The 57671-nt window shown below is 40.5% G+C and carries 52 protein-coding genes, 7 pseudogenes and 1 riboswitch (2 of these 60 only partly in view); of the genes and pseudogenes, 28 read left to right on the forward strand and 31 right to left on the reverse strand.

Translation table 11 applies throughout. The features are described 5' to 3' along the window. Together MUO15_RS10395 and MUO15_RS10400 are read right to left on the reverse strand one after the other, a co-directional pair. A protein-coding gene (locus MUO15_RS10395; RefSeq protein WP_245035673.1) for a Na+/H+ antiporter NhaC family protein crosses the window boundary here: on the reverse strand, window positions 1-935 show its 5' portion. It extends 562 nt beyond the left edge of the window; 935 of the gene's 1497 nt are visible here — the first part of the coding sequence; the start codon lies at window positions 933-935; its stop codon lies beyond the left edge, outside the window. Window positions 936-1363: 428 nt separating this feature from the next. Next, window positions 1364-1504 carry a hypothetical protein gene (locus tag MUO15_RS10400; protein WP_245035675.1) on the reverse strand — a complete coding sequence of 47 codons (141 nt, stop codon included), beginning with the start codon at window positions 1502-1504 and terminating at the stop codon, window positions 1364-1366. A gap of 200 nt (window positions 1505-1704) precedes the next feature. Here MUO15_RS10400 and MUO15_RS10405 point away from each other — a divergent pair, with 200 nt between their 5' ends. Then, window positions 1705-2085 (forward strand): RidA family protein, encoded by a 381-nt coding sequence (locus tag MUO15_RS10405; RefSeq protein ID WP_245035677.1) that lies wholly within the window; start codon window positions 1705-1707, stop codon window positions 2083-2085. 133 nt (window positions 2086-2218) lie between these two features. Further along, entirely contained in the window at window positions 2219-3823 is a 1605-nt protein-coding gene (locus MUO15_RS10410; protein ID WP_245035679.1) for an amidohydrolase, read from the forward strand. 14 nt (window positions 3824-3837) lie between these two features. Here the strand turns inward: MUO15_RS10410 and MUO15_RS10415 are convergent, their stop codons facing one another. Then, complete coding sequence (locus tag MUO15_RS10415) at window positions 3838-4068, reverse strand: excisionase family DNA-binding protein (RefSeq protein WP_245035681.1); 231 nt, start codon at window positions 4066-4068, stop codon at window positions 3838-3840. 444 nt (window positions 4069-4512) lie between these two features. Here MUO15_RS10415 and MUO15_RS10420 point away from each other — a divergent pair, with 444 nt between their 5' ends. Then, on the forward strand, window positions 4513-4968 hold the full coding sequence (locus MUO15_RS10420) for a hypothetical protein (protein ID WP_245035683.1): 456 nt from the start codon (window positions 4513-4515) through the stop codon (window positions 4966-4968). A 123-nt stretch (window positions 4969-5091) separates the two neighbouring features. Here MUO15_RS10420 and MUO15_RS10425 read toward each other — a convergent pair whose 3' ends face one another. Further along, complete coding sequence (locus tag MUO15_RS10425; RefSeq protein WP_245035685.1) at window positions 5092-6171, reverse strand: sensor histidine kinase; 1080 nt, start codon at window positions 6169-6171, stop codon at window positions 5092-5094. 305 nt (window positions 6172-6476) lie between these two features. Between MUO15_RS10425 and MUO15_RS10430 the strand changes: the two genes are divergently transcribed. Beyond that, window positions 6477-7229 carry an FG-GAP-like repeat-containing protein gene (locus MUO15_RS10430; protein ID WP_245035687.1) on the forward strand — a complete coding sequence of 251 codons (753 nt, stop codon included), beginning with the start codon at window positions 6477-6479 and terminating at the stop codon, window positions 7227-7229. A gap of 144 nt (window positions 7230-7373) precedes the next feature. Here the strand turns inward: MUO15_RS10430 and MUO15_RS10435 are convergent. The 6 genes and pseudogenes from MUO15_RS10435 to MUO15_RS10460 form a co-directional block, all read right to left on the reverse strand. Continuing rightward, window positions 7374-8578: pseudogene (locus tag MUO15_RS10435) on the reverse strand (acyl-CoA dehydrogenase family protein). 66 nt (window positions 8579-8644) lie between these two features. Then, window positions 8645-9691: a phosphotransferase family protein gene (locus MUO15_RS10440; RefSeq protein WP_245035689.1), complete on the reverse strand. Its 1047-nt coding sequence runs from the start codon at window positions 9689-9691 to the stop codon at window positions 8645-8647. A 43-nt stretch (window positions 9692-9734) separates the two neighbouring features. Continuing rightward, window positions 9735-11114 carry a short-chain fatty acid transporter gene (locus MUO15_RS10445; RefSeq protein WP_245035691.1) on the reverse strand — a complete coding sequence of 460 codons (1380 nt, stop codon included), beginning with the start codon at window positions 11112-11114 and terminating at the stop codon, window positions 9735-9737. Between the two features lie 15 nt (window positions 11115-11129). Then, window positions 11130-11735 carry an SDR family NAD(P)-dependent oxidoreductase gene (locus MUO15_RS10450; protein ID WP_245035693.1) on the reverse strand — a complete coding sequence of 202 codons (606 nt, stop codon included), beginning with the start codon at window positions 11733-11735 and terminating at the stop codon, window positions 11130-11132. 183 nt (window positions 11736-11918) lie between these two features. Beyond that, window positions 11919-13505 (reverse strand): class I adenylate-forming enzyme family protein, encoded by a 1587-nt coding sequence (locus tag MUO15_RS10455; RefSeq protein ID WP_245035695.1) that lies wholly within the window; start codon window positions 13503-13505, stop codon window positions 11919-11921. A gap of 173 nt (window positions 13506-13678) precedes the next feature. Then, window positions 13679-15118 (reverse strand): sigma-54 interaction domain-containing protein, encoded by a 1440-nt coding sequence (locus MUO15_RS10460; protein WP_245035697.1) that lies wholly within the window; start codon window positions 15116-15118, stop codon window positions 13679-13681. A 301-nt stretch (window positions 15119-15419) separates the two neighbouring features. Between MUO15_RS10460 and MUO15_RS10465 the strand changes: the two genes are divergently transcribed. Beyond that, window positions 15420-15791 (forward strand): hypothetical protein, encoded by a 372-nt coding sequence (locus MUO15_RS10465; RefSeq protein ID WP_245035699.1) that lies wholly within the window; start codon window positions 15420-15422, stop codon window positions 15789-15791. Between the two features lie 353 nt (window positions 15792-16144). Here MUO15_RS10465 and MUO15_RS10470 read toward each other — a convergent pair. Further along, a pseudogene (locus MUO15_RS10470) lies at window positions 16145-17735 on the reverse strand (FMN-binding glutamate synthase family protein). A gap of 177 nt (window positions 17736-17912) precedes the next feature. Between MUO15_RS10470 and MUO15_RS10475 the strand changes: the two are divergent. The 3 genes from MUO15_RS10475 (at window position 17913) to MUO15_RS10485 (ending at window position 21174) form a co-directional block, all read left to right on the forward strand. Then, window positions 17913-18257, forward strand: a complete 345-nt coding sequence (locus MUO15_RS10475) for a YuzC family spore coat inner layer protein (RefSeq protein ID WP_245035701.1) — start codon at window positions 17913-17915, stop codon at window positions 18255-18257. Window positions 18258-18538: 281 nt separating this feature from the next. After that, entirely contained in the window at window positions 18539-19498 is a 960-nt protein-coding gene (locus MUO15_RS10480) for a dimethylarginine dimethylaminohydrolase family protein (protein ID WP_245035703.1), read from the forward strand. A 98-nt stretch (window positions 19499-19596) separates the two neighbouring features. Further along, window positions 19597-21174, forward strand: a complete 1578-nt coding sequence (locus MUO15_RS10485) for a Na+/H+ antiporter (protein WP_245035704.1) — start codon at window positions 19597-19599, stop codon at window positions 21172-21174. A 136-nt stretch (window positions 21175-21310) separates the two neighbouring features. Here MUO15_RS10485 and MUO15_RS10490 read toward each other — a convergent pair whose 3' ends face one another. Beyond that, window positions 21311-22825 carry a sodium:solute symporter family protein gene (locus MUO15_RS10490; RefSeq protein ID WP_245035706.1) on the reverse strand — a complete coding sequence of 505 codons (1515 nt, stop codon included), beginning with the start codon at window positions 22823-22825 and terminating at the stop codon, window positions 21311-21313. A gap of 99 nt (window positions 22826-22924) precedes the next feature. Then, a complete protein-coding gene (locus tag MUO15_RS10495; protein WP_245035707.1) occupies window positions 22925-24313 on the reverse strand; it encodes an LLM class flavin-dependent oxidoreductase in 1389 nt (462 codons plus the stop codon). A gap of 93 nt (window positions 24314-24406) precedes the next feature. Further along, window positions 24407-24517: riboswitch (SAM riboswitch) on the reverse strand. A 295-nt stretch (window positions 24518-24812) separates the two neighbouring features. Between MUO15_RS10495 and MUO15_RS10500 the strand changes: the two genes are divergently transcribed. Both MUO15_RS10500 and MUO15_RS10505 read left to right on the forward strand, forming a co-directional pair. After that, window positions 24813-25622 carry an alpha/beta hydrolase family protein gene (locus tag MUO15_RS10500; RefSeq protein WP_245035709.1) on the forward strand — a complete coding sequence of 270 codons (810 nt, stop codon included), beginning with the start codon at window positions 24813-24815 and terminating at the stop codon, window positions 25620-25622. 5 nt (window positions 25623-25627) lie between these two features. Beyond that, window positions 25628-25858: a group-specific protein gene (locus MUO15_RS10505; protein ID WP_245035711.1), complete on the forward strand. Its 231-nt coding sequence runs from the start codon at window positions 25628-25630 to the stop codon at window positions 25856-25858. Window positions 25859-26286: 428 nt separating this feature from the next. On the opposite strand, the gene MUO15_RS10510 is transcribed toward MUO15_RS10505, so the two are convergent. Continuing rightward, on the reverse strand, window positions 26287-26445 hold the full coding sequence (locus tag MUO15_RS10510; RefSeq protein WP_245035712.1) for a nucleotidyltransferase domain-containing protein: 159 nt from the start codon (window positions 26443-26445) through the stop codon (window positions 26287-26289). 3 nt (window positions 26446-26448) lie between these two features. Here MUO15_RS10510 and MUO15_RS21650 point away from each other — a divergent pair, with 3 nt between their 5' ends. Then, entirely contained in the window at window positions 26449-26574 is a 126-nt protein-coding gene (locus MUO15_RS21650; protein ID WP_256464189.1) for a nucleotidyltransferase substrate binding protein, read from the forward strand. 9 nt (window positions 26575-26583) lie between these two features. Here MUO15_RS21650 and MUO15_RS10520 read toward each other — a convergent pair whose 3' ends face one another. Continuing rightward, a complete protein-coding gene (locus MUO15_RS10520) occupies window positions 26584-26793 on the reverse strand; it encodes a hypothetical protein (protein WP_245035714.1) in 210 nt (69 codons plus the stop codon). A gap of 106 nt (window positions 26794-26899) precedes the next feature. Next, entirely contained in the window at window positions 26900-28066 is a 1167-nt protein-coding gene (locus tag MUO15_RS10525) for a TraB/GumN family protein (RefSeq protein ID WP_245035716.1), read from the reverse strand. 693 nt (window positions 28067-28759) lie between these two features. Here MUO15_RS10525 and MUO15_RS10530 point away from each other — a divergent pair. Next, entirely contained in the window at window positions 28760-29926 is a 1167-nt protein-coding gene (locus MUO15_RS10530; protein ID WP_245035718.1) for a DUF4317 domain-containing protein, read from the forward strand. Window positions 29927-30060: 134 nt separating this feature from the next. After that, window positions 30061-30264: pseudogene (locus MUO15_RS22180) on the forward strand (nuclease-related domain-containing protein); the annotation flags it as partial. 551 nt (window positions 30265-30815) lie between these two features. Here MUO15_RS22180 and MUO15_RS10535 read toward each other — a convergent pair. The 3 genes from MUO15_RS10535 to MUO15_RS10545 form a co-directional block, all read right to left on the reverse strand. After that, entirely contained in the window at window positions 30816-31274 is a 459-nt protein-coding gene (locus tag MUO15_RS10535) for a GNAT family N-acetyltransferase (RefSeq protein ID WP_245035720.1), read from the reverse strand. Between the two features lie 171 nt (window positions 31275-31445). Next, window positions 31446-31955, reverse strand: coding sequence for a YfiT family bacillithiol transferase (locus MUO15_RS10540; protein ID WP_245035722.1), 510 nt, complete (start codon window positions 31953-31955; stop codon window positions 31446-31448). 90 nt (window positions 31956-32045) lie between these two features. Further along, window positions 32046-32927: a MerR family transcriptional regulator gene (locus MUO15_RS10545; RefSeq protein ID WP_245035724.1), complete on the reverse strand. Its 882-nt coding sequence runs from the start codon at window positions 32925-32927 to the stop codon at window positions 32046-32048. 116 nt (window positions 32928-33043) lie between these two features. On the opposite strand from MUO15_RS10545, the gene MUO15_RS21655 reads away from it, so the two are divergent. From MUO15_RS21655 to MUO15_RS10585, 9 genes and pseudogenes are all read left to right on the forward strand, one after another. Beyond that, window positions 33044-33178 (forward strand): hypothetical protein, encoded by a 135-nt coding sequence (locus MUO15_RS21655; protein WP_256464180.1) that lies wholly within the window; start codon window positions 33044-33046, stop codon window positions 33176-33178. A gap of 21 nt (window positions 33179-33199) precedes the next feature. Further along, window positions 33200-34096, forward strand: a complete 897-nt coding sequence (locus MUO15_RS10550; protein ID WP_245035725.1) for a phytoene/squalene synthase family protein — start codon at window positions 33200-33202, stop codon at window positions 34094-34096. A 46-nt stretch (window positions 34097-34142) separates the two neighbouring features. Beyond that, window positions 34143-35584 (forward strand): annotated as a pseudogene (locus MUO15_RS10555) (phytoene desaturase family protein). Beyond that, on the forward strand, window positions 35571-36968 hold the full coding sequence (locus tag MUO15_RS10560) for an aldehyde dehydrogenase family protein (RefSeq protein WP_245035727.1): 1398 nt from the start codon (window positions 35571-35573) through the stop codon (window positions 36966-36968). The pseudogene MUO15_RS10555 and the gene MUO15_RS10560 overlap by 14 nt, the downstream one beginning before the upstream one ends. Window positions 36969-37025: 57 nt before the next feature. Further along, window positions 37026-37499: a glycosyl-4,4'-diaponeurosporenoate acyltransferase CrtO family protein gene (locus MUO15_RS10565; protein ID WP_245035729.1), complete on the forward strand. Its 474-nt coding sequence runs from the start codon at window positions 37026-37028 to the stop codon at window positions 37497-37499. A gap of 103 nt (window positions 37500-37602) precedes the next feature. Next, window positions 37603-39117, forward strand: a complete 1515-nt coding sequence (locus tag MUO15_RS10570) for a phytoene desaturase family protein (RefSeq protein ID WP_245035731.1) — start codon at window positions 37603-37605, stop codon at window positions 39115-39117. A gap of 68 nt (window positions 39118-39185) precedes the next feature. After that, window positions 39186-40310, forward strand: coding sequence for a glycosyltransferase family 2 protein (locus MUO15_RS10575; protein ID WP_245035733.1), 1125 nt, complete (start codon window positions 39186-39188; stop codon window positions 40308-40310). A 33-nt stretch (window positions 40311-40343) separates the two neighbouring features. Next, the gene (locus tag MUO15_RS10580) at window positions 40344-41015 is read left to right on the forward strand and encodes a hypothetical protein (RefSeq protein ID WP_245035735.1); all 672 of its coding nucleotides are present in this window, start codon (window positions 40344-40346) and stop codon (window positions 41013-41015) included. A gap of 3 nt (window positions 41016-41018) precedes the next feature. Continuing rightward, complete coding sequence (locus MUO15_RS10585; RefSeq protein WP_245035737.1) at window positions 41019-41426, forward strand: TIGR02328 family protein; 408 nt, start codon at window positions 41019-41021, stop codon at window positions 41424-41426. Window positions 41427-41545: 119 nt separating this feature from the next. Here the strand turns inward: MUO15_RS10585 and MUO15_RS10590 are convergent, their stop codons facing one another. The 3 genes from MUO15_RS10590 to MUO15_RS10600 all read right to left on the reverse strand — a co-directional run bounded on the left by MUO15_RS10590 (window position 41546) and on the right by MUO15_RS10600 (window position 42342). Further along, window positions 41546-41746 carry an SRPBCC family protein gene (locus MUO15_RS10590; protein ID WP_245035738.1) on the reverse strand — a complete coding sequence of 67 codons (201 nt, stop codon included), beginning with the start codon at window positions 41744-41746 and terminating at the stop codon, window positions 41546-41548. A gap of 5 nt (window positions 41747-41751) precedes the next feature. Beyond that, complete coding sequence (locus MUO15_RS10595) at window positions 41752-41937, reverse strand: SRPBCC family protein (RefSeq protein WP_245035740.1); 186 nt, start codon at window positions 41935-41937, stop codon at window positions 41752-41754. A 258-nt stretch (window positions 41938-42195) separates the two neighbouring features. Further along, window positions 42196-42342: a hypothetical protein gene (locus MUO15_RS10600; protein ID WP_245035742.1), complete on the reverse strand. Its 147-nt coding sequence runs from the start codon at window positions 42340-42342 to the stop codon at window positions 42196-42198. A 371-nt stretch (window positions 42343-42713) separates the two neighbouring features. Here MUO15_RS10600 and MUO15_RS10605 point away from each other — a divergent pair. Further along, a pseudogene (locus MUO15_RS10605) lies at window positions 42714-43264 on the forward strand (spore coat protein). Between the two features lie 66 nt (window positions 43265-43330). Here MUO15_RS10605 and splB read toward each other — a convergent pair. The 3 genes from splB to MUO15_RS10620 form a co-directional block, all read right to left on the reverse strand. After that, complete coding sequence (gene splB, locus MUO15_RS10610; protein WP_245035744.1) at window positions 43331-44359, reverse strand: spore photoproduct lyase; 1029 nt, start codon at window positions 44357-44359, stop codon at window positions 43331-43333. Next, the gene (locus MUO15_RS10615; RefSeq protein WP_305853286.1) at window positions 44352-44606 is read right to left on the reverse strand and encodes a transcriptional regulator SplA domain-containing protein; all 255 of its coding nucleotides are present in this window, start codon (window positions 44604-44606) and stop codon (window positions 44352-44354) included. The genes splB and MUO15_RS10615 overlap by 8 nt, the downstream gene beginning before the upstream one ends. Window positions 44607-44692: 86 nt before the next feature. Beyond that, complete coding sequence (locus tag MUO15_RS10620) at window positions 44693-44965, reverse strand: spore morphogenesis/germination protein YwcE (protein ID WP_079527979.1); 273 nt, start codon at window positions 44963-44965, stop codon at window positions 44693-44695. A 494-nt stretch (window positions 44966-45459) separates the two neighbouring features. On the opposite strand from MUO15_RS10620, the pseudogene MUO15_RS10625 reads away from it, so the two are divergent. Then, a pseudogene (locus MUO15_RS10625) lies at window positions 45460-46301 on the forward strand (manganese catalase family protein). Between the two features lie 235 nt (window positions 46302-46536). Here the strand turns inward: MUO15_RS10625 and MUO15_RS10630 are convergent. Then, on the reverse strand, window positions 46537-47796 hold the full coding sequence (locus MUO15_RS10630; RefSeq protein WP_245035746.1) for an MFS transporter: 1260 nt from the start codon (window positions 47794-47796) through the stop codon (window positions 46537-46539). Window positions 47797-48079: 283 nt separating this feature from the next. Further along, window positions 48080-48850, reverse strand: a complete 771-nt coding sequence (locus MUO15_RS10635) for a YtvA family blue-light photoreceptor (RefSeq protein ID WP_245035748.1) — start codon at window positions 48848-48850, stop codon at window positions 48080-48082. 311 nt (window positions 48851-49161) lie between these two features. On the opposite strand from MUO15_RS10635, the gene MUO15_RS10640 reads away from it, so the two are divergent. Beyond that, the gene (locus MUO15_RS10640; protein ID WP_245035749.1) at window positions 49162-50043 is read left to right on the forward strand and encodes an alpha/beta hydrolase; all 882 of its coding nucleotides are present in this window, start codon (window positions 49162-49164) and stop codon (window positions 50041-50043) included. Window positions 50044-50323: 280 nt separating this feature from the next. Beyond that, a pseudogene (locus tag MUO15_RS10645) lies at window positions 50324-50667 on the forward strand (nitronate monooxygenase); the annotation flags it as partial. 219 nt (window positions 50668-50886) lie between these two features. On the opposite strand, the gene rlmD reads toward MUO15_RS10645, so the two are convergent. Beyond that, window positions 50887-52266 carry a 23S rRNA (uracil(1939)-C(5))-methyltransferase RlmD gene (rlmD, locus tag MUO15_RS10650; protein ID WP_245035751.1) on the reverse strand — a complete coding sequence of 460 codons (1380 nt, stop codon included), beginning with the start codon at window positions 52264-52266 and terminating at the stop codon, window positions 50887-50889. A 141-nt stretch (window positions 52267-52407) separates the two neighbouring features. On the opposite strand from rlmD, the gene MUO15_RS10655 reads away from it, so the two are divergent. Both MUO15_RS10655 and MUO15_RS10660 read left to right on the forward strand, forming a co-directional pair. Continuing rightward, on the forward strand, window positions 52408-52866 hold the full coding sequence (locus MUO15_RS10655) for a sodium:solute symporter family transporter (RefSeq protein ID WP_245035753.1): 459 nt from the start codon (window positions 52408-52410) through the stop codon (window positions 52864-52866). Between the two features lie 255 nt (window positions 52867-53121). Further along, a complete protein-coding gene (locus MUO15_RS10660; RefSeq protein WP_245035755.1) occupies window positions 53122-53778 on the forward strand; it encodes a nuclease-related domain-containing protein in 657 nt (218 codons plus the stop codon). 476 nt (window positions 53779-54254) lie between these two features. Here MUO15_RS10660 and MUO15_RS10665 read toward each other — a convergent pair whose 3' ends face one another. The 3 genes from MUO15_RS10665 to gatA form a co-directional block, all read right to left on the reverse strand. Next, on the reverse strand, window positions 54255-55187 hold the full coding sequence (locus MUO15_RS10665) for a diacylglycerol kinase (protein ID WP_245035756.1): 933 nt from the start codon (window positions 55185-55187) through the stop codon (window positions 54255-54257). Between the two features lie 127 nt (window positions 55188-55314). Then, a complete protein-coding gene (gatB, locus tag MUO15_RS10670; RefSeq protein ID WP_245035758.1) occupies window positions 55315-56745 on the reverse strand; it encodes an Asp-tRNA(Asn)/Glu-tRNA(Gln) amidotransferase subunit GatB in 1431 nt (476 codons plus the stop codon). Beyond that, on the reverse strand, window positions 56742-57671 hold the 3' portion of the coding sequence (gene gatA / locus MUO15_RS10675) for an Asp-tRNA(Asn)/Glu-tRNA(Gln) amidotransferase subunit GatA (protein ID WP_245035760.1). 543 nt of this gene lie beyond the right edge of the window; 930 of the gene's 1473 nt are visible here — the last part of the coding sequence; the start codon falls outside the window, past its right edge; its stop codon occupies window positions 56742-56744. The genes gatB and gatA overlap by 4 nt, the downstream gene beginning before the upstream one ends.

A 57671-nucleotide genomic window follows, 5' to 3' on the forward strand; every position in this document is an offset into this window, starting at 1 on the left:
ACAACAGCATTCCCCGCTTCATCTTTATATATATGAATGATCTCCGTAATAGGAATCCCAGATATGATGATAAAGACAATCGATGCTGCGATTCCCCACGTTAATGATGTTAATAAATGGTGGCCTGATAGTGCCAAATACAAAACGAGCGCAAATGGAATCAATAATAATAATCCATGTGGCGATACTTGTTCTTGAAGCCGGGTCATTGCCTCAGCATTTCCAGCATTCCCACCGCCGCCAAAAATAATAAACAAAATGAGTGCAGGTACGGCAGCTGTAATGGAATATTTAAAACGTGAACGAACCACTCCGGGCACATCCGCTTCTTGTGTCGAAGCTGAAACAATCGTGGTGTCAGAAACAGGTGCAAGGTTATCTCCAAATACCGCACCACTCAAGATGGCTGCTAATAAAATAACGGGATCTGCTCCTAAAATTACACCAGCTGGATACATAAGAATACCAAATGCTGCTACTGTTCCATAGCCTGTACCAACAGCAGTCGCAAATAAAGCCGAAAGCAAGAAGGTCGCACCAACAAAAGCCCCACCCTCTAGACCAGTTTGAAGTCCAAACCAAATTAATCCATCAACAAGCCCACCAGCTGACAACAACTTGGCAAACATCCCAGCCCAAAACCAGGCAATAACTGCAATAACCCCAATAGGTTGTGCCATTCCTGAAATTAAACTTTGAGCATAATCAGCCCATTTTGATTTGCATAGAAACAATCCGATAGCTACTCCGATGACCATCCCTAATACCAAGGCTTCCTCTGTGACAAGCTTGGTTACACTTAATGTAATTGCCCACATAATGAAAAAAATCAGCGGAACTGTGGCTGTAAAGACGCCTCCTCGAAATTCTAATCGCTTGATCGACTTTTCTCCAATTGCTTCATCAATGACTTCATTGTTTTTTGAATCTGCCACAAAACTCACTCCTCGTAAATAAAATCCTTCAATAGTGTATCATTAAGTACAGCTAAATGTAATCGCTTACACCAAACTAGGCTATCTTGATCCCATGATAGTAAATGAATTACAGATTCGTTGGTCTTCTTCTCTATAGTTCGCTGCGCTTCAGGATTAAATTTTAGCTTTATAATGATGTTCTTCGGCCAAAATCAATTGAATTCAAACCTAACGCTCGATGATTCTACTCAAACTTGAAGGATTCTGACTTAACCGCCAAGGCCCTCCTAATTTGAAAAGATTTACCTAAATAGAAACCCTGTTAGATGACGGATGTTTCTAATTTAATGATAAAATCTAACGTTTGTAAAGCTAAAATTATTATATAGACTAATCTTTTCCGCAAAAATCACATTCATCTCTATTCTTACTCTATTTTACCTTAGTTAGTTTACTAAAGATTGCTCCAAAATCGCAGCATATAATTCTTGCCAAGCGTCATAATACTTTGGCACCTCTTCAGGAATGATTAATATTCGATTACTTGATTGAAACCCTGCGCCAAAAGGCACTTGTATTGTTGTCAAAATTAGACACTCCTCTTCATCATTTCCCGGGAAATGATAGTTTTCTAGTTTTTTACTATTTTTCGGACAAATAGTAAGGATAAAATTCCTCTTCCAGTTTACCATTAGATAAATTGAGGCAAATTTCAAAGCTTAGTATTTCCTAACTGATCCTGACCGTGATAGGATATGAATAACTTACATAGTAGGAGTGACACGCCATGTTAAAACCTATAGCTACAGACCAAGCACCGGCAGCGATCGGCCCTTATTCACAGGCAGTTGATGTTGGCGATCTCATTTTCATTTCCGGACAAATCCCACTGGATCCCGCCACCCAGTCATTTGTTTCTGAGAACGTTAAAGAACAGGCTGAGCTAGTGATGAAAAACATCGGTGCGATTTTAGAAAAAGCAGGACTTACTTACAAGCACCTTGCCAAGGCCAATATTTATCTTGATAATATCGATGATTTTGCTGTGGTAAACGAGGTGTATGCAAGCTTTTTAAGTGAACCTTTTCCAGCCCGGGCTGCAGTTGAGGTTGGAAAGCTCCCTAAAGGGGCGAAGGTTGAGATTGAAGCAATAGCTGTTAAAGAGTAATAGATCGTAAAGGCAGAGCTAATTACATAGCCTCTGCTTTTTTACGTGGGAACAACTTCCTTCAAAAGGTTTATATCCGCTAGATATAGGGGTAACGTCTAACTAGATGCAAACCTTGAGAGGAGAATCACTTGTGATCTTAGACAATGTTCGAATCTATCAACCCTTTGACCAAAGAAACTCCGATGAAATATATGCTGTTGAATTGAGGGACGGTGTATTTCAAGCCATTCACTCTAGCCCTTACCACGGTGAAAAGGAAACGGTGGATGGAAATGGAAAAGTGATCACACCCGGATTTAATGATAGTCATATGCATTTACTTAGATATGGACTGTTAAAAAAGGAACTTGATTTAACGGAAACGGAAAGCTTTAAAGAGATGAAGGAAATGATCGAGAATCACTATAGGGGCCTTGAAGAAAATCAATGGTTTTTCGGAAAGGGCTTCAATGATGCCCAATTTGATGACTTGGATCATTTGCTTACAGCCAAAGACCTGCATAAAATTCAGGCGGATGCGTACATTTTCCTCCTTCATGAAGATGGCCACGAATGTGTAATCAGTGAGAAAGCGTTAGAGTTGTTAAAACAAGAGGAAGATTTTAAAAAAGAGCCCGACGTGTTTAAAGAAAAAGATGAGCAAGGACGATGGACAGGAAGGTTTAAGGACACAGCTGTCCATTATATTAAGCGTCACTTCTGGGGGCGGTCCGTTGAAGATGCGAAACGGGCACTCCAAGCTGCTTTTCCTCATATTAGCCAACATGGCCTGACATCTGTCCATACAGACGATCTAAATTTCATTAAAAGTTATGATAAACTATGGCAGGCTTATACAGAGCTTGAGAATGAAGGAAACCTTCCGATTGATGTGCAACTACACCACTATATATTTGATATTGAAGATCTAACAAGATATTTAAAAGATCATAAATTGAGGACGGGTGACGGAACAAAACAGGTGAAAGTTGGCGCGGTTAAAATTTTCCTTGATGGGACCCAGCGGCTTCATACTGCTGCCATGAGGAATCCTTACCCGGAAAACCCAGAGGCCAGCGGCACACTGATTTATTCTCAAGAACAGGTGAACGAAATGGTCGCTGAAGCTGGTTCTAACGGTATGCAGGTGGCAATGCATGCAATTGGGGATAAGGCGATAGAACAAGCCATTCAAGCTTTGGAGCAAAAAGAAGCGTACACAAATGAACGCCGCCATCGAATCATCCATGCTCAGACATTAGCTCCAGATCTCATTGACCGTCTTAGAAAAGTAAAGCCATACATTGAAACACAGCCCTCCTTTTTACTGGGCGAATGGGATAAAAAAGGTAAATGGACACCGAAAGAATTACTGCCATTTTGTGATGCATTTAATAGTCTCGTGCGTGATCACATTCCTATAACCTTAAGTTCTGATTTGCCGATCGGCTCAATCAATCCACTTATATCAATCAATACGGCTGTTAATCGAACGGATCTTGAAGGAAATCCTGAAGGTGGATGGATGCCGCAGGAAAAACTGACGGTGGATGACAGCTTTAACGGATTCACAAGTGTACCCGCGGAAATCGAATACCAAGAAGGGAAAAAGGGAAAGATTGACCGTGGATATCAGGCGGACTTTGTGATGCTTGATCAACATCCTAAAGAGATCCAAGAAGAGGAATTGCATAAGATCAACGTGCTGCAAACATGGTATCGCGGCGAAAAAGTATATGACAGAAAGCAGAGCTAACATGCTCTGCTTTTTTAGTCTTCGTCTTTAATATCAGGGTCCTCTGGCAGCGGTTCATTGAAGTAATCCTGAATCATTACACGGTATTTCTCAATCTGATCGAAATGAGTATCAAATTGGTTTTTATTAATAAGGTACTGCTCCCCATCATGAATCGTGCGGATTCGATTGTCACGGATAAGATTTTGGATAAATGACTGAGGGACATCCAAATAATTTGCCGTTTGTTCAATGGTTAAATACAATTCATCTCACCTTCTTTATCTACACGAATCGTGCTTATACTATACCACATTTTACAGCCAAACATTTTTTGAAAACCAATGCAGCCATTAGTAAAAGGCTCCGTCTGGGTTGAAAGAAATCGATGCCACAACCGAAATAATGAATGAAGACACAAAAATTTCTTGCAAGCTATGTAGATAAAGCAGCAGCTTCTGCTGAGAAACTCAAATAAAAAAGCCTTCCCGTGTCTCAGGGAAAGCTTTCGATATTTGTCGCGAACGCACCGACGACCACATTCGTCGTTTAGCCTTGTATGTAGAAAGGCATATACATCGTCTTACACAAATTAGCTCATCGCAAACTTAACTATACCACAGATTGCTGTTATTAACAATTCTTTTTTAATTCATATGTCCCCTGTGCTATAATCAAGCAATGGATACGGAACGCTTGAGGAGGCGCTTATGTTAACTTTTGAAGAAAAATTAGCCATTATCGAGGAATTTAAGCAGCTCGAGAAAAGGGAAGTTTCGCTTGGACGTGTCAATTTCCACTTTGAGGATAGTTTATATGACAAAAAGAATGTCGTCTATCACCTTCACCCAAACGGGAATGGCTTTGTTTATGCCGGCGAACTGGAAGACTATTCAGCAGACGATCGAGGGATGGTCAACATCCGCGACTTTGAAGCGGATGAGCTGCATGCGCTTGTAGAAGCTGCCATTGATTCGCTAGCGGCCACACCTGCTGAAAAGAATCCTGTACTTGAAGAATGGCTTAATAATGATGATCAATCGCTCGTCTTAATGCGTGAGGAAGACGGGTATAATGTTTATGCTGATGAGGACTTAGAAGGAACATTTAATTCGTATAAGGAGGCAGCCAATTTCCTTGAACAGGAAGGGTTTAGCCGTATTTAAAAAGGGGCCCATTATCAGGGCTCCTTTTAATTTCCCGTAATTAAGGGGATAACACCTTTTTGCTGTCTCGAACGAAGCAGACATTCGACATTGAAATAAGAGGCTGACTTTTACCATCAACCTTTAATCTCGATAATCCGGCAGGGTGAACTTGATCGTTGTTCCATGTCCTTTTCTGCTAGCAGCAGTTATTTCCCCTTCATGCTCTTCAATGATTCGTTTAGAAACAGCTAAACCAAGACCACTTCCGCCCTCTTGTCTCCTCGCTAAATCCGAACGGTAGAACATCTCAAAAATGTGGGGAAGATCCTGGTCGAGGATACCCGGGCCGTTATCCTTTATTTCCACAGTAATCTCACCGAGTTGTTTCATTAACTGAATGTCAATCTTTTTATCGGCTTTATCCATATGTTTCAAACTGTTATTCAAAATATTGACGACAACTCTTCTTAACTGATCAAGGTCAGCTTGGGCTCGAAATCTCTTTCCTTCTTCCGATTGGAAAGAAAACGATACTTCTTCCCATTCAAGCTGAAATTCCTCCATCGTATCGATAAGAAAAGGACGCAGGTCGACCTCTTTGAATCGAAATGCGAATTTCCCCATATCCAATCTCGATTGCTCGAGAAGTTCATCGATTAAGCGATCCATGACGATCGTTTTTGTATGAATCGTTCCCATATAAGCATCCTTTTTCTCTTCTGTATCTGCTACGCCGTCACGTAGTCCTTCCACATGATCTTTGATTGATGTAATCGGTGTTTTCAGGTCATGTGATAGATTCTTAATCAGCTTTTTGCGGTTTTCCTCATATTTTTGCTGAAGTTCCTGGGATTGCAGCAGTTCCTTCCTCATCATTTCGAACGTATCAGAAAGTTTGCCAATCTCGTCCTTTCTCATCCGTTCGATAGTGAAATTCAGGTTCCCCTTACCAATTTCCTCCGCAGCATGTGACAGCCTATTAATGGGGCGGAGGATACTTTTAGAAACAAAATATGTAATGATGCCGTTCGTTAAGATTAAGATTAGAAATAACCCGACAAATTGTACGGAGATAAATATTTTTTGGAGTTCTTCCCTGTTTCCGATTTCAAATACATTCATTAAGAGATACCCTGTTGCTATTTCAACAATAAGCAGTAAGAGGATCGGCACAATGACCATTGCTATATTAGATAAAATTAAACGTTTGCGTATCGACAATTTTCCCGCTCCTTTCCTATATATAAGCATATACCATATGAAATCAAAACGTCTACATGGTTCTATGAATTGCATCAGGCATTTCTTCCTTCGGAAAGCATTCCTTTCCTTTTCTAAAGTGCTGGTGGGTCGGGTGAATCACCAATTTTATATCATCAAACACACTACTTTGAAAAATAGGACGAAGTGAAGTGCGGGCAATTCTGTATGATAAATGCGAGTCGAGCAGCTGTCCTTCATTCGTGGTTAAATGTGAACACTTTTTTATAATTGGGCATATGATAGCACAGGAATATAAAACGATTATGGAGGAGAATATGTACCCTTATCCTTATTACATGAGACAGCCACCGTCCATCCTGACGTCCAAGCAAGGTGACGTAAATGGCGACGGTATCCCTGATCATGTCTATTTAATTGGACAAAAGCCTGACGGTAGCACAAGTCCATTTACCACAGAGATCACACTCGTCATTCAAGACGGAAGAACAAATGCCGCTTACAGTATTCCTTTAGAATCAAATGCAGGCTATCAACCCTCGCTTTTCTTAGGGGATTTTAACGGAGATCAAGTGGATGATATTTTAATCAGTATCAATTCCGGGGGAAGCGGCGGATTTGGTTATTATTACGTCTACTCCTTCCTTAACAACCAGGCGAAGGAACTGTTCGATTACAAGAAGTTCGATGATTCCTTTGTGTACGATGTAATCTACAGGGATTATTACAAGGTTGATGTGGTGAATCGAACTCTCAATCTCACCTACACGATCGATATCCAGAATAGAGGGAAAGACTATTTGTCGGAGATCTACCAACCTGATGGAACATTAAAGGAACCGATTGAGGGCTGGGTTTCTGGATTAAATGTACTTTATCCTATCGATTTTCAAGGGGATGGCGTATACGAATTGTTTGTGTTTCAAGAAATTTCTGGAAGATACCATGCAGATGGGCTTGGGGTAGTGCAAACTCCTCTGAGCTGGGATGGTTCGAAGTTTTCGGTTATGAATAATACTCAGTATGTAGCTATCTATGGGGCGAGCCCAGAACAGTGAGAAGGGGGAGAAAATATTTATAGAATCATGACAGAAGGGATTCATTTCATAATGCAAAAAGAGGCCTTTCCTTTTATAACATAAAATGTTCTCGCTCCGATATCATGGCATACACCCGGGGCGAGAACATTTCAAAAATTTTTATTATTGATATTTTTTAAGTTCAAGCCGACCAATGTCCCGCAAGTGAACTTGATCCGGCCCATCAACAATTCTAAGTGTCCTTGCATTTGCCCAGTGAGCAGCTAATGGAAAATCTTCTGTCACACCGGCACCTCCGAAAATTTGGATGGCCCGATCAATGACATTGAGGGAGACTCTTGGGGCTGCAATTTTGATCATAGCGATTTCCTTTCTTGCTGCCTTTACTCCATGTTCATCCATCTTTTGAGCTGCATGTAATGTAAGCAAACGAGCTTGATCGATTTCTATGCGGGATTCGGCAATCACTTCACGAATCACCCCTTTTTCAGCTAATGGTGATCCAAATGCTTCTCTTTCTTGAGCACGCTCACATAAAAGCTCAATTGACCGCTCTGCTGCCCCGATAGCGCGCATGCAGTGATGAATCCTGCCTGGTCCAAGGCGGGACTGGGCTATTTCAAATCCTTTCCCCTCTTCATAAATAAGATTGGATACAGGTACACGTACATTATTAAAGTGTATTTCTGCATGACCATGTGGTGCATGATCATATCCGAAGACAGGCAAATGTCTCTTGACTTCAACACCTGGGGTATTCATCGGTACTAAAACCATAGATTGTTGCTCGTGGCGAGGCCCTTCAGGGTCAGTTTTCCCCATAAAGATAGCAATTTCACAGCGTGGATCCATGGTGCCTGAGGACCACCATTTCTTAGCATTGATTATATATTCGTCTCCTTCACGGACGATGTGACTTTGGATGTTCGTGGCATCTGATGAGGCGACATCTGGCTCGGTCATCGTAAAGCATGAACGAATTTTCCCATCAAGTAGAGGGGGCAGCCATTTTTCTTTTTGTTCTGCCGTTCCGAATTTCATTAAAACTTCCATGTTCCCAGTGTCGGGGCATTGCAATTGAAAACCTCTGGAGCAATCAGGGAGCGCCCCATAATTTCGCATAAATGGGCATAATCATAGTTAGATAGCTGAATGCCGTATCCTTCTTCATGATTAAATAGATTCCACAATCCTGCTTCTTTGGCCTTCTCCTTTAACTCTTCCATGATAGGCGGGATGGTCCAACGGCTTTCGTTCTCGTTCAGTTGTTCTTCATACAATTTTTCATTAGGATATACGTATTCCTCCATGAAAGAAACAAGCCTCTTTTGAAGTTCTTCGTTACGATTGGAAACTGTTGTTAACATGATTCATCATCTCCATTATAAGTATAGTTGAATTAATTTTTATACATTGTTAAACAGGATATCAGGTTAAACAAACAACTGATTCCGCCTTGCTGAATCAGCCTTTTTCATTAAATTTGCGATACCTATATTCAAATCAGCGAAGCGGTCATCCTCGATGTTTCCATTTTCCCATCGATAATAGATTTGCTGTAAGATACCAGCAATCTTATAGAAAGAAAAAACTAGATAGTAGTCTATATCGGATAGATCCCTTTGGCTTTTCTCTGCATATAGTTCAAGCATTCTTTTTCGTGAAAGAAAGCCCGGCTGATCCGTAACAGCAGCAAGTCCTGTTTCTTCATCGCCAGGCTCAGTCCAATATGCCAATGTACTGCCTAAATCAGTCAAAGGATCCCCTATGGTACAGAGTTCCCAATCAAACACTCCTGTGACCTCACCCGGATTAGACAAAGAAAACATCATATTGTTCAATTTGAAATCATTATGGACAATTGTTGATTCGGATGAAGAAGGAATGTTTTCCAGTAGCCACTCCTCTATTTCAGCTACACCTTCTATCTCATGTGTCTTCGCATTGTTATAACGTTTAATCCACCCTTTTACTTGTCTCTCTAAAAACCCTTCAGGCTTGCCAAGATCCATCAACTTATTTCTTTTACTATCAATAGAATGAAGGCTTACAAGTGAATCGATGACAGCCTCTGATATTTTCTCCCTTATCCCATGAATGTTCTCATAAGATTCCGGAAGAGAATGGTCGATAACAAAACCCTCCTTTACCTCCATTAAATAGAAATGTTTGTCCATCAGCTCCGTGTCTTCACTATATAGATAAGGTTTAGGTGCGAGCGGAAAAACAGGGTTTATATTTTTTAAAAGATTAAACTCTCTTTTCATATCGTGCGCCTTTGGAGGAATCGGCCCGAATGGGGGTCTCCGTAAAACAGCTTCAAAGCTGCCAACCTTGATTTTATAAGTTAAATTGGAATAGCCCGCTGAAAATTTACTGACTTCAAAATCCCCTTTTAAGTGAGGATAACGATTTTTGAGCAAAGTTTCGACTCCATTCCAGTTGATTTCTTCTTTATCCCGCTTAGTTAATTCAGCCATTTGCTTGCTCCTTTCATATGGATTAAAAAATGTAACCGCTTTCCTAAGAGACTAGAAATACTATAGACATAATCGCTCCAGTGTACAAAAGAGTGATCGTGGCAAATCCCATCATATCCCTAATACGTAATCCAGCAATAGCCAACATCGGAATAGCCCAGAATGGTTGAATCATATTGGTCCATGCATCCCCCCATGCGACAGCTGTAACAATTTTTGCAGGGTCCACTCCCATTTCCATAGCTGTAGGCAACATAATTGGAGCTTGCACAGCCCATTGTCCCCCACCAGAAGGGATAAACATGTTCAACAAACCGGCTGATAAAAAGGAAAAGAAAGGAAGTGTCTGGTCATTAGCGACACTAGCAATATTACTGGACAGCCAAACGGCTAACCCTGAGGCACTGATCATTCCCATGATGCCGGCATAAAATGGGTATTGAAGCGCAAATTGTCCCACGCTTCCAGAGGCCGACTTAAGTCCATTCCCTAACTCCTTTACATTTCCATATAATAAAAGGGCAGCTGTCAAGAACATCATGTTGACGATATTCAAATCCAGAGAAAATCCGTTCAAGTAAAATTGGTAACTTAGATAGGTCAGTCCTAGAAGGCCTCCAGCTAGGACAACGAGACGACTATTATCCATTTTCTCATTAGGATTCATATCCTTTGTTTTAATTTGATCATGTGAAACATTCGTATTATTCAACAAAGATGGATCAATTTGCCTCCGATCCTCTGGTCGATTAGGGTGAATCATGTACATCACAAAAGGTAAAGTGAAGAATATGATCACAAATAATATAATGTTAGTAAGTGAAAACAACGTTTCAGACGTTGGGATCAAGCCTACCATATCTTGAAAGTTATGTCCCTCTGTTGCAACGAATAAAGATGGGGTAGAAGATAGACCGCCCTCCCATATAACGAATCCCGAATAACCTGAGGCGACAAGCACACGATAGTCAACTTCTGGAACCTTTGAACCGACTAAACGAGCCATAATACCTGCTACTACAAGACCCAACCCCCAACTAATCAGTGAAGCTACCAGAGCTGAAAAGGTTACGACTAATATGGCTGACTTGGGAGTCTTACATAAACCAGCAACTTTTTCAAGAAGCTTAGAAACTGGTCTAGTTAAAGCTAACGCATAACTCATTACGAACGTAGTTATGATTTGAGCAGTAAAAGCCAGTAACCCCCAAAATCCGTCACCCCAGTGGATAACCATATCAAAAGGGGAGCTTTCGGTCACAAATATACCACTTACAAAGGTAATCAATGTAAGTAAAATCGCAAACACAAATGCATCGGGCAACCATTTTTCTGCAACCTTTGCAAAAAACATAGCTAATTTTGAGATTGGATTATTGGATTTTGGCTCTTCCCAATCTGTTTTCTTCCCGATCGGTTCCATAAAGAGTCCCCCTTATTATTGTGCTGTCCATCCACCATCAACATAAAGTGTTTGCCCAGTCATATAACTAGATTCATCAGAAGCTAACAGCATTAATGGTCCTTCCAAATCCGTAAGATTCCCTACTCGCTTGACCATCGTTTGATCAATAATCTTTCTGAACCTTTTTTCATCATTTAGCCATCCTTCAGTCATAGGGGTTTTAATATAACCAGGAGCAAGAGCATTTACAGTAATCCCTTCTTCAGCAAGCTCATGTGCCCATACCTTTGTAATTTGATTAATCCCTCCCTTACTTGCTGCATAACTGGTTTGAAAACTGCTGCCTACCCCTCCAAATATGGAAGAAATATTGATGATTCGTCCTCCGTTTTGCTGCTTGATCAGCTGCTTTGTGACGGCTTGCCCGACTAGGAATACGCCTTTCAAATTCGTATCAATTACCCGTTCCCAATCATCCTCTTCTATTTCAACTAATGGCTTTCGGATATTGGTTCCCGCATTATTAACGAGGATATTCACCGCTCCAAATTGCTTAACCACCTCGTCTATCCAGGATTGAACACTTTGTTTATCACCGACATCGACTTGTGTGGACATCACTTCAATTCCTGAATTCAAAAGTTCATCTCTCGCATTTTCAAGATCATCAATCCCCGGCTGGCGATAGCAACCTTTGCCCCCATTTTCCCGAGACAATGAGCCATACCGAGCCCTATTCCTTTGCTCCCCCTGTAACCAATGCTACTTTTCCATCTAAACGAAACATATTAAATCTCCCCTTTCAATCTAGTGTGTTTAGAGCTAATCCTTACTTTTCTTCTCAAGCTGCAGCAACTGATTTTTCAGTATCTTACCACCCGGATTTCTTGGCAGCGTTTCTATGACTTCAACGTATTTTGGAACTTTGTAATCAGCTACCTGTTCTTTCATATAGGATTGAATCATTGATGCGGTAGGCTTTCTTTCTCCTTTTGGAACGATAAAGGCTTTAACTTGTTCTCCAAACATCGTATCGGGTACACCGATAATTGCCGCCTCCAACACATCAGGGTGACCATATAGAACATTTTCCACATCAGCTGAGAAAACCTTTTCCCCTCCTCGATTAATAACATCTTTTTTTCTATCCATGATATAAAGGAAGCCATCGTCGTCCATCGTAGCCATATCTCCAGATTTCCAATAATCTTCATCAAAAGAGCTCTTGACTGCTTCTTCATTTTCCCAATATTCATTGATAATCATTGGTCCTTTAATGTACAATTCTCCTACTCCTCCACGAGGAAGCTCTTCACCAAACTCGTTTACAATTTTCAACTCCCCTGTCGGCACCACTCTTCCTACCGAAGCAATTTTAGAGAATCCTTTTACTTCAGGCATAATAGCAGCCGGGGATGTTGTCTCTGTCGCCCCGTATGCATTGTGCAACCGACTTTTAGGAAGCGCTTTCATTAAATTCTCTATTGTTTCCTGTGACATAGGTGCCCCTCCGAATGCCATAATTTCAATGGAACTCAGATTTACTTTCTGGAACTTTTCATGACTCATCATCATGATATAAATTGTCGGGACATTAAATAAAAAGGTAATTCTTTCTTTTTCGATGAGCTCAAGAAAGCGGCCAGTTTGATAGCGTTTCATTAATACATTAGTACCACCGGTCAATAGCATGTAGAAAAATTGCCCTATCAAACCTGTTACATGGAATAATGGGACGGCAATCAAAGTCCGAACCGGCTCTTCTGCTCTAAGAACCTCTTTGTAATTCAAGACACTATGAATCACATTCACGTGACTGCCGACTGCCCCTTTAGGAAGCCCGGTTGTACCAGAGGTAAACATAATGTACAAAGGATCCTCTTCCTGTAAAATTGGGTATTCAGGGCTAGGAGGGGCCTGTTTCAACACGTGGTTGAATTCGTAATAACTTCCATCAATCTCAGCGTCCTTAGTAAGTAAAACCGGTTGGTTAGGATGTTCCGTTTTCCATTGTTCAATTAACTGCCCGTATCCATCCTCTGCACATATCATCACTGCTCCAGATTGATCTATCATAGTCATCAGCTCTTTTTCAGAAGAACGGATGTTCAAAGGAACCACGATGACCCCTATACATGCACAAGCCAGAAATGCCTGAATGAACTCAGGCCGGTTGCCTAACAGTAATGCGACCCTATCCCCTTTCTTCAAAGAACAGGTATCTACCAACCAACCCGCTAGCGTGTCGATTTGTTGTTGTAATTGCGCATAAGTAATTCTTTCATCTTCAAATACGATGGCTTCCCGTTCAGGAAATCTGCTGACAGTTTGCTGGAACAGTTCCCTCATTGTCGATGGACGATCATCAAATACAAAAACTTCTCGCCCGTGAATCGTTTCTCTGCTCATACATCCTCCTCCTCGAATAATATAGCTACCTTATAACTAGCAAAAACCATGCCAATTATTTAGGGCCCGGTAAATTCACAAAATTCAGTATTCTACTGGGGAGAATTGATTCTATTTTGAATCGAATTATTCGAAATTGAATCAACCAAAAAGGAGGCGTTGGGTACGCCTCCTCAATCATGAACATATTCTTGACTGGATAGATGGAACCTTTTCATCTTCTTAACTAAGGTGGATTGACTTATCCCTAACGAGTCTGCCGCTTTTCTCGTCGTTAGATGTTTTTTTAAAGCTATTTGGATCATATCCACTTCTAATCTATACACCTGTTCTTTTAAACTTTTGTTTTCAGAGGATTTACTACTATTGGAGGCCTTATCCTTATTGAGAATAGCCAATTCGGATGGTACGATTTCATCTTGGTCGCATGTGACTGCAACTCTCTCAATTACGTTCTCCAACTCTCTAATGTTCCCTGGCCATGAGTAATTTTCTAAAACGGGAAGTACTTCTGGATGGAGGGTTTTATTCATGTCATATTTCTGATTCAAGCGTTTAAGAAAATGGTTAGCCAATGAAGCAATATCTGATGTTCGTTCTCTTAGTGGAGCAATATCGATAGGAACAACATTCAGTCGATAATACAAATCTTCACGAAACTTTCCCTGTTCCACTAATTTTTCCAATCTTTGATTTGTCGCGGTTATAATTCTGATATCAAGAGGAATCTGTCGTGTCCCTCCAACTCTTTTAATCTCAAGCTCCTGTAGAACTCTTAGAAGTTTCACTTGTAGTTCAAACTGAATTTCACCTATCTCATCCAGGAAGATCGTTCCTCCGTTTGCTTCCTCAAACAATCCAGTCTTCCCATTATTGACCGCACCAGTAAAAGCCCCCTTCTCATAACCAAACAATTCTGATTCCAGTAAAGCAGCGGGGATCGCCGCACAATTTACTTTTATATAGGCTTTTCCTTTTCTCCGGCTATGATCGTGAATAAAATCTGCGAATACTTCCTTCCCCACTCCTGACTCTCCGGTTAAAATTACCGTAGAATCAACTTTCGCTACTTTCTTTGCGATCGATAAAGCTTTCCTTATTTCTTTGCTTCGCGTGATCATACCTTTTAAGTGTGGATTGATCTCTTCTTCCCCACTCCGTTGGCTGAACTCCTTCAATAGGTTATCCGTAAAAGCTCGAGAAGCATTCAACTCAGACTTCAAATAATTCAGATCACGTAAATCTCTAATATTCGTGACTACGTGAGTAATCTTTCCTTCATCATCCGTAACTGGGCTCCCTGTCGCCAGCACTTCAACACCATTTACATTTTGAACAATGGTAATTGCCCTCTTTTCCTCTAACACCCGGTACGTGACTGAATCGGAGATGATCCCCTCTTTAATGGCATCTTTCAAGTCTCTATATAAAAGCTCGCTTTTTGACACTCCGGTAATGCGTGTATATGCTTCGTTCATTGTCCAGCCAACACCTGTAGCATCCGCAACAAAAATACCATCATAACTCGACTGAATGATGGAATCCAGGAGATTTAATTGCTGGGGTAATGGGCTCTTAGAAGTACTTTCTTTTGCCTGAGCTGAGTTCAGCATATTTCCCCTCCATTATTAGAGTCATATCATAATTATTAGATACAGCTCTTAATATGTCAAAGTTTTCTGTCTATTACTAAAACAAAACGAATGTACCCATGGAAATGAAAATAATATTTGGTGCCCCCCCCAACTGCGGATAAAAAGATAAACCCCAAGTATTTCCACCTCAGGTCATCCATTAAATGGATGATACGCCCATTTTTACTTGCTATATACACATGTGTCCCGTAGATGAATATCTTGATAGGGAATGTTTTTTTAAAAATAGTACACAGAATACAGGGAGGGGTTGGAAACAATGCATCATGGTATGAACGCAAATATGAATGCAAATTCTATGGGGAATATGAACGTTGACCCGAAACATATGGAACATATGTTTCATCTTTGCAAACAGCATATGAATAAAAAAGTGCATATACAAACCGTTTTTGGAGATTCTTTCAAGGGTTTCATCGATCATGTGGATGGTGAGAACGTTCATTTATCGTTAGCCAACCAACATCATGAAAATAATTCAAGACAATGGGGATATGGTTATGGCCCAGGCTACGGATACGGTGGATATGGTTTCCCAGGTTATGGCTATGGGGGATATGGAGGATTCGGTGGTGGTGTTGGAAGGCTTATTCTTCCTTTGACAGCGATTGCTGCGTTATCGGTACTGTAACAAAGAGATTTCCTGAAAAGTTGATGTAGTAAATTGAGAACAGCTCCAAGTGGGGCTGTTTCTTATGCCTTGATTAATACCATATTTATTCAAATAAAATGGATTACTAAATGTACCGATTGGTCAAGAAGCACAGATTAAATCATTCTGTACAATGAATATCAAAATCAAAGTTCAATTTAAATTCTAATCAAGAGATCCATGATCCATGACTAGAAAGAGCCTGATTGATGAGTCAGGCTCTTTCTAGGAGGTTATATACGATTTCCAGAAGGATCCATAGGGCGTTTAGAACCTAGTTCCTCACTAGTTTCCATTCGATAGGATCTTAAAAACAGACAATGTTAATCAACTTACTTTTCTTGGTCAACAATGGATTGATAAATATCATCCAGTGACCACACTCTGCCTTTTTCATCATTATAAACAACATGTTCCCGCTTAAAATGAACGGGCGAGTCTAAACCTGCTGCTGCAGCAATCCGAAATAATCCCTTCCGCATCGTAATGACATAATTCGCTGTTCGCCATTTCTTTTCACCAATAACGAGTCCTTTTTGTAATTCAGGATCAGTTGTGGCTACCCCGACTGGACAAGCATTCGATGAGCATTGGAGAGCCTGGATACAGCCTACCGTAATCATGAATCCTCGTGCTATATTAACCAGAGCAGCTCCCATTGCCAGAGCAATAGCGATTCGATCCGGCGAGACCAGCTTGCCTGAAGCTATGATTTTAACTTGATCACGAACACCGTATTTTTTAAGGTATTATCCACTGGCAACGCAGACCTAATTGGTAAACCAACACTGTCAGCCAACTCTTGGTAGGAAGCACCTGTCCCGCCTTCCCCGCCATCGACGGTAATAAAGTCGGGGCTCTTTCCCGTATCCTTAATATATTTTGCCAATTCTTCAGCTTCATAATTAATGCCAATAACCACTTTCATTCCAACTGGTTTCCCTGAATGTACACGGACGCGTTCGATAAAATCAAATAATGAAGGAAAATCGCTGAATTCACGAAAACGATTCGGACTATCGATCGATTTAAATGGTTCTACCATACGAATTCTTGCAATTTCTTCTGTTACCTTTTCGGCATCAATGTGGCCGCCACGTGTTTTCGCACCTTGGCCTAATTTAACCTCAAATGCTTTCAATTCAGGAATTTCGCTTTTTTCCTTTAAGGCTTCCCAGCTAAAATTACCCTCTTTGTCCCTGACCCCAAACAAACCTGGGCCGATTTGCATGATAATATCAACACCACCCTTTAAATGGTAATCAGAAAGCCGCCTTCTCCAGTATTCATCCAATTTCCTTTCGCAAACCCAAGGCCCTCTGAAAGTGCTGTAATTGCACGGTCGCCCAGGGACCCATAACTCATTGCCGACATACCAATTTGGCCTCTTACGATAAAAGGATCTTTTGCCTTCTCCCCTATCACTATGGCGTCTTCATCCTCAAGCAAATAAACGGGGGATTCATCCTGCTCTAACTTTTCCTTTTTCTGTGTAAATAAAGGCTCTTTTATCAGTAGGTAGCGGTCTATAGTTACTTTCGTTTCTCGGTCCATCTTTAATTCTTCCGTCAACTTTGGAAACATTGAATTCCTAACATAATAACCCTCTTTTTCAAAATCTCTCTGTGACCCATAGCCAAAGACATCACGTTTATATTTTGACTTATTCTTAATATGTTCGTAATCATTTCGGGAAAAAGGTTTCCCTTCTCGATCATTATTAAATAGATACGAACGCATCTCTGGACCAATTTGTTGTAAAAAGTATCTGGCCCTTCCGACTATTGGATAATTACGTAGAATTGGATGCATTTTTTGCGTACGATCAACTGAATATAAATATAATCCAGTTGCAATGAGTATTAGCAAAATGAGAGCACCCGTTACAAAGCCGATGATTGTCATGATATTAGCTACATTCACGATCGATTCCTCCTTAATGTAATCACCCTTAGGATTTCCAAAAGAGTAAGAGGTACCCTCTGCTTTAATTTAAAAACTTGATTTCCTAAGTATTCCATTAAAAATCGACACTACTTTACGTTCTGTAACATATGTTGTAAGGAGTTTTACAAATCATTACTGGAGGTAGAATAATCAGTGTACAGATACTACTGTCAACCTTACCTCAGAACTAATCCATACCCTCAAGTAAATACCGACAATTTCCAACAATCCTTACAGGCTTATCACAAATTGTTCGAGCACGGAAAAATAGTGATTAATCGCCTTATGGCGTCCCCAGAAATGAGACAACAGCTTATGCAAGCTGCCCAAAGAGATGACCAAGAGACAGTCGATCGTGTCATTAAATCAACCGGGATACCTGGAGTTATTGAAACATCTTACACACCAAGCTCAGTAACCTTTACACTTTACGCAGATGCTGACAGCTTTCAAAATTGTTGTACACTAACTATGAATTTAGTTTGGGGATTATTTTAAAAAGCAGTCCGTCGAGTACGAACTGCTTTTTACGTAGCTATCAAAAATGTGACGCATTAATTGCGATAATTATCCCTTTTCCAAAGCACCTATTATTTAACTTAAGGACAAGCCGATAAATTTCTAATTTAATATTGAAGGCGATTAACATATCAAAAAGAAATACATTATCTTCCATTAAGATTAAAACCCATGCTTTTCGGGGAGCCTTTTACTATCAAAACAATAAGAATAGAGGTCATTTAAAAATGAATAATACCAATCGATACCTATCGAGGAGTTTGGTCACAGAGCCCTTTCACGACAAGACTATGCTACAAGAAATATGGGGAGAAAACTGGGGAGCCTCAACTGATATAGGTCGTATAAAAAAAGTACTGATGCATCGGCCCGGCAAAGAAATTCTAAAGCTACATAGTAATGCTCAGCAAATTGAATCCGGAACAGTTTTAGACAGGAATATTAAAGGGACGACTCCGGAGGATTACCAAAATACTGACTTGCCTAACTTAGATTTACTTCAGACTCAGCATGATCAGTTAGCACACGTATTAAGCAATGAAGGGATAGATATTGTCTACCTTAAGGGACAATCAGAGGATTGGCCAGAGAGAATCTTCACAAGAGACTTGGGTATGGTGATTCCTGGTGGTGTAATCCTTTCTCGCCTGGCCCTGTACATCCGACATGGAGAAACATTATTCGCATCTCAAACGTTCAGCCAAGCGGGTCTACCAATGTTAGGCTGCATTCAGGGTGACGGGTTTGCAGAGGGCGGCAGCTTCTCCATGTTAGATGAATCAACAGCCATTATTGGGCGGTCAGAGCGTGTCAACCCAAGCGGCATTGAACAGATCAGGCACATTCTATCCATTCAAAATATTGAACTCATTACTGTCGATTTACCATCGACCATCATTCATCTTGATGAGGCTTTTCTTCTACTGGATCGTCGCAAAGCTCTTATAAATAAGGCTCTTTTACCATTTTGGTTCCTAGATGAGCTGCATAAAAGAAACATTGAACTATTACATGTAGAACCTAAGGATCCGCCTCTATCGATTAACGTTCTACCAATAGCACCTGGTAAAGTTGTATGCCCTAGTTCAGGATTACAAACAAGGAAGCTGCTTGAGTCAAATGGGATAATTGTAATACCTGTAGATATCTCTGAGTTTTACAAGTTAGGCGGCGGGATTCATTGCTTAACCTTACCATTGATACGGGAACCACTGTCTTAAACTCTGCTAATTAAACACCCTGTTTTATTTTTATAGGAATAAACATCTTTCACTTTAAAAATAGGAATCGAATATGCTTTCATTCAGGAGGGAAAACAGTGCATGAGTTAGATTTACACCATATCTTTTCACTTATTCTCATCTTAGTTATGATGGCAGCGGGAATTACCGCTATTGCTAAATTATTTAAACAGCCCTACCCGATTGCACTTGTTATTATTGGTGCAATCATCGGTCTGATAGACATTCCTGTGCTTGCGCCTTTAAAGGATTTTATCACTGAAGGAGAAGTATTTAACTTCGCCATCATCACATTGTTCTTGCCTGCTTTATTAGGGGAAGCCGCATTAAAGCTTCCCTTTTCACACTTAACCGAAAATAAAAAGCCGATTATTGCACTCGCCTTTGGTGGTACCTTTTTATCTTTTATCGTGATTGGCTTTTCTTCCATGTGGCTTTTACAGTTCTCGCTTCCAGCTGCCTTTGTTTTTGCAGCCATCATGAGCGCTACGGATCCCGTAAGTGTTTTATCCATTTTTAAAAATGTCGGCGTGAACAACAGGCTCGCAACTGTTATTGAAGGAGAAAGTTTATTTAATGATGGATTAGCTGTCGTTCTTTTTAATATATCGGCCTTTTCCTTACTCGCTTATACAGAACTTGGGGTCGTTGGCGTCGGGAATGGTGTATGGGAATTTATTAAGGTAGTAGCACTAGGTCTGATCATTGGTGGGGCCCTGGGGTACGTTGTATCGCGGGTAACTCAGTACTTTGATGATTACCCTCTGGAAATTATTTTTAGCATCATTCTTTTTTATGGTGCATTTCTACTGGCTGAAACCGTGCATGCCTCAGGGGTCATTGCTGTTGTAGTTGCAGCACTTATCTTGGGGAATTATGGTGCAAAAATTGGTATGACACCTGCGACAAAGTTAAATATCAGCAACTTTTGGGATGTCGTTACATTACTTGCCAATTCCCTTGTATTCTTAATGGTTGGTCTTGAAATTACCCGAATTGATGTCACGGACAAATGGGGTTATATATTTTTAGCCATTCTGATCGTTCTTATCGCAAGAAGTGTTGCGGTGTACTCAAGCTTATTATTCATCAAGGATTTCCCTGACTCATGGAAGCACATTTTAAATTGGGGTGGGTTAAAAGGATCATTATCGATTGCCCTTGTTCTCAGTCTACCCCGAGATTTTACAGGCCGTGAAGATATTTTAATTTTAGCTTTCAGCGTAGTCTTGTTTTCATTAGTCGGCCAAGGTCTTTCCATCAAACCAGTTATCACCTGGTTAGGTGTCAATAGAGAAGAAAAAGGCTTTGTAGAGTATGAGGAACTTATAGCACGTGTTTACCGATTTAAAAATGCCATTTCAGAAATAACTAAAGTAAGGAAAAATTTGTTCATAACCGAAACGGTCACCAAAGAAATTGTAGATCAGTACGAACAGGAACTTGCTCAACTACACAAAGAAATTGATCAGCTTTTTGAAAAGCATCCTGACCTTAAAGAAAAACAGCAAATCACATTACGGAAGCATGCTTTATATGCCCAGCATGAGGCGATTGAAAGGTTATTAAAAGAAGATATCATATCTAATGAAGTGGCTGAAAAGGAATTAAATGAGATCACAAATAAACTTGTGGAAATCGAGGATGATGACTAATTTGCAGGACGCGTTTTCGTGATTTCATACCTAAAGAGGTTATGGATGTTACGTTGCCTTAAAAGAGAACCCCCTTTCTCACCTAGTAGAGAAAGGGGGATTACACTATATGATTTGGAATGGCGACAGTTCATAGCTACTGAGCCTGTTGTTCAGCACGCATTACTTTGTCTCTCCTCACTACATACCCTGAAATAATGCTAACCGTTATCATGAGTACAAAACCAACAATAGAGCTGAAGAATAACGCTTGAAAAACATGGCTTACAATCCCAGTACCAGTTAGGAACATGAAGCAGCCTGATCCAAATAAGACGGATGTAATAGCTCCGATCTTATTGGCTGATTTCCAAAAGTAACCTAAACTGATAGGAGCAATAATGCCACTTATAATTGCCGATATTCCAAACTGTGTAAGTAATGCTAACGATTCGGGACGATCAATTGACATATAAAGAGATAACAATCCAATAACGATCAGGGACATTTTCGAAACTCGCAATACTTTCCGATCCAGTTGTTTTTCGGAGAGATTTTTATTTTTATAAAGCAATGGAACCACTAACACTTTGTATAAATCGTTGCCAATGCTAGACGTAATACCCAGGTACAAGCTATCTGTAGTTGATAGTATAGCGGAAATGATCCCAGTAACCATTAGCGCTACAATAATAGTAGGAAATGCTTCCATTATATAGGCAGGTATAGCACCATCCGCTGAAACGAGTCCCGGGGTGAGCACGCGTGCAGCTAGTCCGGCAAATACTGAAAAAACGGACAACAGAAATAGGGTTATGCCAGACGATAATGTAAAGGTGCGCAACTCTTCTTCTTTCTCAATCGTTAGCACTTTATTCATCAAATGTGGAAGCAATACAAAAGAAAATAGCAGCCACTGAATACTTAAAATAGCAAAGCCGCTATAAAATGGTCCACCGTCAGAGGTTGGTGCAACTAAACTTTTATCAATTTGACTAAGCTCTGTATGCAAATGACCTAAAACGTTCCACCCACCACCAATTGTCCATAATAAGGAAACGAATAAAAGGACAGATACCACTGACATGATAATGCCCTGAATTCCGTCACTAATGATCTGGGCAAAGGCTCCTCCTAAGCTTACATATAAAATAGTAATTCCTACACCAATTCCAATCCCCCAAATATAGGGAATACCTACAACTGTTTCAAACATTGTAGCTAGCCCGACATTCTGACCTACAATGTAATAAATATTGAACAAGATCAGTAGCGCAACGATTACTTGTAATGTTTTACTCTGGTATCGATCCCCTAGCCACTGTGGCAGTGTAAGACTGCCACCATTCCTTTGACCTTGTCTCCAAAATTTCTTTGTGAACAATAGTAAACCAATCCATGTAACACCAAAGCACCCTAGTGCCCACCATAAAGTGGATACACCATAGGTATAGGCCCATCCAGGTACCCCTAAGAATAGGTTGGCACTTGCAAAGGAAGCTCCAAAACTGACCCCGACAATCCAAGGTTTTACTTTTCCTTTAGCGATTGAGAAACCTTTCATCGACCGACTGTGGACGGCGCCTTTTTTTCCTAGCCAAGTAGTGAGTACAAAATATCCAACTAACAATATACTAATGATCCACAACAACGAATTCGATTCTTCACCCAATGTTTACTTTCCCCTTTCGTTTGGGATAGACTTTATTCCAGATGCTTAATCCCAAAATCCAACAGACTGCTATACTTATCCAGTAAATAGTAAACATATTTACACTCCTTTTACCTGTTGATAAAGGTTCTTATAAGCAAAGCCTGGGTGACTCTCCTTCAAATGGTTCTGTCCTTTACCATATAATTTCTCTCGGTACGTTCCTTCTTCATAATCTGTTTGCACAAGACCACGCTCCTGCAAGATCGGAATCACAAGTTCAACGAAATCTTCAAAACTTCCCGGGGCCAATGTGTAGGCTAAATTGAATCCATCTACTCCAGTCTCTTCCACCCAATACTCTAATTGATCAGCGATTTGTTCAGGTGATCCGACAGCCACCGGGCCTCTCCCTCCGATTCCGACAAAAGTGGCCAGTTCCCGAACCGTCCATTTATGATTCGGATCTGCTTTAGTAAACACTTCCACTGCTGATTGGATCGCATTACTTTCGATATACTCAAGCGTCTGGTCTGGATCATATCCAGAAAAATCAATTCCCGTCCATCCACTTAGAAGTGCCAAAGCTCCTTCATAGCTTACATAACTTTTGATTTCTTCATACTTTTTCTGTGCTTCCTCCTCCGTTTTCCCGACAATTGGTGTGAATACAGTATAAACAATCACATCTTCTGGATTACGCCCATGATTTTTTGTCCTTTCACGTAAGTCTGCCACACCTTTCTTCACGATGTTCGCTGTGGGTCCTGCAGTAAAAACACACTCGGCATGCTTGGCAGCGAATTCTCGTCCACGAGGAGAAGCACCCGCTTGATATAGTACGGGGGTGCGCTGTGGTGAAGGCTCACACAGATGCGCACCAGGCACCTTAAAAAATTCCCCCTCATGATTAATGTCATGAACCTTTGAAGGGTCCGTGTATACCTTTCGTTCTTTATCACGCACTACCGCGTCATCTTCCCAGCTGCCTTCCCACAATTTATAAGTAACATCTAAAAACTCATCCGCAATGTCATATCGCTTGTCATGTGGAATTTGCCCCTCTAGACCAAAGTTTTTCGCTGCACTCTCTAAATAAGAGGAAACAATATTCCAAGCAATTCTGCCTTTTGTAAGATGATCAAGTGTCGAAAATCTTCTCGCCAGCATATAAGGCTGTTCGTATGTCAGAGAATACGTTAAGCCAAACCCTAAATGCTCTGTCGCATTAGCCATAGCAGAAATTAATAGCAAAGGATCATTAGCAGGCGCTTGAACAGCTTGCTCAACAGCTGCATTTTTACTGCCATTGTGAACATCATAGAATCCCAGTACATCAGCCAAGAATATTCCGTCAAACTTTCCCTTTTCTAATAATCTAGCTAGTTCCACCCAGTAATCCAGATCACGATATCTTTCAGACTGATCTTCCGGATGGCTCCAAAGCCCCGGAGATTGGTGTCCCACCGTATTCATGTCAAAAGCATTTAAATAGATTCGTTTTCCCATTGTTATTCCTCCTAAGATCTGATTACAATAAAAAATCCCTTCACTCTAAGAAGAGAGAAGGGACAATATATGTATATAGGGCCTGAATCTCTCTTCTCATCTTCGGAATGTTGCTGCATTCCTCTGAATTTAGCACCGGGTTTATCATACAAACTGGTTGCCGAGGCTTCGTAGGGTCAGTCCCTCCACCTCTCTTGATAAGAAGAAATTTTTCGATTATTTAGTTTACAATAATTTATCATGGAAATGGTTTTCTTGTCAATAACTAATTAACCATAGTGGATTAATAAGGATTTGGATTTGGATTTGGATTTAGATTTTGACTTCGCCACCCATTTTATAGATAGTTTGAAAAAAACATGTGCCTCCTTCGAGTTTATTTAAGTTCTTCAGAAAATATGCAGCATTGTTGACCATATACTAAAATCGTTAATGATAGATAAACACAAAGTATGAGATAATCAATTAATGAACCTACTTTTGACAATGGGGTGAAGACATGGAAAAAATATTTTATGGCACAGATGAAAGTCAATATGGTGAATTGCGGCTTCCTGAAAATGGAGGTCCTTACCCCGTGGCTATAGTTATTCACGGCGGCTTTTGGAAAGAATCGTTCGGACTTGATCTTATGACAGACGCGGCTGAAGATTTGACTGCCCATGGGCTCGCCACCTGGAATATTGAATATCGTCGGGTAGGACAAGCAGGCGGCGCCTGGCCAGGAACGCTGACAGATGCAGCTAAGGCGTGTGATTATCTTGCCTCCCTTGCCGAAACATACCCGTTAGATTTGAATCAGGTAATTACAATCGGCCACTCTGCTGGAGGGCATTTGGCGTTATGGCTTGCTGCGCGTCATCACCTTCCTAAGGATGGTGAACTCAATATAACTAGCAGCCCTCTCCCTATTTCCGGTGCTATTAGTTTAGCAGGGGTTAATGATTTAGAGATGATGTATGGTGTCCACCACTTCAGGGACCAAACCTTTTCCATGGAGCCTAATAATCCTACAGCCGATTTGCTTCAAAGTACTCCTGAAGATCATCCAGAACGTTACCAACAGGCATCCCCTATAGAACTGCTCCCTTTAGGAGTACCACAAGTGTTGGTTCATGGGGCGCTCGATGTAAACGTCCCTATTGGTATTAGTAACCACTACCATCGTCAAGCACAGGAATTTGGCGATCTTGTAAAATTAGTTGAATTACCGGAAGCCGAGCATTTTATGTTAACAGATACCTATACACAGGCATGGACGGAGATTCGTGAAGAAGTCAAAACACTTCTACTAAATATAGGAAGGTGATCTAGATGGGGAAATGTAATATCGATCATTCAATTGGAGATGTCGTGAACAAACTTGAGAGTCAGAAAGAATTTTTACCGAATCATTTAGCTGACGGGACACGTGTTTTTTTGCAAAGAGAACTTCCCCAGGAAACACTAAATGATCTATTCCATCTTTTAAAAAAGTATGACCTTTCGTCTGAAAGTGAACAAAAGGAAAGAAATGAAGCGATCGAAAAAATGATAGCTAGTTAACTAGGGACTGAAGGGGCCTTGTTCCTCTGCTGTTAAGCGAAGGGAGAGGTCCCTCATTTTACTGCGGCCTCCATATTAGCACCCGGCCCAAATAGTTCTCTTCCATTGAACCAAATCGCGGACGTCAAAACCTCCTTAATCAGTAATTGCACATAATCTTGGATAATTGCACGAAATTTTGATTAATTGCACATAATTCCGATTAATTGCACGAAATAGCCTTTTTTTGCACATTTGACCCATCTTTATTTGAACCTCAATCTTACGTTATTATGACGGAGGCTTAGATACCGGACTCTGATCATAAATAATTTGGTAACATTTGTTTATTTCTTCTCGTAGACTAACTGAAGCCCCTTCATCTAATGAGGTCAAACTTCAACAGATTATCCAATTTTTCTTCTATCTTGCACGAAAATTTCAGCCAATCAAGCTGTACCATAACCCGGTGCTATAATCGCGAGATCAATATCAGAGTCTTCCTGATGATCTCCATAAGCTCTTGAACCGAACAAAACGATCTTTTCTATTACTAGAAACTTTTCTGCAATAGTAATGATTTGTTTCGCTAGTTTTATAGGAATCAATCTATACATCAGGCTGGTTGGCTAAAAGATGAACAGGCATGGCTGCAAATGCTGAAAGACCGTAACGAGATTCCCCATACGTACAATGAGGAAGTGGCAAATAGTATATTGGCGAACATTAACGACTAAAAGCACTCTTTAAAGTTTCTTTGGGAGTTCTTGTTTCAATACCTTCAGCCACAGTAACCTCCGGAGTGTTTTCCAGTATATAGTAATTTTAAACCGATGGGGAGTTCCATCAACAATGAGACTATTACTTTGATCTTTAGATAAGGCTTTTTCTAATCTTGTAAGAGCCTGTTCAAGATTCACCATACTTTGGTTAATTCTTCGTTCTAGGTTCTCCATCGATTTATCCTCCTCTTTCAGGGATTGGCTGATGAATGATCATTTTATTTATTATAAGGGACTGATCTGGAAATACCAGATCAGTCCGCGAAATCAAGCAACTATTTTACAAGTTTTCAATGAATAATCGAATGACATCTGCCCCACCAATAACTGTTCCTAATGTACTTCCCAAGTTTGCTAAAACAACCACTAACAGGATACGGGTTACTTTATTACTCCAAAATCCTTTCACACTGTAAACATCTTCCGTAATTTTTTCAAAATCACCTACATTTGGCCGGACAAAATAGGCTTGGACAAAACCCGCAAACCAACCTGAAGCAGTGATCGGATCTAAGGAGGTCAACGGTGCTGCTACAAAGGCAGTAAGAATCGCGAGCGGGTGCCCCAAAGCGATTGCCGTTCCAATAGCTGATAACGTCCCATTCCATAACACCCAACTGATGGTTTGTTGGAGTCCAGCAGACGGATCTGCATTAAAGGTGTAAGCAATAATAGCGATTAACAGAATTGGTATCGTCCAGGCGATGATTTTAGGTGCCCTGGACTTAGGCGGAAGCTTAGTCAATTGCGCTAAATCATGTTCTTTCTTTATTTCTTCTTTAATACCTGGAACGTGTGCAGCCCCCAGTACAGCCACAACCTTTTTTCCAGGCGCCTCCTTGATTTTTTGAGCTAAATATTGATCACGTTCATCAATGAGAGGCCTCTTTAGCTTTGGAAAGGACTCCGTAAATTCATTCAAAACTGAATTGATCGTATCCTGCTTCTTCATTTTTTCTAGTTCCTCTTCGGAAATACTCTCCTTGCTGAAGATACTAGCGATCACCTGGGTTAGAAGAACAGCCTTGCCCTTCAGCCCAAGTCCACGCCAAATTCGAGAAAAAGTGATTTGAATATTCCGGTCAGCTAAAACAAGTTCAGCCCCCGCTTCCTTAGCTGATTCAATCCCCTGAATCATTTCCTGACCTGGCTTAATGCCAAATTGCTTGGCCATACGATTCTGAAAGGAAGAAATGGCAAGGTTCATTAACAGTAAGGTAGACTTCTTTTCTTTAATCACCTTAAATATGTCCATATCTCTCCAGCGATTTCCATCCACGATCGATTGATAGCGCTGTTCGTCGAGCTCTACGCAAACAGAATCCGGCTGTTCTGCTTCGATGACTTCTTTTACTTGCTCCGCGCTGTGTTTCGAGACGTGAGCAGTACCGATAAGTATGAGTTCTTTATCATCTAATTGTATTCTTGTGATATTATCTTCTGACATCAATTATCTTCCTTTTTATAACTGTCTTCACTCTAAAAACCTATGATAATCTTTTCCATTATACAATATTAAATAAAAATATAAAAATAAGATTCGTACACACTGAGTACAGAGAAAAGATGAAAAAAAGGTTAGAATTAAGAAACAAAATCAACCAGGCAATCAGTTATAACTACTCAGAACAAAAGGCAGTAATACAGCATTTCTTTCACAGTAATAAACCTATACCACTTGGGCTATTTTTGAGGTAATAAATATGGGTGAATTCGGTTTTTTCTTACAATGTCTAAATCCAAAACACAAGGATTGAAATTGCAAAGGATTTAAATGTACATACTACCTCTCATAATCAAAAAGGAAGAATTATAGAGGATATAATTTTTCTTATTAAAGATCTTCGAAATGCAGTTGCTCATAATTCTGTGGTTTTTGATTGCCGTTTCAAAAAAGCTAATCCACAAGCAAGATTGAAGGATTATATACATAGTGAAACTGGGATATCTAATATCACCTTTGAACAAATTGTAGATTAATTTATCATTGTAATTTTCTTACTAAAAAAATTAGGTGTATCAAAAAACCGGGGACCAATATCTCCTAAACGAACGCCCCGTAATGATGTGAAGCATATGTTAAAATAAAAGAATCATAGACCAAAGGATCATACCAGACCAGCTTAGGAGTGAACGATCGATGAATAAAAAAGACATAGCCGGCATCCGCAAACAACTAAAAGTGGACAACGACTTATTAAAGATTACTGACATTTTTAACGTATATATCATGAAAGAAACGACGGACATTTACCATCACCAGAGTCAGCCGTTTGAAATGCTCGATCGAGATCAGCAGGAGCTTTTTATGAATAATTTTAAAAAGTTACTGACAGGGCAGTTGGATGAAAAATTATTCGAATTAAAATTCAAGCGCGATGCTGAAAATCACAGTCAGCTCACTTTACATAAAGGGCTGCTAAGCAACGAAGTCGAGGACTGGAAGGAACAAATGCTGAAGATGACAGAAAAAATGATCAACGGCCATCCGTATGAAAAGGATGTCGTCATCACCTTCATCCGCGCCGAATACATGAAACCAATGAAACGCAGTAATGAAGAAGCTGAGGAAAGTGGGCGGGACGCCGTTTATTCGAATCCCTTTATTCTTTGCAGCGCCAACCAAACACAAGAGCCTAAAAAAGAAATAAAATTCGACTATGTCGAGAAAGAGTTCAAGTACAAGATTGAGGTCGACCCGGTCATTGATCTCAAGAACCCGATGACAGGATTTCTATTTCCCGGCATCACTGATGGTACTTCCGATGTGAACCACATTCTCTATGCTGCAGGCAAAGCCAATGAGCCTGACTATCGCTTTATTGAAGACGTTTTAAACGGAGAAGAGATTATGACAGCGAAGGAAGACAAAGCGGTGTTTGAGGAAGTAATCAAGGATGTCGTAGGAGACCAGGTCAACCCCTCCACCCTCGCTTCTGTCTATGGAGAAATCAACCGTACCATTGAAGAAAATGAAGAGGATACAGCACCAAAGCTCGACTATAAGGACGTGGAGCGTGTGTTAAACCAGAGTGGTGAAAAAGTCGATAGCGAAAAAGTTAAAACCGCTTTCCAAAGAGTCACCGACGACGAAACATACGAGCTTAAAGCAAGCAACATCGTCCCCAAATACAAATCAAAATCGATCAAAATCAACACGAAAATAGCCAACATCGCAATCAGCCCCCAGGACCTGCAATACGTGAGGCAAGTCAACTATAAGGGCAAACGTTGTATTATGATTGAGGTGGAAGAGGATGCGGAGGTTGACGGGTTTAAGATGCTTCCGGAAGCTTTTGGAGAGTGAAGGAATGTTTTCTAGAGGGGGCTAAACTGACTAATTCGGGGTTAGTCCCTCCACACAAAAAGTGTCCTCTTTTTTCATAAGAATCGGCATTCCATACGAAGCAGTTTTTAAAGCAGACAGCCGGCCACTTCGGAGACACTACCGCAGATTATTACCTTCAACACCTTCCCCGAGAGCGCTACCACATTATTCAGGACCTGCGTCTATTTGATGGCATCCAGCATTTTCAGATCGACGCCCCCATCCTCTGCTCCGAATTCATCCTCATCCTTGAAGTGAAAACATCAAAGCAAAACTCATATTCGACTTCGAACACAGTCAACTTTTCCGTGAACTGAATGGCAAAAAGGATATTTTCCATGATCCTTTTTTACAAGTTGGACACCAGACCATCCAACTCTCACGTTGGTTGGATCAATTTAACTTTCCTTCCGTTCCTATTGACTCTTTCGCAGTTGTAGCAAACCCGCATACCATAATTAAAACCAATAGTCGCAACGCACAACGGTTAAAAAATAATAGGACCGGTGATGTAAATATGTATTCATAACCAACTTTCGTGTCTCTATCTTTTTCTTTAACGTTTTCTATCCCGTTTAGTAAAAACATTAAAACTAGAAATGAGGAAATTATATTCATCGACAGGTCGATACTATCATTAAAAAAATGGTAAAAAGCTGTAATCAATGTTCCAGTTGCAATAATTATATACTTTCAAAAATCTTCCTCCTTTCTGTTCAACAAATAGGATTACTGCTGTTTAATTCCAATTATTTCAAATACCGATCATTTACAAAATACGTTATTCCAGAAAATGACCCTTTAACAAAGAAAGAGCGCAATCATTATTCCAGATTTGCGCCCTAGTTTGTTGAAATAGCTTTATGACTTATAAAGTTTTTTCCATTTTAATATTTTTTTCTATATATCCTAACTTTTCATATAAACCTCGTGCTATTTTGTTGTGAGCAAAGACGTGAAGTCCTATACTTTTCAATCCGATTTTCTTGGCTAAGACTTCAATTTCTTGCATAGCTTGTTTGCCATAACCTTTATCTTGGTTTCCTTCCCAAATGTTAATGCCATAAATAAACCCTTTTTCATTTGTTATTTGCGCGAGCCAAATCATACCAACTTCTTTGCTTCCATCACGAATTGTAAATAGATTGTTGTTTTCCGTATTCTGTCCTTTGGGCAACAACTTTTCATATTCTTGTGTGGCCTTGCTAATTGCCTCTTGCGGCTCCCAATTACCGGACTTAATTTGTTCGTCTGCAAAGTGTTTAATTGCAAAACTTAAATATTGTTGAAATTCCTCTGAACTCATTTGCTCTAATCTCACCGTCATTTTTCTTTCTCCCCTTCTATTTTTAAAAAAAGATAGAAATCCTTATTAAATTAACCTGATCCTATAATGGAATAACGGTTATGTTTTAGTTAAATAAAATTTCTTTAAATCTTCCTTATTTTAAAGAATTGGCTTATCGAACTTCGATAAGCCAATTCCATACATGTTGTATTATTTTCTTAATGCGATTTTTATATGGGCTAAGTGGTGCTCTTCGTGCCAAGCTAATTTTGCAACTTTTGTTGCAACTGTTATTTTACCGTTTTCCTGGTGAGTAAAAGTTCGATTTAATTGCTCTTCAGTTAAACTATATCCTAAAGATACGATCCGCTCATTTATACCTTCTAGCATTTTAATTGAGCTTTCTATAGGAAGCTTTGTATCCGGTTGAATAGCCCACTTTTCTTGATCAAAAGCTGGTACTGTTGGATTCTCATCTGTTAATGCCAGCTTCAATCTTTGATACATGTTCAACTGAGAATCTGCAATGTGATGAACAAGTTGACGAATTGTCCAGCTACCATCACGATATATTCGGCTTAATTCCTCATCACTCAAGGAATCAACAGTTTCTCTTAATCGAATCGTGTAAGTTTCGATTTCCTTTAGCCATTCCTGAATATTCTCTAATGTTACTTTTTTAGGAACTTGTAATTCTCCAATTGGAAACCTTACATCCATTTTCAATCCCCTTCTCCCTATTTGTGATTTTTTACTTATTTATTATTTCATAATCCTCTTTATATCTCTTAGGCTTGTTCGGCTAATGGATTACGAAATAATGTCCTCGATTGTAAATGAAATATCCATGTGTTTTGGTTTCATTATTGACTTATAGTTATATACGCCCCTTCCTCCAATATAAAAAGAAGTGGACGCATGTCTCTCTGCCAGTTGATCAAGCTGTTCCAACAGGTTTTCATTCTGTTGAAAAGGAATCCCGGTTGATGCTGAAAACAATACCTTCTGAGGCCGCATATGTTCAATAAGCCTTTCAATTGATGACAATTTAGGGGAGGCTCCAACTCTTGTTGTTCGCCATCCCTTCACCTGCAATTGAAGTAATAATATTTGCAGAGGGATTTCGTGCAATTCACCAGGCAGGCAAAAACCAAGAGCGTGTGGTGCTTTCAAGTTATGTTTGAAGTTTCGGCTTAATTGCGTGAGAAAATCTTTAACGACCAGGCTGGATACTGTTTCCTGGCTTTCATCCCACTCACCGTTCTCCCACAACACACCAATTTCCTCAAGAAAAGGTTGTACAGTGTTTTGTAAAAATAAATCAAGACCATATTGATGATGAGATTGCTGCAACAAAGACTCCAATCCTTTTTCATCGTATATGGTTCCTTTCTCAATCATCTTCTTAACATTAGGACTCTTCTCCACTGATCTCAATGTATAGGTTGAGTTTTTTTCGGCTACGACACTATGAATAGCTTGCTTCATGGATTTCCCCTGATCCCTCAATGCTTTTAATTCTTTTAAAGTTGAAAGATCTTCAAATGTATAAAGACGATACCCGTTGTCTAACCTTTGCGGTTGTATAACGTGATATCGATTTTCCCATTTACGAATAAGCTGCTCGGAAAGACCCGTCAATCCAGCAACTTCTTTAATATAATAATATCGCCTTTGTAATTCCTCCATCATATCCGCCCTCTAAAATTGTATTCTAACAATAGTATAACATTGTACAAGTATAAATAGTATTGTATAATGTTTCTTAATAACAAAATTTCTACCAACAAAGGGGTAATATTACCACAATGATGTTGGTTGAATTCATCCTATCAGTAGCAGCCAAACGTTTTAAGGTTTATGGCTCATCATCCTGGGATAAAATAGATATTAAACGAGCAGCGGAAATATGGAGTTATTCCAAGCCATTCGACTATGTATAAATCGTTCAGGAGGAGATCGTTATGGACACCAAGCAAAGGCGAGCGGACTTTTATTATTGTGAAAAGATAATAAAAAGACATTCCAAAAGCTTTTATTATGCTTTTTCAAAACTCCCCACTGAAAAAGCAAATGCCGTATATGCAATATATGCCTTTTGCAGAACCGCAGACGATTGTGTAGATGGCAATCAGTCACCCATGGAAAAGCGTCAGGCACTAAAACAATTAAAAAAAGAGCTGGATTTATTCGAGGATCATGCGGAATTGGATAAACCACTATGGCGCGCACTCAGACATGTGTTTAATAAGTATGATATGGATATCAAGCCTTTTAACGACCAGTTAACGGGACAATCCATGGATGTAGATTTTAATATCCCGAAAACAATGCAAGAACTGGAAACATACAGTTATTACGTAGCTGGTTCTGTCGGTTTGATGCTTCTGCCTGTCATTGCTTCGGAATCTTCTGCTGATCTGCATTCATCAGCAACAGATCTTGGCGTCGCCATGCAAATAACGAATATCCTGCGTGATATTGGAGAAGATCTTCATGAGAAAAACCGTATCTACCTTCCAAAGGATGAATTAAGCCATTTTCAATATACACAAAATGATTTACATAAAGGTATCATCAATGTAAACTTCATAAATCTATGGGAAAAAATGGCGGTACGTGCTGAATCTCTATATAGTAATTTCTTACTCAACATTAGCCATTTCGACGCTGACAGCCGTCTACCCGTTTACTTATCTGCCCAAGTATACAGAGGAATACTAGATGCTGTGCGAAAAAATGACTACCAGTGTTTATCCAAACGGAACTTTGTTAGCAAAGATAAAATGGCAGAATTAAAGCTGCTATCAGCTGCTGCCCTAGATTTGCAGAAAGGTAGTGTGTTAAATGTTGAAAAATAAAAGTGTACTGATCGTCGGAGGCGGACTCGGAGGCCTTTCTGCTGCCATTTCACTAGCCCAAAAGGGATATGATGTCTCTCTATATGAAAAAAACGATCACATAGGGGGAAAATTAAACCGGCTGGAGCAGGATGGTTTCGGTTTTGACCTTGGTCCATCCATTCTTACGATGCCGAAGGTCTTTGAAAAATTCTTTACCGCCAGTGGGAAAAAAATGGAGGACTATGTCCCGCTTGAAAAGCTGGATCATCAATGGCGCTCCTTTTTCCCTAATGGCAATGTAATTGATTTATATCAAGATTTAGAAGAGATGCAAGCGAAGAACCCAACCCTGAAAAAAAAGGATATGCGTCAGTATCGAAAACTACTTACATATTCAAAAAAACTTTATGATATGACTGAGAAAACTTACTTTCAGCATGGTGTTGATAACACGAAAGGAATCATCCAATATTCAGGTGCGCTAAGTGCTTTGAGGAACTTTGATTTATTTTCCACAGTGCATCAGGCCATTGATAAACGAATAAGTAATAAGCAATTGAGAGACATGCTCTCCTATTTTATTAAATACGTTGGTTCTTCCCCTTACGATGCACCAGCCGTATTGAATATGATGATTTACATGCAGCATGCCCAGGGCGTATGGTATGTGCCCGGGGGATGCATTTACTCGCCAAAGGCCTGGTACAGCTGGCTGAAGAAATCGGTGTTACATTTCATACAGGAAAGAAAATTGTCCGACTTGAAAAAAAGAAAGGCGAAGTTACCGGCGCTCTTTTGGAAGATGGGACAGTACGAACCGCAGATTATTATATTGCTAATATGGAAGTCATACCAGCTTATGAGCAATTACTCCAGGAAAATAAGCGTTATGTAAAAAAATTAAAAAAGAAATTCGAGCCCTCCAGTTCCGGCCTTGTTATGCATTTGGGAGTGAAAAAAAGTTATCCACAGCTCAACCATCACAATTTCTTCTTCGCAAAAAATATGAAGAAGCAAATGGATAAAATATTCCATCGTCACCAACTGCCCGATGATCCAGTTATTTATTTGGTGAATGTTAATAAAACAGATCCGGCACAGGCACCTGCAGGATATGAGAATTTAAAAGTACTACCCCACATCCCCTATATCAAGGATAAACCTTTAACCCAGCAAGAATATGATCAATTCGCAGAGCGCGTACTCATCAAATTGGAAAAAATGGGGCTGGATGATTTACGGGATAACATTGTGACGAAGGATATATGGACACCAGAAGATATTAAACGTGTCTATGGTTCTGACCACGGTTCCATTTACGGGACATTATCAGATCGAAAGAAAAATAAAGGCTTTAAGCATCCGAAGCAGAGTGAACGCTATAACAATCTGTATTTTGTCGGTGGAACTGTAAACCCGGGGGGAGGAATGCCAATGGTTACATTAAGCGGTCAGCAGGTAGGAGATAAAATTGCTGAGAGGGATACGCACCATGGCAGACAATGACGGTTCAAGTTTAAAGGTATTACTAGAAAGGCAGCGAGAGGACTTACGTACCAGCGCCATTCCTTCGGTAGACCTTCGAAAGAAAAAGCTTTTGCAACTAAAAACCATTCTTATAGAACATGAAGCAGCATTTATTCAAGCTCTCTATTCAGATATGCGAAGACCGGCATTCGAAGCTTTTTCTTTTGAAATCGCAGTCTTATTGAATGAAATTGATTATGTATGCAAGTATTTAGAAAAATGGGCCCGACCCGTCCGCTCCCGTCATATAAAATTCGGATACGTGGAAGCGATCCAAAAGATGAGGAACCCATACGGCAGTGTATTGATCATCAGCTCGTGGAATTATCCGCTCCAGCTCGCACTCATGCCTGCTATCAGTGCGATAGCGGGCGGAAACCGCTGTGTGATCAAACCATCGGAACATGCACCGGCAACAAGTGAACTGCTGGAAAAGACGATCAATCAAGTTTTTTCTCCCGAACAGCTGGTGGTAGTTACTGGGGATGCACATACCGCCAAGTTCTTGACTTCCTCACCTTTTGATCTGATTTTTTTTACAGGCAGCCAGCAGACAGGAAAAGCCGTAGCACAGCAGGCCGCCCATCAACTCACACCGGTGATACTGGAACTCGGCGGAAAAAATCCCTGTATCATAGATGAGACAGGCTTTTCAAAAGCGGCAATCCAGGAAATCGTCTGGGGTAAATTTCTTAACGCGGGGCAAACCTGTATTGCGCCGGACACACTTTTTGTCCATGAATCTATTTATGAACAAACATTATCTGAAATTTCTGCGACGCTTTCAACTTTCTATGGAGACCAAGCTGAGGCCAGCAATGATTATGGGAGGATTTGTAACGATGCCCATTTTCAAAAAGTGGTTCATTTCATGGAACAAGGCGATGTATGGCATGGTGGTGCATATGATGAAGGTGATTTGTTCATTGAACCAACAGTGGTTACAGACATGAAGCCAGGAAGTTCCATTCTGCAGGAAGAGATTTTTGGGCCGGTCCTTCCTGTCATCCCATATACAGACTTTACTACATTATTATCAAAGCAGATTATTCAACGTGATGCTCTTACGGGGTATATCTTTAGTAAAAACAAGCATCATATCCGTTTATTCAAGCAACACATGCAATCACCAACGACCAGTGTCAATCAAGTGATCCATCACGCCGCAAGTCCTCATGTCGCTTTTGGCGGTGTTGGGCGAAGCGGATACGGCGCCTACCATGGCAAAGCGGGTTTTTTAGCCTTCAGTTATGACAAGACAGATTATAAAGCACACCATTACATGCATGTTCAAGACAAATTCCCGCCGTATACGGATAGAAATATGAATATAGTAAAGAAGTTTAGAAAGTGGCTGTTGTAAACATTGCACTCGTTGTGACAGGGAAAGGAAATAAAGAGTTGATTTAGGAGAATTGCCATGCCGATTGTTTCATTGCCCGTCATTTGGATTATTTTCATTGATATTATTGCATGGACATTTTTTCATCTGTTCATTTCTGCGATTTGTATGCGACTGCCTTTAGCATTCTTTCTGAAAGATCGCCTCTTGTTTCAAGTTTTCTCTTGGGAAAAATCAGGAGAGTTGTGGCAACGATTATTTCGGGTGAAAACATGGAAAGGTTTTCTTATAGATGGCACGATTTTTCTTAAAAAAGGGTACAGTAAAAAGGGATTGCATGGCACCCGATTAAATGACTTAAAAATTTTTGCTGCGGAAACAAAACGCGCGGAGTTGACACATTGGCTCTCCATTCTGCCCGCTCCGTTGTTTTTCTTATGGAACCCGTTATGGGCGGGCTGGGTGATGATCTTATATGCCTTTTTATTCAACCTGCCCATTATTATTGTTCAGCGCTACAATCGCGGACGTATTGCTGCGATCACAGCATGAGTTCTCCTGAACAACGGGGTTACCTTGGGGTATAGAGCAGTATTTTTATCCGTAACCAAATTCACCGCAAATGAACAAATAAGTTGGAAATGAGGGAAGTTAGATGAGAAAGAAGGTCATAGTTGTTGGTGCGGGTGTTGCAGGTCTTGCCAGTGCCATAAGACTGCAGCACGCCGGCTACCAGGTAGAACTATATGAAAAAGAGTCAAAGCCTGGAGGAAAGATGAATCAAATTGAAATAGATGGCTACAAATTTGATTTGGGACCAAGTATCGTCATGATGCCAGAATTGTATCGGGAAATATTTGAACTGTGCGGCCGCAATCCTGACGATTATATTCCCATGGAAAAATTGGACCCGATTTACCGGGCTTACTTCAGTGATATGCCCGACAATCCTTTTGATATCTCTTCAGACCTTACCGAATTAACGAAGACGATTGAATCCATCAGTGAAGAAGATACCGAGGGATTTTTTAAATATCTGCATGAAATTTACAAACGCTTTATCGTTGCAAAGCATGATATCCTCCAAAGACCGTTTCGAAAACAAACTGACTTTTACAACCTGCCCATGTTGAAGAAGGCCATGAAGCTGAAAACATTCGACACTGCGGATCAATTTATCGGTAAATATATAAAGAACGAGCGACTGAAGCAGTTAATTAGTTTTCAAACGTTGTACATAGGAATTTCTCCCATAAAAAGCCCGTCTTTTTATACGATGATTCCCATGATTCAATTTTTATATGGGGTATGGTTTATTAAAGGCGGTATGTACACAATGGCATTAGCTATGGAAAGACTTTTTAAAGAACTTGGGGGAACGGTTTACTATAACAAGAATGTCCAGGAAATATGTGTTGAAAATCATAAAGCGACCGGCATTATGGTAGATGATCAGAAAGCTCCTGCAGATTTAGTAGTCTGCAATGCAGATTTTCCATATGCCATGAAAAACCTCGTCAAGGACCCGTCGGCCAAAGGGAAATATACAGACCGAAAGATTGACCGCATGAAATACTCCTGTTCTTGCTTTCTATTATATCTGGGCATGGATAGGAAATATGAAGAAGTTGAGCGTGTTCACAATTTTATTTTCAATGAAAAGCTGGATCAAAATTTGCAGGATATTTTTGATGGAAAGAAACTGACGAATGCCTCTTTTTATGTGTATATAGCATCGAAAATGGATCCTTCCCTGGCACCCGAGGGAAAAGACGGATTGTATATCCTTATGCCTGTCTCCAATGTAGCTTCTGCGAATTATGAATGGAATCAGGAAACGATTCAATATTACCGCAGCTACATTTTAAACGAACTTAAGAAAATAAAGGGTTTTGAAAATATTGATCATGAGATTGTGACCGAAACTTGCATAACACCACTGGACTTTGAATCAAAATTCAATGCCTATAATGGTGCCAGTTTTGGTTTACAGCCAACCCTTTCTCAAAGTAACCACATGCGTCCGCAAAGTAAGGCGACGCATTGTGACAACCTGTATTTCACCGGAAGCAGCACACATCCAGGTGCTGGTGTTCCCATTGTGCTATTGTCCGCCAAGATCACCACACAGGAACTCATAAAAGACGACCAAGGTATTTTATTTGGCTAAAGGAATGCCAACAAGGAAGGGAAATTATTATTCAGCGTATCGCGGCTATGATGAAGGAGGTATATTAAATGACAGCTGTAGAGGTAGTTAATCTTGTTATCGGTTTGCTTGCCGTTTTGATTGCCATTCTGATGTTCTGGTCTTTGCCAGTTCCAGATTTCTCCTCCAGTGATCATGCCAGTCTTCCGTTTCTATCCATCATTATTCCTGCCAGAAATGAAAGCAGCCGGATCGCACCATTATTGCAATCATTGCAGGAACAAAAATTCCAATCATTTGAGATTTTGGTTGTGGACGATAATTCCTCTGACAATACAGCCGCTGTCGCGAAAGCTTATGGTACAAAGGTTATACAAAATAAAACAAATGATTTGGAATCGGGAGCCGGAAAATCATTGGCATGCTGGTACGGGGCTAAGCACGCAAAAGGGAAATGGCTCTTGTTTTTAGATGCAGACACTTATTTCACCAATGCGGACAGCATGAAACATTTGCTGCTTTACTACCAGCAAAAAGGAGCCAAGGGTATTGTATCATTACAGCCATTTCATACAGTTCATCGCTTGTATGAAAATTTCTCCGCAATATTTAATATTATTGTCGTTGTGGGAATGAATACATTTACATTTTGGAGATACCGGTTTACAACCGCTGGCTCATTCGGCCCGTGCATTTTATGTAACAGAGACGATTACTTTTTGTCGGGTGGCCATAAAAAGATCCAAGGAGCAATTATGGATGACCTGGCATTGGGACAGGCATTTCTCGACAAAAATCTTCCGGTTTATTGCTTAGGCGGCAAAGGAGTCATATCTTTCCGCATGTACCCGGAAGGATTAAAAAGCCTTGTCGAAGGCTGGTGTAAAAGCTTTGCTGTGGGTTCAAAGTCTACACATCCAGTCGTTATGTTGATGACCATCATCTGGATTTCCGGAAGTTTTATCATTACAGGAGCACTGTTCTCTTCCATTACTGCCCTAAACCCTACCGCCATAATTTTCAGTGGCCTATTGTATATTCTTTATGCTTTTCAAACTGCATGGTTTGCCCGAAGGTGCGGTGATTTCAGGTGGTTTATTTTCCCTTTCCATCCGGTTTTGTTTTTATTTTTCACAGGAATTTATTTATATTCCTTATTCCGAGTAAATATCCTACATTCTGTAAAATGGAAGGATCGCAAAATAAATGTCTAAAAGGACGTGGTATTCGGTTAGGAGGGAAGCAATATGGACACTGTTCTTTTCACCTTTCTTACAATTGCTTATACAATCCTTTTAGTGCTAGCAATAAAAGTGCTTAGAAATTATAAAGTTCTCAGTACATTACTATTACTGCCTGTTATCGTTGGTCTTATCTATGAAAACGGGATTATTTCAACTGGCCGCTTTATAGGAAAAGGTCCTCTCTTAGAAGGTTTAAACCTCGCTAGGTTTTGGATACATGCTTTTTTCACACCACTCCTAGTCCTGTATGCTTGGAAAACGCTTGAACAAGCAGAGGTTCAGTGGGCGAGTAAAAACTGGGTAAGGATTTTTGCTTTACTTTTAACAGCTTCGCTTATATTAATGGAGTTATTTACTGTAGTAATTGGCCTCAATATAGAAGCAAGTATAGAATACGGAGTTTTAAGCTACAGTAGCAACGAACCTTCAAGTGGTCCGCCCATCATGGTACTGATTGTTTCAGTAGTGCTGCTAGTCTCTTCCCTGATCATTTGGCGCCGACAAGAATGGATATGGTTTTTCATTGGTTCGCTTTTGATGATCGTAGGAAGTGCTATCCAGCTGCCAGTAGATAGTGGTGCCATTACAAACTTCTTTGAACTGATACTAATAAGCTCTTTGCTTGGCACGGCTTACTTTCAACGAAAAGTTCATAAACCTATTAAAGGAGGTTAACGTATGCGATTATGGCATGAGACACTCATCCCCTACTTACCTAGACAGCAGCTCCTCGGGCAACACCGCGAATGCTGTGCGCTCAGAGGAAAAGGTTGGGGAAAAGGACATTCAACGGTGAATTACGTTTTTAAATACAGTCCCTATTACCTTTATTTGTATCATATGAAAGTCATGGAAGAAATGAGGAACAGAGGGTACAATTGTGACCCCCTTTGGTATGATATGTTTTACCGCGGCAAACAATGTAACCCCTATAGCAATGACCAACTTGGTGTTTTCAATTCATCTGCACCTGGTTCCGAACTAACGATTTACCCGGAGCATGAACAAACTTATCTGGACGAATGTCTTTCAAACCTCAAAGATAAAGGGATACAACTGAACCTAAATAAAACAAAAACCCCTTAACGAAACACAATCCAACATCGTTTGCGATACCGCGATGTTGGACTGCTTATTTTCCAGAAGAGTTTATGATCACTGTTTAAACAATTCCTCAAGCTTCTTACGCCTATACCTGAAGATTTTCATTCAGCTTCTTCGACATTTACCCGGTGTACTAACCGTCCAAGAATGGCATAAGGAAATGCATAATGAACAATATCCGTCATTTCTACGCCCTTTTCAAGTTTTTTAAAATGATGTTGATGATACCAAAACCGGTATGGACCAAAACGTTGTTCATCAACAAAGTACTTGCCCTCCACCATGTGAGTGATCTCCGTCACCCAACTTAAACTCCAAGTAAGGGCTTTAAACGATAAGTCGCAAGCATCCCAGGATACATGTGCTCAGGAAGGTGTCCAGTAACTTCAAACTTCATCCAAGGGGGTGTGATACTTGATAGATTTCCTGCATTTGAAAAAAACGACCATGCCTCACTTGCCGTAATGGAAAGTTGCTGTGTTGTTTCCATCATATATATTCTCAATTGCTCTCACCTCTTATAAGGTTTTCCACTTCGAAATAAAAGTTAATCATAGTTAGGCTGTTAACTGAAAAAGGCATGTTTACAAAGTCTTAATTCTTTTAACTTCCGTTGTAAGGAAAACACTTTTAACAAGGCCCCATACATATGTACTTAGTGAAGGTCCCAAGGCAAAAGTAACCTCCTTATTTTTCTATCGTAAAAGAAGCCAACCATTTTTCAGGTTGACTTCTTTTAACCAAATGCTGTTTACTTTTTATTGGTAAAGTCGTCCCTCATAACTTTATCTTCAGTGGTATTTAACCTTTGTTGTTCTTCTTTTTCATAATATTTAGAGGAAGGCTGATATAGTTCATTTACATTCGTTTCAAACTTTTTTCGTCTGTTCTTGGCCATATAAACCCTCCTATCTTTAGGTCAGATTCTTCTTCCCTGCTTAGAACCACAGTTAACGTTGAATGCTCAACCACTTGTTTCTTATTTTGTTTATCGCTAAGCCAAATTATTCATCTCCTGTGGCATGGAAAGATTGTTAATTATGGTAGGGAGAGTAGCGCCAATTCAGCCTGAAGCACTTGTTGTTAAATCTCCATTACGTTAATATTTGGCTAAACAATTCATGAACTCTAAAATCCATACACAACAACATATACATTCTGTTCGATCATAGTGCCTACTGAATTAAACTTTATTGGAAAAATAAGTATTTACTCTTATACGTTGTGCAAAATAAGCTTGTATTTTAATATCCATCTAGGATAAGTATTATGCAATTAGCTTTACACGAATTACACGACTTAGCAGAATTAACTATGGGCTGCTACAACACCATAGGTTGTATGGCGGGTTTTATTCAAAAAGCGCAGGATCCAGAGTTAAAAGATATGCTTACACGTCCATTTCCTTTACACGTGGAAGATTATAACTTAAAGGTTGAATACAAAGTGACCAAACACCAAACGTTGACAAATTCCAGCCGGATCAACAAATGAGAAACCTCCCTAACTTTACAACGGGAACCGTACCTCTTCAGCCAGGTCAACCAAGAACAGCATTACAAACTCATAATAACAGAGAGATGGCTACAGCTTATCTACTAAACCAAAAAGGATCTGCAAAAAACTATGCCTCGGCTGCCGTTGAGTGTGCAAACCCTGATTTACGCCATTTTTTAGAGAAAGCATTTATGAATAGTAACCGTCATGCCTATGAAACATGGCAGTATATGGTTCGAAAGGGATACTATCCATTATCGCCAGCACCTCAAGAAAGCATTCAGGATATGGCCGGACTTTTCACCCCAGTTCCCATGCAATAGCAGAAAACAATCCCGGCACCTTTAAAGATGTCGGGCATTATTTTCCTAAAAATTTAATTTGAGTCTTTACGTGAAATACTCTAACCTTGCATAAGGAAAATACTTATCAATATATCCACCTAGTGTATCTTTCATATCTTCCTGCTCCTCATTCTGATAAACGTATTTTCCAATCCCATATCGGCCCCACTTCCACTTTCTTTTAGACTCCTCAAGTTCGAGCTTACTCATGGGATAGTTTTTTTCAATTACACGCTTAGCTGGTTTAGTAAAACGATGCTGAATGAGTTCAAAAGTTAAATCCCTTACGGCGTGAGAAGGGAGAGCCTTCTTTAAATGTTTAAACATTTCCTCATATCCATCCTTCCACCCTTCATGCAGGTAAATGGGCGCAACGATGAATCCCAAAGGATAACCTGCTTCAGCTATCTTTACAGCAGCTTTTATTCTGTCCTTGAGCTTTGACGTTCCAGGTTCAAAATACTTGATAACATAATCATCATTAATACTAAAACGAAACCGTGTTCGACCATTGTGCTTCGCATCAAGTAAATGGTCAACATGTTCGAATTTGGTCACGAAACGAAGCTTTCCATATTCAGACTTCCCAAAATACTCAATCGCATCTTTCAATGTATGGGTTAGATGATCTACTCCTACAATATCTGATGTACATGAAGCTTCAAAACGCGTGGGCTCCGGCGCCCGTTCTTTCATGTATTCCTCTGCTGCAGCAAAAATCTCATCCGTATTTACATATGTCCGTATATATGGCTTGCTTCCCATCGTCGTTTGTAAATAACAATAATGACAGTGGCCCATACACCCTGTTGCAAAAGGGATCGCATATTCTGCAGAAGGCTTCGAAGTATCAAATTTTAACGTTTTGCGGACACCGACGACGAGGGTAGACTTGGCAACACGATATTTTTGAAAATCGTTCTCCCCAGGTAAATTCCTAATCTGATTGTGGGAAGTGGTACGTCTAATTTCGATGCCCATACCTTCAAACTTCTTAATAAGTTCCCTGCCCTTTGCATACTCTAGTGCCCGAGGCTCTACGTAAACAAGCTGAGGTACGAAAGGCTTAACCATAAAAGCCCTCCCCTTCAGCTCCAAAAGCTTCCCTGTAGGCTTGCTCAGCATGATCTTCTGTCTTATAAACAGCCACTTCATCTGTTAAAGGATAATATGTTTCGTATACAAATAAGGATAGCTCCCCAGGGTTTTCTGGGTTTTGAACAACTGCTGCTTCTTGTACATTCGCCACGTTTTGGGCATGAGGATTTCGAATAATGACATAAACAATTTCTCCAGCGTTAAACGTTTCGTGTATATCCATAATTCCACCTAACCTTTTTCAGTTTTTCGTTATAGGGATGATAGAAAGCCTCCTCTTTCGAAGTAAAAAAGAAGAGGCTTCTGTATTCATTGATAATTTTTATGATATTCTGCAGTTGAGTGGACTATATGAATGATCATCATAACCCAGGCCACTTCTGAAAGGATAAGCCCCAGGTAGAACGTTAACCATGGGATCGAGAGTACTGCAGGTGCCTCAACGAATAACGCCTGAAAATAGTAAACCCACATGCCCACAAGCAGAATGGTTTGAGCAACAGCAAGTGTCATTCTCTTCAGGTTCATAAACATGAAAGGAGCCACTGTTGCCAATAACAGAAAAATAAGCACGATATCCATCGAAACCACCTCTTTAAGAGTGTCCCCTTATAGGCGTATTTCTATTATAAAACGGACACATTGAGGTTTAGCTTATAAACGAAAGAGTGTATTTTTTCGGGTGTACCTTAGGATCTTTCAGACAAGGAAAACATAAGAGATTAGAAAGAATATTCATGCTTACGAAAAAAGTAATTAAAGAAATGAATCAAATACTTAGGTAATATGTGAAAATCAATGCCTGCGAACACATTTGATTAAACATACCGAGGGCCAAAGTATTAAAGCTACGTTGTAAAAGATCTAACAGGAAAAAGGAGCATGCTACAAAAGTTGCCGAAATAATAAAAATTTTGAGTGAGAAAGCTGTGGAAGGGTAATCGACTCGTGGGTTAAGTAGTACTTGAGAATTCCAATAGCCAACTAATCTCGGCCGATCTTGGTTAGAGAATGGGAACTTAAACTTCTGATATACACCCATATCATTTTTTGCATACCCTACTGATGTACTTTGTATAGGAGGGTTTAAATGTTTATCATGTAAAAGAATTCAATGTGGAGCCAAAGTTTCTCGCCCTGATCCTGAGTATGCCAAAACTACAGGAAGTTTTGGGAGGGCAGTGGGGAGAAATATCGGTTATGATGCAATGCCTCATGCAAGGGTTAATGTTCGAAGTAATTAAAATATCGCGACCTACTTTTGGACATTGGGACGGAGGAAATTGCTCATGTGGAGATCCTTTCCACGTTAACCGCTCGCTTATTAGACGGTACTTCTCTAGAAGCACTGGAAGCACAGGAGAACGCCTATAAAACTGCCCCAGCGATAGCGGCTGTTCTTGGAGGGATGAACCCGCAACATGCTACCTTGTCAGGGCTTGGAACGATGCCATCTGACAGTGATGGTAATCGTTGGACAGCAGATTATATCATTTCAAGTGCAACCTCTTGGCGGATTTCAGGGCTAACCTAAATGCTGAGTCACAAGGACGCCTTCAAGTAGTCGCCTTTATACTATTTCAGATGATCCATTAGTCAAAGATACATTAAGCTTTCTTTTAGCTCGTGATACAGCGCATCAAAACCAATGGATAGAAGCCATTAATGAACTTGAACAGCAAGCTCAGGATGTTGTTGTTCCTACAACCTTTCCACGTGAAAAGGAATTACAGGCTGTATCGTATGATTTTTACAACACATCCAGAGGTCAAGAAGATGCTGCTGGACCTTGGGCACAAGGGGTTGCGCCAGATGGAGGGGCTCATTTAATTACGTGCCTTAACCTGTGCCTTATGGAAATAAAGCCAAGTTATCTCCTGCTCCAAAAGACGTTTACGATACTCCACCTTCCTACTAAGGGACAAGTGAAAAAGACATCCCAAATTTCTGCAGTATGATATTGATTTAAAGATCATTACGAACTATGCACTTTTGTTGATAGATATAAGGGATCCTACATGTTAATCAGGACTCACATGTAGGATCCCCTGCTTTTTCATGCAAAATTAATACTAAATCCTAAATTAATAACCAGCATCTAACATAATAATTTTGACATGAATAAAACCTATTAAGAGGAGGTGAACACAACCTTATGTTTGCTTTTCTTCAGCTTTCTGTTTCTCTTGTTCTGCTTCTAGCTTCTCTTCAGCTGCCTCTTGTTTCTCTTCCTTGGCCTCCTTCTTCTCTTCTTCAGATTTCTTAATCTTTTCATAACGCTGACGCTGACGGTAGCCATAAGTAGAAGCCAGAACAACCTCTTCATTTTCAAGAGCAGATCCCAGCGCACCAATGATGGTGGAGACACTTGTTGCAGTCCAAGCAATGTAGAAATAGTTGATATATCCTATACTTCCGGATAACTGAGATTCCAGCATACCCATTGGAATTAGTACGATGACGGCTACAGAAAACAGGAAGAATAATATGAAGTAATACATGGTTACCGTGAATAATAGCGTGAAAAAAGTAGCAGCATTGTATAACTTTCTTATATAATCGTTTCCTCCGTCGTTCCTTTTTTCCCATAACTGGTGTGCCAGAATGATCCAAATGACCATGGCCAATATGCAAATGATCGAAAGCATGAACATACGCCATGTGCTGTAACTATTACTGAGCTTCCATAACGTCGGAAAAACAAGAGCGTATGAACCAGTCGTAAAGGCAATAATGATGACCTTCATAAAAGCTGGAAACATAGACCACGGGCGGTTGGCACGCACCATTCCTGTCAAAATTCGTAAAGCACCGCTCATACGTGACTTTATAGTGAACCGAACATCGATCTTCGATTCATTCTCTTCCGGTGTTTCCCGTTGAATAGGAGACAGCATCTCAAATCCACGTTTTCCGACTAATCTGGTAGATTTTTTATTTTTCAACTCTTCGTGGGCGTCATCGTCTTTAGCCTGGATTCGCTGTTCTGCCTGCTCTCGGTCCTCATCTGAAACTCCATAGTACATCTCATTCACTAATTGTAAAATCGATTCACGTATTCGTTTGTACATGGCAGTAGACCCAAGGCCCGGAAGACTGATTAAGGCTACATTCTCCTCTTCAAATGCTTCGGCGACAATTGGCTTCTTCCCTTTGAATAACGGTAAGTCGGTTAGGCCTATCGCAAAATCCCATTCCTCCTTACTCTTTTTATCTAAAGTGGCTCCTATTACTTCTGATGAATTTCCCGTTCCTCCAGTAAGCGGGTCCTCTATATGTTCCAGATTCCACTCGTATTTTTCATCTACATAGTATTTAAGTAAATCGGGCAGTTCATTTTTTAAACTTTTTACTAATGAATTCGGATACCCCGGGGCTGTAATTAATCCAAGTGTTTTGGTTGATTGGCTCATCTCCCTTTACCTCTCCTATAGCTATCAATTTGTTCATTACTATATAACCATCATTTATTTTACCTAAACGTGGAGAGGAACAAGGTTGTACTACATACGGGCTTAAAGAGCCGGCCCTTTATGAATGAAGATATGTATGCCGAAAAGGCAAAAGGAACAGGAATCTACGGAATGTAGGTTTAATCCATACAGCCTTGGTTTCATAGCGCAAAATGACAGTAGGGATTGCCAAAAAGTGCTCTTTGATTTTCGATAAATCCCTAGTACCGTCGCCCAAACAAATTTATTTATCCATCAATTCCTCTAAGATGGTTTTAACAGAAGAGGCAGTTCGAATTTCCTTTTTTGTGAAGCCAGTCAAGTTAACCGCCTGTATAGCCATTTCTGTTGAGATACCACTTAAGCGCATTTCCGTTCCTAAGAAAGATAAAACCGATTTAAGCCTAATAATTCCTTCCATCTCAAAGTCCCTTAGTACGGTTAACCCTGACACATCAATAATTAATGTTTCAATGTTATCATTTCTAACGTAACTTGATACATCTTTAAAAACAGTTAAAAAACGCTCTTCACTCATTTCTCCAATTAATGGCAAAACCGCAATATCATCCATCAAAGGTACAATGGGAAAAGCCAAAGATTTAACTTCTTTTACGGATTCGTAATAGCTTTTCTCTATATTTTTACGATTGGTGACGTCTCGTTGAACCCCCACAAAATAGTGGCGATCTTCTTCCTCCATGTAGATGGGATCAACCGAAAGACTGTTCCAAAACTTCGTCCCATCCTTTTTGTAATTCAACAGTTCTACAAATACAGATTCATGATTTCGAATTCCTTCTCTTAGTCGATCTACTTCAGCCATATTCGTTTCTTCACCTTGTAGAAAACGACAATTACTTCCCATAATTTCTTCAAGGGCATAACCAGTCATGTCTACAAACCCTTGATTTGCATAGACGATTGGATTATCTTCTAAACTTGGATCCGTAATTAATACCCCAGCACGAGTGTAGTTAAGTGCTTCAATGATTACATTAATATTATTTAACATCTAATAGCCCCCTCCACCAATATACCATCTTAGCATTAATACGGAATAAACTTAAAATAAATAGTCCAAAAGTAAAATACATAGTCCCCACATTAGCTATTTTAAGATCATATAGTTCTTCCGTTAAATGGCCCGACCACATTACAAGGTCAGCCAGTCATTTCTGTTGGATTTTTATACTAGCGAGGACAATCAATAACATTTTGCTGCTGTTATCCAATTTTCAAATTTAGACCAGGCTCTATATTCTTAAAAGTCGATTATCCACAGCTTCCTAAGGGTACAATGATTAAAAAAAAGTGAGGTCACCTATGTTCACTACGCCTATTGCAAAATTACTGCGACTCTTTCCTAATCAAGCAAAAAAGAAGCCTATGATCCCCTTACAACAAGTAAAAATGAAAAAAGAAGTCATAGTTGAAACATCCGTTCAGCTTACCTATATATCTTTTTACTATCCTTTAGGAGCCGAAAAGGAGAAGCTCCCTGTCTACATCAACTTCCATGGCGGAGCATTCATAATGAATGAAAAGGAGATGGACGACCCTTATTGTCGCTTCCTGGCCAATCAGACAGGGTGTGTAATTCTTAATGTCGATTATGCAAAAGCACCGGAGTACCCTTTTCCAAAACCGATTGAACAGTGCTATGAAATTCTCAAATGGATAAAGAGAAGAGCGGATGATTTGAATATTAATTCGGAAAAAGTCATGGTGGGTGGACAAAGTTCAGGTGCAAATATCGCAGCCGCTCTCTGTCTTTACCTTGAAGATAAAGGGGAAAATCAGCCACTCCTTCAAGTGTTATCTTGCCCTATGCTGGATTTTGTAACCTCGCATGCAGATAAACCAGAACCAGATCAGTGGCGTTCCAGCCACCCTCAGGTCGCAAGTTTTTTTAACATGTGTTATGTACCTGAAAGAGAACAAGCCGAGCATCCTCTCGCTTCCCCTGTACGTGCTGATATCGGTAACCGTTTAGCCTCTGCCCTTATAATCATCGCAGAGTACGACGCTTTTAGACCAGAAGCCGAATTTTATACTGAGAAATTAAAGGCAGCAGGAATAATGGTTCAAGAAAAGCTATTCAAAGACTGTTTCCATGCTTTTACCCACCTAGGCCCGAAGGCAAAAGCTGAGGAGGCTTGGAACTTGATAGCAAGGAAAATCAAAGAAACGGTCGAATCCCTATGAAAATTGAAACACGAAAAGGTGCTAAACGGTTACATACCCTTTGGACAGTTCTTTTACAGGATCCCTTGAGTTTACAGCCGTGACCGAGTCGTCCATTCCTAGGTATTTAAAAAAAAACTTTATTATGGTTAGCGAAGGGTTCCTGTGCAAATCCAAAATAAAGAACCAATACATGGACAAAAATACCGCAAACCTCTGGTAGACATATCGCGAACAGTTCCCAAGGCCCGGTTTCGGAGAAGTTTTTTTACAAATAACATAAGGCACTTATGCCTATAAATTGAATGGAGGAACAACAAATGTCAGAAAACCATCAATTCTTCAGAATTTGAGTTTCCCTGTAATCGGAACGCCATTATTTATTATTAGTAACCCTAAGCTAGTGATCGAGCAATGTAAGGCAGGAATCGTTGGATCAATGCGTTGAATACTAGAACTGGATCCTTACTTGATGAATGGCTGGCAGAAATTACATAGGAGCTCGCAGCTTATAACGCAAAAAATCTAGATCGTCCAGCTGCACCATTTGCTACTAATCAAATTGTTCACAAGCCTAATAAACGGTTAGAACACGACATAAAACTGGGTGAGAAATATAAAGTCCCCATTATCATTTCTTCATTACTCTTTGAAGCTTATTTAGCATGGTGTTAATTTTTTTATCTTTTTTAGTCCTCCCTGTTGACCTTCCATTATCTGGTATTGCCTAATAAGGAAATTCCTCAAATATCAAAAATCCATATAAACATTGTTTCAAACAGTACGACGTTATTTTAAATCTACAGAAAAAAACACGTAGGTGGTCAAAATGTGACCACCTACGTGTTTTTCTTTTATAAAAGTCTATGATTTAGGGGTTAAATAGGTAACGCACTCCACATGTTCTGTCTGCGGAAACATATCAACTGGCTGAACGACTTTCGTCTCATATCCCCCATCCTCAAGCACACGCAAATCACGCGCAAGCGTCGAAGGATTACAGGAAACATAAACAATCCGCTCCGGCTCCATATCGAGCATGGCCTTCAACAATTCCTCGTCACAGCCTTTTCTCGGGGGATCGACAACAATCACGTCTGGAAGCAGCCCTTGGTTACGCCACCACGGCATGATTTCCTCTGCTTGTCCTACGTAAAATTCAGCATTATCCATCTTATTCAAACGCGCATTTTTCTTAGCGTCAGTGACAGCTTCAGGAACAATTTCGACTCCATACACTTTCTTTGCTTTCTGTGCTAAAAACAGTGAGATGGTTCCAATTCCGCAGTAAGCATCGATCACAGTTTCCCCGCCGCGCAAGTCAGCATACTGCAATGCTTGATCATAGAGCTTCTTCGTCTGTGTCGGGTTGACTTGGTAAAAGGATTTTGGTGAAATCATGAATTTGACGTCACCTATTGTGTCATAAATGTATTCATCGCCCCATAGAACGGTCGTTTCTTTTCCTAAAATGATGTTTGTCTTATTAGGGTTCACATTATGAACAACCGACTTCACGTTTGGAAAAGTTTCACGTAATTCGTCTATCAGTTCATCCTTATGGGGAAGTTTTTTCGTACGGGTCACGAGAATGATCATGATATCCTTCGTTGCTTGTCCTGTACGTACCATAATGTGGCGCAACACACCGCGATGGGATTCTTCGTCATACGCATCAATTCCCAGGTGGCTGGCAATGCGGCGTACGGATTCTACCATGCGGTCATTCATTTCATCCTGGATGACACAGGTGTCCATGTCGATAATGTTATGGCTGCGCTTTTGGTAAAAGCCTGTCATCAGCTGGCCATCTTCTTTTTGACCGACAGGGATTTGTATTTTATTACGATAGCGCCATGGGTCGTCCATACCGATTGTTTCGTGAACGGGGACGTGTTCCAAGTGACCAATTTTCTTCATGGCGTTTTTCACTTGATTGCGTTTCATGTCAAGCTGCATGCTGTAGCTCATGTGCTGCAGCTGACAGCCGCCGCATTGGTAGAAGACGTCACAAGGGGGCTCCACGCGGTCTTCACTTGTTTTGTCCACCTCCAGCAATTTGCCGAAGCCGAAGTTTTTCTTTACTTTTACCACTTTGACTTGAGCTGTTTCTCCTGGAAGGCCGTAGGGGACGAACAGGGGATAGCCGTCGACTTTTCCAACCCCACTGCCTTCGTGGGTGAGGTCCTCGAATGTAAGTTTAATGGTTTCATTTTTCTGTACGGGTGGCTTTGGTTTGGCCATGGTTTGATCCGTCCTTTTCTCATCATTGCTGTTTAAAGTTTACCATATCAAGGGATAAAATCATAAGCGACTAGTTTTCCTTCATCTAATGATACACATTTTTTGTATCGGGGATTGTATTTCTACAGAAAGGGGGAATGTTTGCTCTGGCACTACCTTCATAAGTGTCGTACCATTGCTAGCCTAGGGACTTGGTTAATTTGGGCAACCCCATTTCATCGTGCGATTTATGATAATCAGATCAACAAAAGACATTCCAAAGGCACGCCTCGTTGGTATGTCCTGGATGGTTATCTCTTTATTTGGCTCCATTCTTTCAGGGAAGAGTGCAAGTCAGAAAAAGGGATGATTACAGGAAGAATCGTCGTGCTAGGAATTGCATGTCTCACTGTCTTACTAGGTTATGACCGTGATAGTAAGGTGCTTGAGCTTGTAAGTTACTCATGGGCAGGATTTGGTGCTGCATTAGGTCCTGTTATCATTCTAAGCCTATTCTGGAAACGCATGACTGGAAGTGGTGCACTGGCCGGGGTTATTGCCGGTACAGCAACCGTCATTATCTGGAAGCAAGCTATCAGGAGTCATTTTCGAATTATATGAACTAGTCCCCTGCTTCATCCTTGCCGCTCTTGCTATTATTATCGTAAGCCCTTCTTGGTAAAGAACCACCACAAGAAGTTCAAACGGAATATGATGAGTACAAAGAAAAAATGGAAGATGCTTAATATTGACTATCATTACCCTGTTTCCCCTTCAGGTCACAGGAGTTTTTAGGCGCTAAAATAGAGGAAATGATTATAACATGACGAATACTATTAAGGATTGGAGCGAGCGTGATATATTTTGGAAAAAAGAATGAAGACCACACAACACAAGCAACTGGCATCATTACTTGGGCGCCTACCCCTTGCTCACTCGAAACGCAGCGACGTCCAAGAACAGTATTCCATAAGGTCGGCCGGCCACTCTGGAGAAACGACCGCCGATCATTTCCTTCAATACCTTCACTCAGAAGAATACCATGTTATCCAGGACATCCGCCTCTTCGACGGTATCCAACACTTTCAAATTGACTGCCTCGTCCTCACTCCTTTCTTCCTGCTCATCCTTGAAGTGAAAAATTTTCGAGGAAAACTTATCTTCGACTTCGAACACCACCAACTTTTCCGTATTTTTGAGGGCAAAAAAGAAACATTTCCAGATCCTTTTTTACAAGTAGAACACCAAAGTTATCAACTTAAAATGTGGCTAGACCAATTCAATTTCCCTGAGATTCCAACTCACTCATTTGTGGTGGTTACCAATCCCAAGACAGTCATCAAGACACATGGACCTGACCCAGAAGGACGAAAGAGGCGTATCATCCGCCCGAAACAATCCCCCTCGTCCGTGACAAGTCTAACATCCGTATTTAACAGGAAGTATTGGGATTTTCCACAAATAAAGACGGCAGCGAGTCGCTTTAAAAAAGAAAACCACGCCTCATCGCGGCCGTATTCTAGAAAAGTTTAATTTGACAACAGAGGATTTAGTAAAAGGTGTTCAATGTCAAATATGCAAAAAGTTCCCTATGGAGCGTAGGCGAGACCACTGGGTTTGCTGGTGGTGTGGGTTTAAATCGAAGAATGCTCACTTAGCGGCGTTGCGCGATTTCCAGCTTCTTGTGGGGGATGAGATCTCTAATGTGGAATTCCGGGAGTTCGCGAAAATCAAAACGGAATACATAGCGAGAAGAATTTTATTAGAAAATAGTCTAAGCTTTTCCGGACGCACGAAAGACTGAAAATATAAGCTGAAACCTGATATTTGAGAATCCAAGCTATTTATTTAAGAATCCTTCACATTATTTAAGAATCATTAGGCGTTATTTCAGATCACCTCAACTTATTTCGTAATCATAGAAAGTTATTTCAGAATCCTCATCTGAACGCCTCACCCCAGCAAAAACCTAAAAAAGCCATCCCCACATTTATATGCAGGGATGGCTTTTAGACTGATGACCGCTCTTCATCAATAATGCGCTCATCTGAGAATTTCTCTTCTGGGACAAAAAAGTCGATATGCTTGTAGAGATTAACGAATTCCCCTGGCAAGAGTCCTCCAAATTCTCCATCAATGTTTAACTGCATCTTTTCTTCCGTTTTCACTTTTACACGACTGGCGGTGGTATGAATAAATTTAGGATGGTTCAAATGCGTACCTTGAATGGCGAGTGTAGCAAGCCTTACAAATTCAGCAATGTTCATTTTCTCTATGATCATTAAATCAAATAAACCATCATTCATTTTCGCTTTTGGTGCCAACTTTTCCAGTCCGCCTACGGAGTTGGTGTTGGATACGAGGAAAAGCATAATATCACCTTTATACAGTCTCCCATCGTATTCCATTTCAACATAGGTAGGCCTCACGGATGGAAGCATTTCAATCCCTTTTAAATAATAGGCGAGTTGTCCAAGCATTGTCTTGAGCTTACTTGGGACTTCATAGGAAAGTTCAGTAATCTTTCCTCCGCCTGCAATGTTCATGAAGTATTGATCGTTAACACGGCCGATATCAAGTGGTGTTGAATAGTCTGCTAAAATAACATCGACAGCTTTATGAATATTACGCGGCACGTATAGAGCACGTGCAAAATCGTTTGTTGTTCCGACTGGAATGATTCCAAGCTTCGGTCTGAATGGCTGTTCAGCTACGCCATTGATGACTTCGTTAATCGTTCCGTCCCCGCCTGCTGCAACTACGACGTCAAATTTTCTGTCGACGGCGATTTGCGCTGCTTTTGTTGCATCTCCCGCACATGTTGTTGCATGTGTGGAGGTTTCATAGCCAGCCTGTTCAAAACGTTGCAGGATGTCAGGAAGGACTTTCCTGATCACTTCTCTTCCTGATGTCGGATTGTATATTATTCGGGCACGCTGCATAGTAAGCCCTCCTTCATCCAGGTATGCTCCACATTACATCATAGCTTTTTTTCAAGAATTTGCAAATACTTTTTTCTAACCATGCAAAAGCACGCATGGTAAGTGCGTGCTTTCTAACGGGAACTTTTTAGCGCTTGTCCATTTCTTCAAGAATGATTTTATTAACCATCGGCGGGTTCGCCTGTCCTTTTGTTTCCTTCATCACCTGTCCGACAAGGAAACCGAGTGCTTTGTCTTTCCCATTCTTATAGTCTTCGATCGATTGTTGATTACCATCGAGAATCTTGGTGATAATTTCTCTAAGCTGGCCTTCATCAGAAATTTGGACGAGTCCTTTATCTTTAACGATTTTCTCTGGATCTCCGCCTTTTTCAACAAGCTCGCTGAAAACCTTTTTGGCAATTTTAGAGGAAATCGTTCCATCTTCAATCAGCTTCGTCAGCTGAGCAAGTGATTGTGGGGTAAGGGCCAAGTCACTGAACTCTTTCTGCTGCTTATTCATATAAGCTGAAACTTCACCCATCAGCCAGTTGGAAGCTTGTTTAATATCTCCATCACTTGCAATCGTTTCTTCAAAGAAATCCGACATTTCCTTATTATTCGTCAGCACCATCGCATCATATGCTGGCAATTCAAGTTCCTCAATGTAACGCTTTTTCCTTGCGTCAGGCAATTCAGGAATTTGCTCGAAGATTCGCTTCTTCCAGGCTTCATCAATGTGTAATCGCACAAGATCTGGTTCAGGGAAATAGCGATAGTCGTCTGATCCTTCTTTCACGCGCATGAGAATCGTTTCTTTCGTTTGTTCATCATAACGGCGCGTTTCTTGTAAAATTTCTCCGCCAGTAAGAAGAACTTTTTCCTGACGCTTCTCTTCGAACTCCAGTCCTTTTTGTACAAAGGAGAACGAATTCAAGTTCTTAAGCTCTGTCTTCGTACCGAACTCCTCTTGACCAATCGGACGTAAGGATAGGTTGGCGTCACAACGTAGTGAACCTTCTTCCATCTTACAGTCCGACACGCCAGTATATTGGATGATATTCTTTAACGCTTCAAGGTATGCATAGGCTTCTTTCGGCGAGCGAATATCAGGCTCTGAGACAATCTCAACGAGCGGTGTCCCTTGACGGTTATAGTCAACCAGCGAATATCCATCGTCGCTATGAGTCAATTTACCCGCATCTTCTTCCATATGGAGACGTGTAATACCGATCCGCTTCTTCACGCCATCCACTTCAATGTCGATATAGCCATTTTCACCAATCGGCTGATCAAATTGGGAAATCTGATAAGCTTTCGGGTTATCTGGGTAAAAGTAGTTCTTCCGGTCAAACTTCGTATTTGTCGCGATTTCACAATTAAGTGCCATCGCTGCTTTCATAGCAAAATTAACGGCTTCTTCATTTAATACAGGAAGGACACCTGGGTAACCTAAATCAATCGGGTTGACGTTCGAGTTTGGTTCATCTCCAAACATGTTGGAAGATGGGCTAAAGATTTTGGAATCTGTTTTTAATTCAACATGGACCTCTAGTCCAATAATCGTTTCGAAATTCATGATTGTGCACCTCCAAGGGACGGGCGAAGTTTATGGAAGTCTGTTACCTGTTCGAAGGCGTGTGCCGTACGATAGACTGTGCTTTCATCAAAATGCCTGCCAATGATTTGCAGACCGATTGGCAACCCATCTGAGGATAAGCCGCATGGTACAGAAATACCAGGTACACCAGCAAGGTTGACTGGAATCGTTAGAATGTCGTTGGCATACATCGTTAATGGATCATCGATTTTCTCACCGACTTTAAAGGCTGGTGTCGGTGTTGTCGGTCCAATGATGACATCGTAGTCCTCAAGCACTTTGTCAAAATCGTTCTTAATCAAGGTACGGACTTGCTGAGCCTTCTTATAGTAAGCATCATAATAACCGGAGCTTAAAGCAAAGGTTCCAAGCATGATCCGGCGTTTTACTTCATCACCAAATCCTTCTGAGCGTGAGTTTTTGAACATATCAAGCATCGTTTCAGCATTGTCGGTACGCACACCGTAACGGACACCGTCAAAACGAGCTAGGTTGGCAGAAGCCTCAGATGAAGAAAGCAGATAGTACGTTGACACCGCATACTTCGAGTGGGGCAGAGATACTTCTTCCCATGTCGCACCTAATTCTTCATACTTCTTGAGCGCAGCTTGTACCGCTTCCTTGACTTCGAGAGTAACTCCTTCACCCAGGTATTCCTTAGGGACAGCAATTTTCAAACCTTTAACATCACCTGTCAAAGCCTCAGTATATCTAGGAACCTCTACATTCGCAGAAGTGGAGTCCATCTTGTCATGTCCGGCAATGGTTTCCAGTAAAAAGGCATTGTCTACCACTGTACGGGTAATCGGTCCAATCTGGTCGAGTGATGAAGCAAAAGCGATTAATCCAAAACGAGATACACGACCATATGTCGGCTTCAATCCTACGACACCACAAAAAGCGGC

Origin of the sequence: Halobacillus amylolyticus (assembly GCF_022921115.1) — a bacterium.
GTDB classification, from domain to species: domain Bacteria; phylum Bacillota; class Bacilli; order Bacillales; family Halobacillaceae; genus Halobacillus_A; species Halobacillus_A amylolyticus.

Excerpts from the sequence above, each read along its gene's own strand:
- MUO15_RS10495 (WP_245035707.1), bottom strand. The coding sequence starts at position 24,313 with ATGGGAAAACGAATCTATTTAAATGCTTTTGACATGAATACGGTGGGA.
- MUO15_RS10630 (WP_245035746.1), bottom strand. The coding sequence starts at position 47,796 with ATGAGCCAATCAACCAAAACACTTGGATTAATTACAGCCCCGGGGTAT.
- MUO15_RS10430 (WP_245035687.1), top strand. The coding sequence starts at position 6,477 with ATGGAGGAGAATATGTACCCTTATCCTTATTACATGAGACAGCCACCG.
- MUO15_RS10535 (WP_245035720.1), bottom strand. The coding sequence starts at position 31,274 with ATGACGGTGAGATTAGAGCAAATGAGTTCAGAGGAATTTCAACAATAT.
- MUO15_RS10500 (WP_245035709.1), top strand. The coding sequence starts at position 24,813 with ATGGAAAAAATATTTTATGGCACAGATGAAAGTCAATATGGTGAATTG.
- MUO15_RS10530 (WP_245035718.1), top strand. The coding sequence starts at position 28,760 with ATGAATAAAAAAGACATAGCCGGCATCCGCAAACAACTAAAAGTGGAC.
- MUO15_RS10505 (WP_245035711.1), top strand. The coding sequence starts at position 25,628 with ATGGGGAAATGTAATATCGATCATTCAATTGGAGATGTCGTGAACAAA.
- MUO15_RS10550 (WP_245035725.1), top strand. The coding sequence starts at position 33,200 with ATGGACACCAAGCAAAGGCGAGCGGACTTTTATTATTGTGAAAAGATA.
- splB (WP_245035744.1), bottom strand. The coding sequence starts at position 44,359 with ATGGTTAAGCCTTTCGTACCTCAGCTTGTTTACGTAGAGCCTCGGGCA.
- MUO15_RS10565 (WP_245035729.1), top strand. The coding sequence starts at position 37,026 with ATGCCGATTGTTTCATTGCCCGTCATTTGGATTATTTTCATTGATATT.
- MUO15_RS10620 (WP_079527979.1), bottom strand. The coding sequence starts at position 44,965 with ATGGATATCGTGCTTATTTTTCTGTTATTGGCAACAGTGGCTCCTTTC.
- MUO15_RS10640 (WP_245035749.1), top strand. The coding sequence starts at position 49,162 with ATGTTCACTACGCCTATTGCAAAATTACTGCGACTCTTTCCTAATCAA.
- MUO15_RS10560 (WP_245035727.1), top strand. The coding sequence starts at position 35,571 with ATGGCAGACAATGACGGTTCAAGTTTAAAGGTATTACTAGAAAGGCAG.
- MUO15_RS10520 (WP_245035714.1), bottom strand. The coding sequence starts at position 26,793 with ATGGAGAACCTAGAACGAAGAATTAACCAAAGTATGGTGAATCTTGAA.
- MUO15_RS10600 (WP_245035742.1), bottom strand. The coding sequence starts at position 42,342 with ATGGCCAAGAACAGACGAAAAAAGTTTGAAACGAATGTAAATGAACTA.
- rlmD (WP_245035751.1), bottom strand. The coding sequence starts at position 52,266 with ATGGCCAAACCAAAGCCACCCGTACAGAAAAATGAAACCATTAAACTT.
- MUO15_RS10635 (WP_245035748.1), bottom strand. The coding sequence starts at position 48,850 with ATGTTAAATAATATTAATGTAATCATTGAAGCACTTAACTACACTCGT.
- MUO15_RS10455 (WP_245035695.1), bottom strand. The coding sequence starts at position 13,505 with ATGAGCAGAGAAACGATTCACGGGCGAGAAGTTTTTGTATTTGATGAT.
- MUO15_RS10585 (WP_245035737.1), top strand. The coding sequence starts at position 41,019 with ATGCGATTATGGCATGAGACACTCATCCCCTACTTACCTAGACAGCAG.
- gatB (WP_245035758.1), bottom strand. The coding sequence starts at position 56,745 with ATGAATTTCGAAACGATTATTGGACTAGAGGTCCATGTTGAATTAAAA.
- MUO15_RS10580 (WP_245035735.1), top strand. The coding sequence starts at position 40,344 with ATGGACACTGTTCTTTTCACCTTTCTTACAATTGCTTATACAATCCTT.
- MUO15_RS10440 (WP_245035689.1), bottom strand. The coding sequence starts at position 9,691 with ATGGCTGAATTAACTAAGCGGGATAAAGAAGAAATCAACTGGAATGGA.
- MUO15_RS10405 (WP_245035677.1), top strand. The coding sequence starts at position 1,705 with ATGTTAAAACCTATAGCTACAGACCAAGCACCGGCAGCGATCGGCCCT.
- MUO15_RS10540 (WP_245035722.1), bottom strand. The coding sequence starts at position 31,955 with ATGGATGTAAGGTTTCCAATTGGAGAATTACAAGTTCCTAAAAAAGTA.
- MUO15_RS10445 (WP_245035691.1), bottom strand. The coding sequence starts at position 11,114 with ATGGAACCGATCGGGAAGAAAACAGATTGGGAAGAGCCAAAATCCAAT.
- MUO15_RS10665 (WP_245035756.1), bottom strand. The coding sequence starts at position 55,187 with ATGCAGCGTGCCCGAATAATATACAATCCGACATCAGGAAGAGAAGTG.
- MUO15_RS21655 (WP_256464180.1), top strand. The coding sequence starts at position 33,044 with ATGATGTTGGTTGAATTCATCCTATCAGTAGCAGCCAAACGTTTTAAG.
- MUO15_RS10575 (WP_245035733.1), top strand. The coding sequence starts at position 39,186 with ATGACAGCTGTAGAGGTAGTTAATCTTGTTATCGGTTTGCTTGCCGTT.
- MUO15_RS10525 (WP_245035716.1), bottom strand. The coding sequence starts at position 28,066 with ATGTCAGAAGATAATATCACAAGAATACAATTAGATGATAAAGAACTC.
- MUO15_RS10660 (WP_245035755.1), top strand. The coding sequence starts at position 53,122 with ATGAAGACCACACAACACAAGCAACTGGCATCATTACTTGGGCGCCTA.
- MUO15_RS10460 (WP_245035697.1), bottom strand. The coding sequence starts at position 15,118 with ATGCTGAACTCAGCTCAGGCAAAAGAAAGTACTTCTAAGAGCCCATTA.
- MUO15_RS10420 (WP_245035683.1), top strand. The coding sequence starts at position 4,513 with ATGTTAACTTTTGAAGAAAAATTAGCCATTATCGAGGAATTTAAGCAG.
- MUO15_RS10465 (WP_245035699.1), top strand. The coding sequence starts at position 15,420 with ATGCATCATGGTATGAACGCAAATATGAATGCAAATTCTATGGGGAAT.
- MUO15_RS10570 (WP_245035731.1), top strand. The coding sequence starts at position 37,603 with ATGAGAAAGAAGGTCATAGTTGTTGGTGCGGGTGTTGCAGGTCTTGCC.
- MUO15_RS10595 (WP_245035740.1), bottom strand. The coding sequence starts at position 41,937 with ATGATGGAAACAACACAGCAACTTTCCATTACGGCAAGTGAGGCATGG.
- MUO15_RS10545 (WP_245035724.1), bottom strand. The coding sequence starts at position 32,927 with ATGATGGAGGAATTACAAAGGCGATATTATTATATTAAAGAAGTTGCT.
- MUO15_RS10615 (WP_305853286.1), bottom strand. The coding sequence starts at position 44,606 with ATGGATATACACGAAACGTTTAACGCTGGAGAAATTGTTTATGTCATT.